This window comes from Paraburkholderia sp. BR13444, assembly GCF_040948755.1.
GTDB lineage: Bacteria > Pseudomonadota > Gammaproteobacteria > Burkholderiales > Burkholderiaceae > Paraburkholderia > Paraburkholderia youngii.
Genome location: NZ_JBFPKM010000009.1, coordinates 227176 through 282520, shown reverse-complemented (window position 1 = coordinate 282520; position 55345 = coordinate 227176). Strand labels below are relative to the sequence as shown.

Annotated in this window: 57 protein-coding genes and 2 pseudogenes (2 of these 59 running past the window's edge); 26 read left to right on the top strand and 33 right to left on the bottom strand. The window is 61.4% G+C overall.

Translation table 11 applies throughout. From position 1 onward, the window contains the following. The 7 genes from AB3X95_RS25345 to AB3X95_RS25315 form a co-directional block, all read right to left on the bottom strand. Positions 1–284, bottom strand: partial view of a hybrid sensor histidine kinase/response regulator gene (locus tag AB3X95_RS25345; protein ID WP_176366341.1) — the beginning only. Its footprint begins 841 nt before the window's first position; the window shows 284 of its 1125 coding nt (coding positions 1–284); its start codon is at positions 282–284; its stop codon lies off the left edge, out of view. 8 nt (positions 285–292) lie between these two features. Further along, positions 293–1648 carry a sensor histidine kinase gene (locus AB3X95_RS25340; protein ID WP_176366342.1) on the bottom strand — a complete coding sequence of 452 codons (1356 nt, stop codon included), beginning with the start codon at positions 1646–1648 and terminating at the stop codon, positions 293–295. Positions 1649–1670: 22 nt separating this feature from the next. Next, complete coding sequence (locus tag AB3X95_RS25335) at positions 1671–3062, bottom strand: class I SAM-dependent methyltransferase (RefSeq protein ID WP_176366343.1); 1392 nt, start codon at positions 3060–3062, stop codon at positions 1671–1673. Between the two features lie 616 nt (positions 3063–3678). Further along, entirely contained in the window at positions 3679–4086 is a 408-nt protein-coding gene (locus AB3X95_RS25330) for a DUF2000 domain-containing protein (protein WP_013092622.1), read from the bottom strand. Between the two features lie 45 nt (positions 4087–4131). Beyond that, complete coding sequence (locus tag AB3X95_RS25325) at positions 4132–4977, bottom strand: AraC family ligand binding domain-containing protein (RefSeq protein WP_368622852.1); 846 nt, start codon at positions 4975–4977, stop codon at positions 4132–4134. Between the two features lie 117 nt (positions 4978–5094). Continuing rightward, positions 5095–5616, bottom strand: a complete 522-nt coding sequence (locus AB3X95_RS25320; protein WP_368622851.1) for a hypothetical protein — start codon at positions 5614–5616, stop codon at positions 5095–5097. Between the two features lie 84 nt (positions 5617–5700). Continuing rightward, positions 5701–6297, bottom strand: a complete 597-nt coding sequence (locus tag AB3X95_RS25315) for an isochorismatase family cysteine hydrolase (protein ID WP_176121009.1) — start codon at positions 6295–6297, stop codon at positions 5701–5703. A 173-nt stretch (positions 6298–6470) separates the two neighbouring features. Between AB3X95_RS25315 and AB3X95_RS25310 the strand changes: the two genes are divergently transcribed. Continuing rightward, entirely contained in the window at positions 6471–7466 is a 996-nt protein-coding gene (locus AB3X95_RS25310) for an aldo/keto reductase (protein ID WP_368622850.1), read from the top strand. A gap of 93 nt (positions 7467–7559) precedes the next feature. Further along, positions 7560–7958: a hypothetical protein gene (locus AB3X95_RS25305; protein ID WP_368622849.1), complete on the top strand. Its 399-nt coding sequence runs from the start codon at positions 7560–7562 to the stop codon at positions 7956–7958. Between the two features lie 10 nt (positions 7959–7968). Here AB3X95_RS25305 and AB3X95_RS25300 read toward each other — a convergent pair whose 3' ends face one another. Beyond that, entirely contained in the window at positions 7969–9588 is a 1620-nt protein-coding gene (locus tag AB3X95_RS25300) for a DHA2 family efflux MFS transporter permease subunit (RefSeq protein WP_368622848.1), read from the bottom strand. A gap of 202 nt (positions 9589–9790) precedes the next feature. Here AB3X95_RS25300 and AB3X95_RS25295 point away from each other — a divergent pair, with 202 nt between their 5' ends. Beyond that, positions 9791–11032, top strand: a complete 1242-nt coding sequence (locus tag AB3X95_RS25295; RefSeq protein WP_368622847.1) for a cystathionine gamma-synthase family protein — start codon at positions 9791–9793, stop codon at positions 11030–11032. A gap of 66 nt (positions 11033–11098) precedes the next feature. Here the strand turns inward: AB3X95_RS25295 and AB3X95_RS25290 are convergent, their stop codons facing one another. Then, positions 11099–11467, bottom strand: a complete 369-nt coding sequence (locus AB3X95_RS25290; RefSeq protein WP_176121004.1) for an NUDIX hydrolase — start codon at positions 11465–11467, stop codon at positions 11099–11101. Between the two features lie 240 nt (positions 11468–11707). Between AB3X95_RS25290 and AB3X95_RS25285 the strand changes: the two genes are divergently transcribed. Together AB3X95_RS25285 and AB3X95_RS25280 are read left to right on the top strand one after the other, a co-directional pair. After that, positions 11708–12619 (top strand): CHAD domain-containing protein, encoded by a 912-nt coding sequence (locus AB3X95_RS25285; protein WP_368622899.1) that lies wholly within the window; start codon positions 11708–11710, stop codon positions 12617–12619. 193 nt (positions 12620–12812) lie between these two features. Further along, positions 12813–13079 carry a hypothetical protein gene (locus tag AB3X95_RS25280; RefSeq protein ID WP_176121003.1) on the top strand — a complete coding sequence of 89 codons (267 nt, stop codon included), beginning with the start codon at positions 12813–12815 and terminating at the stop codon, positions 13077–13079. A gap of 296 nt (positions 13080–13375) precedes the next feature. Here the strand turns inward: AB3X95_RS25280 and AB3X95_RS25275 are convergent, their stop codons facing one another. After that, positions 13376–14980: a hypothetical protein gene (locus tag AB3X95_RS25275; protein ID WP_368622846.1), complete on the bottom strand. Its 1605-nt coding sequence runs from the start codon at positions 14978–14980 to the stop codon at positions 13376–13378. Positions 14981–15498: 518 nt separating this feature from the next. Here AB3X95_RS25275 and AB3X95_RS25270 point away from each other — a divergent pair. Both AB3X95_RS25270 and AB3X95_RS25265 read left to right on the top strand, forming a co-directional pair. Further along, positions 15499–15669, top strand: a complete 171-nt coding sequence (locus tag AB3X95_RS25270) for a hypothetical protein (protein ID WP_368622845.1) — start codon at positions 15499–15501, stop codon at positions 15667–15669. 147 nt (positions 15670–15816) lie between these two features. Beyond that, the gene (locus AB3X95_RS25265; RefSeq protein ID WP_368622844.1) at positions 15817–17232 is read left to right on the top strand and encodes a UbiA family prenyltransferase; all 1416 of its coding nucleotides are present in this window, start codon (positions 15817–15819) and stop codon (positions 17230–17232) included. Between the two features lie 120 nt (positions 17233–17352). On the opposite strand, the gene AB3X95_RS25260 is transcribed toward AB3X95_RS25265, so the two are convergent. Beyond that, on the bottom strand, positions 17353–17769 hold the full coding sequence (locus AB3X95_RS25260) for a plastocyanin/azurin family copper-binding protein (protein ID WP_368622843.1): 417 nt from the start codon (positions 17767–17769) through the stop codon (positions 17353–17355). 324 nt (positions 17770–18093) lie between these two features. Between AB3X95_RS25260 and AB3X95_RS25255 the strand changes: the two genes are divergently transcribed. Further along, positions 18094–18642, top strand: coding sequence for a carboxymuconolactone decarboxylase family protein (locus AB3X95_RS25255; RefSeq protein ID WP_176120999.1), 549 nt, complete (start codon positions 18094–18096; stop codon positions 18640–18642). A 123-nt stretch (positions 18643–18765) separates the two neighbouring features. Here AB3X95_RS25255 and AB3X95_RS25250 read toward each other — a convergent pair whose 3' ends face one another. The 4 genes and pseudogenes from AB3X95_RS25250 to AB3X95_RS25235 form a co-directional block, all read right to left on the bottom strand. Further along, positions 18766–19482, bottom strand: a complete 717-nt coding sequence (locus AB3X95_RS25250) for an O-methyltransferase (RefSeq protein ID WP_368622842.1) — start codon at positions 19480–19482, stop codon at positions 18766–18768. A 22-nt stretch (positions 19483–19504) separates the two neighbouring features. Continuing rightward, positions 19505–19622 (bottom strand): annotated as a pseudogene (locus AB3X95_RS25245) (4Fe-4S binding protein). Positions 19623–19624: 2 nt separating this feature from the next. Next, positions 19625–19933, bottom strand: coding sequence for a hypothetical protein (locus tag AB3X95_RS25240; RefSeq protein WP_184225325.1), 309 nt, complete (start codon positions 19931–19933; stop codon positions 19625–19627). A gap of 12 nt (positions 19934–19945) precedes the next feature. After that, positions 19946–20527, bottom strand: coding sequence for an RNA polymerase sigma factor (locus AB3X95_RS25235; RefSeq protein ID WP_176106926.1), 582 nt, complete (start codon positions 20525–20527; stop codon positions 19946–19948). Between AB3X95_RS25235 and AB3X95_RS25230 the strand changes: the two genes are divergently transcribed. Further along, complete coding sequence (locus tag AB3X95_RS25230) at positions 20526–20669, top strand: hypothetical protein (protein ID WP_176120995.1); 144 nt, start codon at positions 20526–20528, stop codon at positions 20667–20669. The genes AB3X95_RS25235 and AB3X95_RS25230 overlap by 2 nt on opposite strands. Then, on the top strand, positions 20666–21403 hold the full coding sequence (locus AB3X95_RS25225) for a transporter substrate-binding domain-containing protein (RefSeq protein WP_368622841.1): 738 nt from the start codon (positions 20666–20668) through the stop codon (positions 21401–21403). The genes AB3X95_RS25230 and AB3X95_RS25225 overlap by 4 nt, the downstream gene beginning before the upstream one ends. Positions 21404–21458: 55 nt before the next feature. Here the strand turns inward: AB3X95_RS25225 and AB3X95_RS25220 are convergent, their stop codons facing one another. Further along, entirely contained in the window at positions 21459–22676 is a 1218-nt protein-coding gene (locus tag AB3X95_RS25220; protein ID WP_368622840.1) for a TIGR03118 family protein, read from the bottom strand. 40 nt (positions 22677–22716) lie between these two features. Here AB3X95_RS25220 and AB3X95_RS25215 point away from each other — a divergent pair, with 40 nt between their 5' ends. Beyond that, on the top strand, positions 22717–22890 hold the full coding sequence (locus AB3X95_RS25215) for a hypothetical protein (RefSeq protein ID WP_368622839.1): 174 nt from the start codon (positions 22717–22719) through the stop codon (positions 22888–22890). A gap of 119 nt (positions 22891–23009) precedes the next feature. Further along, complete coding sequence (locus AB3X95_RS25210; RefSeq protein ID WP_176120992.1) at positions 23010–23342, top strand: hypothetical protein; 333 nt, start codon at positions 23010–23012, stop codon at positions 23340–23342. A 161-nt stretch (positions 23343–23503) separates the two neighbouring features. Here AB3X95_RS25210 and AB3X95_RS25205 read toward each other — a convergent pair whose 3' ends face one another. Then, positions 23504–24721 (bottom strand): FAD-dependent monooxygenase, encoded by a 1218-nt coding sequence (locus tag AB3X95_RS25205; RefSeq protein ID WP_368622838.1) that lies wholly within the window; start codon positions 24719–24721, stop codon positions 23504–23506. 125 nt (positions 24722–24846) lie between these two features. Between AB3X95_RS25205 and AB3X95_RS25200 the strand changes: the two genes are divergently transcribed. Next, on the top strand, positions 24847–25791 hold the full coding sequence (locus AB3X95_RS25200; RefSeq protein ID WP_176120990.1) for a LysR family transcriptional regulator: 945 nt from the start codon (positions 24847–24849) through the stop codon (positions 25789–25791). 448 nt (positions 25792–26239) lie between these two features. Beyond that, entirely contained in the window at positions 26240–27244 is a 1005-nt protein-coding gene (locus tag AB3X95_RS25195; RefSeq protein WP_368622898.1) for a DMT family transporter, read from the top strand. Positions 27245–27275: 31 nt separating this feature from the next. Here the strand turns inward: AB3X95_RS25195 and AB3X95_RS25190 are convergent, their stop codons facing one another. The 3 genes from AB3X95_RS25190 to galU all read right to left on the bottom strand — a co-directional run bounded on the left by AB3X95_RS25190 (position 27276) and on the right by galU (position 30333). Further along, a complete protein-coding gene (locus AB3X95_RS25190) occupies positions 27276–28343 on the bottom strand; it encodes a rhodanese-like domain-containing protein (protein WP_176106934.1) in 1068 nt (355 codons plus the stop codon). Positions 28344–28400: 57 nt separating this feature from the next. Beyond that, positions 28401–29057, bottom strand: coding sequence for a peroxiredoxin (locus AB3X95_RS25185; RefSeq protein ID WP_176120989.1), 657 nt, complete (start codon positions 29055–29057; stop codon positions 28401–28403). Positions 29058–29433: 376 nt separating this feature from the next. Next, positions 29434–30333 carry a UTP--glucose-1-phosphate uridylyltransferase GalU gene (gene galU / locus AB3X95_RS25180; RefSeq protein ID WP_368622837.1) on the bottom strand — a complete coding sequence of 300 codons (900 nt, stop codon included), beginning with the start codon at positions 30331–30333 and terminating at the stop codon, positions 29434–29436. Positions 30334–30973: 640 nt separating this feature from the next. On the opposite strand from galU, the gene AB3X95_RS25175 reads away from it, so the two are divergent. Continuing rightward, positions 30974–32956 carry a phosphatase PAP2 family protein gene (locus tag AB3X95_RS25175; protein WP_368622836.1) on the top strand — a complete coding sequence of 661 codons (1983 nt, stop codon included), beginning with the start codon at positions 30974–30976 and terminating at the stop codon, positions 32954–32956. Between the two features lie 105 nt (positions 32957–33061). Here AB3X95_RS25175 and AB3X95_RS25170 read toward each other — a convergent pair whose 3' ends face one another. The 5 genes from AB3X95_RS25170 to glnH are packed head-to-tail and all read right to left on the bottom strand — an operon-like array spanning position 33062 to position 37256. Continuing rightward, complete coding sequence (locus AB3X95_RS25170; RefSeq protein ID WP_176366360.1) at positions 33062–34060, bottom strand: MurR/RpiR family transcriptional regulator; 999 nt, start codon at positions 34058–34060, stop codon at positions 33062–33064. Then, entirely contained in the window at positions 33996–35081 is a 1086-nt protein-coding gene (locus tag AB3X95_RS25165) for a C45 family autoproteolytic acyltransferase/hydolase (protein ID WP_368622835.1), read from the bottom strand. Before AB3X95_RS25165 ends, AB3X95_RS25170 begins: the two co-directional genes overlap by 65 nt. Before the next feature lie 10 nt (positions 35082–35091). Next, positions 35092–35829 (bottom strand): glutamine ABC transporter ATP-binding protein GlnQ, encoded by a 738-nt coding sequence (glnQ, locus tag AB3X95_RS25160; RefSeq protein ID WP_254905801.1) that lies wholly within the window; start codon positions 35827–35829, stop codon positions 35092–35094. Then, positions 35826–36482, bottom strand: a complete 657-nt coding sequence (glnP, locus tag AB3X95_RS25155) for a glutamine ABC transporter permease GlnP (protein ID WP_368622834.1) — start codon at positions 36480–36482, stop codon at positions 35826–35828. Before glnP ends, glnQ begins: the two co-directional genes overlap by 4 nt. 27 nt (positions 36483–36509) lie before the next feature. Next, positions 36510–37256, bottom strand: coding sequence for a glutamine ABC transporter substrate-binding protein GlnH (gene glnH / locus AB3X95_RS25150; protein WP_176120984.1), 747 nt, complete (start codon positions 37254–37256; stop codon positions 36510–36512). 444 nt (positions 37257–37700) lie between these two features. On the opposite strand from glnH, the gene AB3X95_RS25145 reads away from it, so the two are divergent. The 3 genes from AB3X95_RS25145 to AB3X95_RS25135 are packed head-to-tail and all read left to right on the top strand — an operon-like array spanning position 37701 to position 39744. Further along, positions 37701–38282: a cytochrome b/b6 domain-containing protein gene (locus AB3X95_RS25145; RefSeq protein ID WP_246391965.1), complete on the top strand. Its 582-nt coding sequence runs from the start codon at positions 37701–37703 to the stop codon at positions 38280–38282. Between the two features lie 3 nt (positions 38283–38285). After that, positions 38286–39080, top strand: a complete 795-nt coding sequence (locus AB3X95_RS25140; RefSeq protein WP_368622833.1) for a molybdopterin-dependent oxidoreductase — start codon at positions 38286–38288, stop codon at positions 39078–39080. 49 nt (positions 39081–39129) lie between these two features. Then, positions 39130–39744 carry a hypothetical protein gene (locus AB3X95_RS25135; protein WP_176120981.1) on the top strand — a complete coding sequence of 205 codons (615 nt, stop codon included), beginning with the start codon at positions 39130–39132 and terminating at the stop codon, positions 39742–39744. A 100-nt stretch (positions 39745–39844) separates the two neighbouring features. On the opposite strand, the gene AB3X95_RS25130 is transcribed toward AB3X95_RS25135, so the two are convergent. The 4 genes from AB3X95_RS25130 to AB3X95_RS25115 form a co-directional block, all read right to left on the bottom strand. Further along, complete coding sequence (locus AB3X95_RS25130) at positions 39845–41146, bottom strand: ABC transporter permease (RefSeq protein WP_368622832.1); 1302 nt, start codon at positions 41144–41146, stop codon at positions 39845–39847. Positions 41147–41165: 19 nt separating this feature from the next. Further along, positions 41166–42731: a sugar ABC transporter ATP-binding protein gene (locus AB3X95_RS25125; RefSeq protein WP_184225337.1), complete on the bottom strand. Its 1566-nt coding sequence runs from the start codon at positions 42729–42731 to the stop codon at positions 41166–41168. Positions 42732–42823: 92 nt separating this feature from the next. Then, a complete protein-coding gene (locus AB3X95_RS25120; RefSeq protein WP_184225338.1) occupies positions 42824–43780 on the bottom strand; it encodes a substrate-binding domain-containing protein in 957 nt (318 codons plus the stop codon). A gap of 156 nt (positions 43781–43936) precedes the next feature. Then, entirely contained in the window at positions 43937–45250 is a 1314-nt protein-coding gene (locus AB3X95_RS25115; RefSeq protein ID WP_368622831.1) for an ATP-binding cassette domain-containing protein, read from the bottom strand. A gap of 69 nt (positions 45251–45319) precedes the next feature. On the opposite strand from AB3X95_RS25115, the gene AB3X95_RS25110 reads away from it, so the two are divergent. The 7 genes and pseudogenes from AB3X95_RS25110 to AB3X95_RS25080 all read left to right on the top strand — a co-directional run bounded on the left by AB3X95_RS25110 (position 45320) and on the right by AB3X95_RS25080 (position 50756). After that, positions 45320–46555, top strand: coding sequence for a LacI family DNA-binding transcriptional regulator (locus tag AB3X95_RS25110; RefSeq protein WP_368622830.1), 1236 nt, complete (start codon positions 45320–45322; stop codon positions 46553–46555). 62 nt (positions 46556–46617) lie between these two features. Then, complete coding sequence (locus tag AB3X95_RS25105; protein ID WP_368622829.1) at positions 46618–47664, top strand: aldo/keto reductase; 1047 nt, start codon at positions 46618–46620, stop codon at positions 47662–47664. A 95-nt stretch (positions 47665–47759) separates the two neighbouring features. After that, complete coding sequence (locus tag AB3X95_RS25100; RefSeq protein ID WP_368622828.1) at positions 47760–48962, top strand: fumarylacetoacetate hydrolase family protein; 1203 nt, start codon at positions 47760–47762, stop codon at positions 48960–48962. Between the two features lie 64 nt (positions 48963–49026). Further along, the gene (locus AB3X95_RS25095; protein ID WP_368622827.1) at positions 49027–49203 is read left to right on the top strand and encodes a hypothetical protein; all 177 of its coding nucleotides are present in this window, start codon (positions 49027–49029) and stop codon (positions 49201–49203) included. Continuing rightward, a pseudogene (locus AB3X95_RS25090) lies at positions 49179–49418 on the top strand (altronate dehydratase); the annotation flags it as partial. The gene AB3X95_RS25095 and the pseudogene AB3X95_RS25090, both read left to right, overlap by 25 nt. 66 nt (positions 49419–49484) lie before the next feature. Next, positions 49485–49907, top strand: coding sequence for an RbsD/FucU family protein (locus tag AB3X95_RS25085; RefSeq protein WP_176120974.1), 423 nt, complete (start codon positions 49485–49487; stop codon positions 49905–49907). Positions 49908–49931: 24 nt separating this feature from the next. Next, positions 49932–50756, top strand: coding sequence for an amidohydrolase (locus AB3X95_RS25080; RefSeq protein ID WP_368622826.1), 825 nt, complete (start codon positions 49932–49934; stop codon positions 50754–50756). 570 nt (positions 50757–51326) lie between these two features. Here AB3X95_RS25080 and AB3X95_RS25075 read toward each other — a convergent pair. Together AB3X95_RS25075 and AB3X95_RS25070 are read right to left on the bottom strand one after the other, a co-directional pair. Beyond that, entirely contained in the window at positions 51327–52226 is a 900-nt protein-coding gene (locus AB3X95_RS25075; RefSeq protein WP_176366488.1) for a LysR family transcriptional regulator, read from the bottom strand. A gap of 55 nt (positions 52227–52281) precedes the next feature. Next, positions 52282–52950: a TetR/AcrR family transcriptional regulator gene (locus tag AB3X95_RS25070; RefSeq protein ID WP_368622825.1), complete on the bottom strand. Its 669-nt coding sequence runs from the start codon at positions 52948–52950 to the stop codon at positions 52282–52284. Positions 52951–53341: 391 nt separating this feature from the next. On the opposite strand from AB3X95_RS25070, the gene AB3X95_RS25065 reads away from it, so the two are divergent. Next, entirely contained in the window at positions 53342–54097 is a 756-nt protein-coding gene (locus AB3X95_RS25065; RefSeq protein WP_176110496.1) for a TetR/AcrR family transcriptional regulator, read from the top strand. Positions 54098–54165: 68 nt separating this feature from the next. Here the strand turns inward: AB3X95_RS25065 and AB3X95_RS25060 are convergent, their stop codons facing one another. Then, positions 54166–54906, bottom strand: coding sequence for a membrane integrity-associated transporter subunit PqiC (locus tag AB3X95_RS25060; protein ID WP_368622824.1), 741 nt, complete (start codon positions 54904–54906; stop codon positions 54166–54168). Next, positions 54903–55345, bottom strand: partial view of an intermembrane transport protein PqiB gene (locus tag AB3X95_RS25055; protein WP_368622823.1) — the end only. The gene runs 1153 nt beyond the window's last position; only the last 443 of its 1596 coding nucleotides appear in the window; its start codon lies off the right edge, out of view — the gene reads right to left on this strand; its stop codon occupies positions 54903–54905. The genes AB3X95_RS25060 and AB3X95_RS25055 overlap by 4 nt, the downstream gene beginning before the upstream one ends.

Here is a 55345-nt window from a genome sequence, read left to right as displayed (position 1 = left end):
ATCTCGACGTCTGCGTAAGCAGTGACCAGAATCCGCACGATGTGCGGATACTCCAGCGCCACCTGGCGCAGCAGGTCGCCGCCGTCGCGCCCCGGCATGCGAAAGTCCGTGACCAGCACCGCGATGCGGGCACTGTCCTGCTCGAGGATAGCGATGGCCTCGTCGCTGCTCGTCGCGAGCAGGACCTCGTAATCGGCACCGACGGTGCGCGCGAAATATTTGCACGCCAACTCTTCGTCATCGACGTAGAGAAGAGTGGGCTGTGTCTGACGGATGTCATTCATGGTGTTTCTCAGGGTGCGGGCGACAGATCGAAACTGAACGCCGCCCAACTTCCCAGCTCGCTCTCGGCAAACAGCAGACCGCCGTGGCGCTCGATCACCGCATAGCTGATCGACAGTCCGAGGCCAAGGCCCTGTCCCACTTCGCGGGTGGTAAAGAACGGTTCGAACACGCGCGCGATATTCTCCGGCGCGATGCCCGGCCCATTGTCTTTCACCGTCACGTGCAGGCGCTCTTGCGTCCATCTGACGTTGACGTGGATCGCCGGCGCGGGCGTGCCCGCCTTGCGCATCGCCAGCACCGCGTTCGACAGCAGGTTGATCAGCACGCCGATGATGGCCGCCTCGTCGCCCTGCACCAGCGTATCCGCGGGCAGCTCGCGCGTCACGGTCACGCCGCGCAATTCATGCCCGACGAGCCGGATCGCCGAATCGAGCGCCTTTTCGAACAGGAACGGCGTGCCCAGCTCCGCCTCGGCGCCGGGCTTGCGATACGCGAACGTCTTCAGGTCCGACACGATGTGCTGGATGCGCTGCATGCCCTGCCGCGCATCGACCAGACATTCCTGCAGCGTCGGCTCCTTCTTCGAGATCGGTTCCTCCAGCGCAACCTCGATCGCCATCAGGCAGAAGTTCACCGGGTTGTTCACTTCATGCAGCAGGCCCGCCGCGAGCGTACCGATCGCCGCCATTTTCTCCTGCTGCAGCAGTTGGCCCTTGATGTCGAGCAACTGCCGATTGATCACTTCGAGCTCGGCGTTCTTCGCGGAGACCTCCGCGTTTTTCTCGGACACCTCGGCCTTCAGGCGAAACAGCATGAAGCGCACGCGTTCATTGAAGAACGTGTAGACCGCACTCGCGGCCGCGGCGAACAGAAGCAGCAGAACATTGACGGTCAACGTGCCGAGCGGCAAGCCGTCATGCGGAGGCAACAGGCAGGCCAGCAGATACAGAAGGCACGACAACACGCCAAACACGAGGTTTTGCCACAAGCCAAACGGCAAGGCAATGCCGGACGCGAAGATGGCCAGATTCAGCCCCATATAGTAGGGCGACAGCACGCCATCGGTGCGCCAGATCATCCATGAAATCATCACCTGCGGCAGCAGCAGCCAGGACAGCGTCAGCCATGGAGTAAGCCGTCGCCCCATGTCGGTGTCGAGCAAGGCGACGATACCGCCGATCATCAACGACACGAGCAGCCGCGCGAGCGCAAACGACGTCTGATACTGCGGATACTGCGCGTAATCCAGCCCCACGCCGAGCAGCACGAGCGCAATCGCGGTGCACGCGCCGCCCCGGCTGAACGTGACGCGAAAGTCGGCCAGCTCGGTTTGATAGCCGCTCTGCAGGGGACTGGTAGTCATGGACAGGGATGTCGACACGGTTTCAGAGGATCGTTGCTTCCGCGAACACATTCACCCCGGTCTCGTCGACGTAGAGCTTCTGGTCAGTGGAGTTGGGGGGAAGCAGCGAGCTCATGCCGCTCTCGTTCCGATAGATCAGGTACCACTCGAGCAGATGCTCCATCCCGTACTTCTCCGGATTCGCGGAATGGACGTTGGTGACCAGCAACTGGCCGCCGGGTCGGGTGCGAGCGGCGAAGTAACTGAGCAAACGTGCGCAGACCTTGTCCGACAGATAGTCGAACAGACCGGCGCAGTACACCGCGTCGAATTCGCGCGCGGAGGGGTCCGTGGAAATCTTACGCTTGAGCAGGTCGTGCACCGACTGATGCACCATTTGCACCGAGACCTTATGGCCCGCGGCGTGTGCCGAGCTGTCGATCGCGTCCTTGGTAAACGCCAGCGTTTCCTCGCTGAAGTCGACCAGCTCGAACGACAGCAGCTCCGGATGCGGATATTCACGCACGAAGCGCTGGATCTCGAAAGCGGGCCCGCAACCGACGTTGAGGATGCGGAACGGCCTGCCGGCCGCGCGCGCCGCCTCGGCCTGCCGCGTCAGAAAGTCGATCAGCAGCGTGATGCGGTTGCGGTGCGCGGTCGCGACCGCCGCCTGCAGGAAGGCGGTATTGACGATCTGGAAGTAAGTGGTCGGCCCCTGCTGCGGATCGCTGAGGATCTGATTGACCATCTCGTAGTCGCCGGCATAGCCGAGCGGCTTGGTGAACGTGCGGTAGACGAACGGCGCGCGCAGCAGCAACGGATGCAGCGCCGATTGCGCATAGGTGCGATGCACGGGTGCGATCTCCGCGTCGACGCGCTCGGCTTCTTCCTCGAGACGGTCGAGGTAGGACTTCATCTTGAGCATGATCGGCGTGGCGAGCTCGTAGAACAGGTCCTCGCGCAGCCGGCCGCCTTCGGTCTTCGGCAAGCTCTCGGTCAGATCGACCTGCTCCACCCAGCGCGACACTTCCGACAGGAACGCGCGCATCTCGTTCACGACGATCTGATAGTCGCGGCGGATATTGAAGCGCGCGTCCCAGTCGCTAATAAAGAGTTCTGCTTCCCGCCCGACCGACTTCGCTTCATTGGGCAGAACGCTAAGCTCGCGCCATTCGTCGATGAGTGCCAGTGAAACCACCGCGGTCAGGCCGGTGTTCACCAGACTTACCACCACCGCCTTGCCGAGATAGGCATTCTTGGTGCCCATGCGCACGCTCAGCTCGCTTAAGACCTCGCTGACCTGCACGATGGAATAAGGGTTATAGACCTCCATGACCAAAGACTTTCTCTGGAGGTTAATGATCGTCCCACGCACATGCTCGCGCTGCGAGTTGCGGAAGCTGACCACCGGGTCGATTTGCGTTTGAGAGTACACGGTATTAGTACCTGAGGAATCCGGGAACGCAGCAGGGTGTTGGAGAAGTCCAGTGAATGGCTGCCGCACGCACGACACCAGCGACACGTCGTGGACGCGTTTCAAACCACAGTTGAGCTGGAAACACCAAAGCCCTTTGCCAGAATGGCTCCAGCGGCTTGCAGTGTAACATCAACAGATTCAATTCTGAATGAGGTTCAATTTAGGTTGAAACGTATACGCAAGGTTTTCTTGCGAGCATGTCCATGCTATAGAAAGCCGTTTTTGCAAAGAATAATTTGAAACGAGTTGGCGACCGCGTCGGCGCAATCGCCGACAATTCGTTTCCCGACAAAGACTTGCAATCGCATCACCGCGACGGCGACACGATTCGCTATAGAGGGGGAGCGTTACTTGTGCCTTTCCGATCTATGCCCGTTGGATAGATCTGCGCTTTGACGCATTACCGCTTCGAGACTCGAAACGATGTGAAATGAAGCGGCAATTGATGCCTCGTGCATTCGCCGAATAAGCTTTTTTTGTTTTAACGCAATTCAGGTCCGGCGCGGCAAACGTTTCTCTTTTAAGCTTCGGCGCGAGTACCGTCGACAATCGAGCGGCTCGCGCACTCGTCGACTCACTCGTGCAAGGCCAAACCTTTCACGGCCTTGTCGACGGCTTTCTTCGGTCCGTGCAGCGCGAGACCGACGAGGTCGAGATTGGCCGCGTCCTCGGCGCGAAACACTGCGCGGTTCGCCGCGTCATGCCCCGTCGAAAACATCGCGTGCACATACGGCACGATTCTGAGCTCGCGCGACAGCGCCTGCCGATGCGCACCCTGCAGACCGGAGCGGTCGGCGGCGAACACCATCATCGGCTGGCCGAGCATGCGGCCGTAGCGGTGCCCGGCGGCATCCTCGTAGGGCTCGCCCAGCGCATCGGGCGCCGCGGCCGCGACGCCGGTCGCGAGAAACGCGACCACATTGAGCTTCTGCCAGACCGCGAGATCGCTGCGCACGATCAGCGCCACTTTGGTATCGAACATGACGACTCCTTCGTTGAGCCGCTCATGATCGACGATGCCGCGCGATCAGTCTGGAACGTTTGTGCACATCTGCCGGTACGCGGCTGGCGTCATCCGGTACGCGCGACGAAACCAGCGGCCGAGATGGCTCTGGTCGGCGAAGCCGACTTCGGCCGCGACCTGCGCGGGCGTGCGGCCGGCCGCGAGCAGGCGCCGCGCGGCGCGCAGGCGCAAGCGCACCAGATACGCGTGCGGCGACGTGCCGAACGCGCGCTGGAACAGACGCGTCAGCCTGAACCGGTCGATGCCGGCAACTTCGGCGAGTTCGTCGAGCCCGGGATTGCCGTCCATCTGTTCGTGCAGCAGATCGCGCACCCGCGCGATCGCGGGCGACGCGGCGGGGTCGCCCGCGAGCGGCGCGTCGCGCAGCTGTGCGCCGAGTCGCAGCAGCAGACGATCGAGCGCCTGGTCGCGCGCGAGCCGGCCCTCGTTGCCATGAATCGCGACGAACGCCTGGCGGATCGCATCGACGAGAGCATGGTCGTCGACGAGCGTATGGCCGAACGCCGCCTCGACGCGGGCCAGTCCCGGCAGGTCGAGCCGGCGCGCCGCGCGCTCGACCCAGGCTTGCGGCAGATACAGCATCGCGTACGTGAAGCCGCCCGCCTCGGGCGCGTGACCGTCGTGCAGCGCGCCGGGCTCGATCAGGATCGCGCGGCCCGGCACGCTGGTGTGCAACGACCGATGACACTGGAAGCGTTGCACGCCCTGCTCCGTGTAGCCGATCAGCATGTCGTCGTGATCGTGCGGATCGTAGGCGTGGCCGCTGAAATGCGCGCGCAGGCTTTCGATGCCGGTTTCGGCATCGCGGCGGGCGGTTAGCCAGTTGGCGGGATCGAGTGGAGTGAGCATGGGTTGGAGCTGACGGCCCGCGGGCGATGCGGCCAGCGGATAGTGTACGGCAGCGTGGGAATCGGGATCGGCGGGCTCGCCAGCGCCTCGCGCATGCGAAGCGAGCCGCGACCGGGTTCACGGTTTCTTCGAGCGCGGCGGCCGGGCGTTGACGAACGGGTTATAGCCGTGCGGGCTCGCCGGCCGATCCTGTTGTTGGTTCGCGCGGCGGCGCTTGCCGGGTGGTTCGTTGCCGGACAATTGCGCAAGCAGTTCTTGCGATTCCGTTTCCGTTTCCGCTTCCGCTTCCGCTTCCGCTTCCGTTTTGTCCGCCGGCGCTACGGCTGTTCTACCGCGTCTCGCGGGCTTCGGTTCGGCTTGCGAGGCGACGCCCGCGATGTGTTCGATCACGGACATGAAGGATGCCGATGCCGATCGCAGCGGCTGTCCGGGCAGCATCGTCAGCGCGACGATTTCGTGGAGTGAACGGTCATCCACTGAACGGCCCTGCACAGGGCCATGCCAGTCCACATTCGCTTGCGCGAAAGCGCCGACGACACGTTCAAGCACCGCCGGCGACAGCACCCCGCCGTCGTACAAGCGGATGACGACGCTCTCGAAAATCTGAAACGAGCTGATGTCCGTTGCTTTCGGCGCCACGGTTTGTCGCCTGGTGAGTTTGTCTTCCGGTTTCAGTCAGCAAATGGCATGCCGAGGCTAACGGGTCGAGTCGTCGGTATCGGTCTATGCGAGCAGTAGCAACGCGTCCGCCAGTGACAGCACCGTGGTGCGTGAATCGAATGCGGTAGCAAACAGATGTTCATGGACCACCTCGTCCGGGTCGTAACAGCAATCCTTGACCGTGTACAGGCGAAAGTCCGCGTCGCTCGCGTAAGCGACCGAGGAGAGCACGACTCCGGTCGACGCGATGCCGACCATCATCAGCGAATCGATACCTTGCGCGGAGAGTCGCGCCTCCAGATCGGTGCCGAAGAACACGCTCGCACGATGCGCGATGACGAGCGGTTCGTTGGCCTGCTGGCCCAGCTCGGGCGCGGTCCGGTCTTCGAGGAACAGGCCAAGTTTTTTGATTCCCTGCCCATTCCTGTTCAACGGGCTGACTTCCGGATATCCCGGACTGAACCGGAGATTGGCGAAATAGACGCTGACGCCTTTGGCCCGGGCCGCGTCGCATAATCTGCGTGTATTGGCGAGCAACGCCGGCGCGACCGATGGAAACAGTCCGAGAATATCGGTCTGGTAGTGCATCACGATAAGCGCGGTTCGCGATGGCGCAATGGCCTCGTTCGCGATGTCGTCAGAACCTGCGTTGCTTGTCATTGCGCCACCTTTATCCCGGTTTCACTTCCTGTTGTCAGAGCGGCCGTTTCGATGCCGTGGCAATCATACGCCCCCGCCCGCTTGCTACACTACGTACCAAGGTCGCCGGCACTCCCGCAAGGGTAATGAAGCACCTGTGACGTAACTTCACAAATCAGAGGATGAGCATCCAAATGACGCTTTTGACGAGAAAATTTGGTCGTACCGGCTGGAATGTGTCGGAAATCGGTTTTGGAGCATGGGCGATCGGCGGCTCGTGGGGCAGTGTTGCGGAAGATGACGCCAAGGCAGCGCTGAACGCCGCGCTCGATAACGGTGTGACGTTCATCGACACGGCCGATGTCTACGGCGACGGTCGCTCGGAACGGATCATCCGGGACGTGCTGCGGCAACGAGGCGGCGAACGTCCGATCGTCGCTACGAAGCTCGGGCGCCGACTCGACCCGCATGTGACCAGCGGCTATCTGAACAAGCGCGAGCTCGAAGCGTTCATCGACCGGAGCCGCTCCAACCTCGGCGTCGACACGCTCGACCTGGTGCAGCTGCATTGCCCGCCGACCGAGGTGTACTACCGTCCCGAAGTGTTCGACGCAATGGACGACTTCGTCGCCGCCGGGAAGATCCGCTATTACGGCGTGTCGGTCGAAAAGGTGGAAGAAGCGCTGAAGGCGATCGAATATCCGAATGTGGTTTCGGTCCAGATCATCTACAACATGTTCCGTCAGCGTCCCGCCGATCTGTTCTTCAGGCAGGCGCAAAAGAAAGAGGTTGCGGTCATCGCGCGAGTGCCTCTGGCCAGCGGCATGCTCACGGGAAAGCTGTCCGCGGAATCGGTTTTCGCGTCGGACGATCATCGTGCATTCAATCGGCATGGCGAGGCGTTCGATGTCGGCGAAACGTTCTCCGGCGTGCCCTACGACATCGCGTTGAAGGCGGTCGACGAACTGCGCGGCCTCGTACCCGCGGGCGCCTCGATGGCGCAACTGGCCCTGCGCTGGATCCTGATGGAAGATGCCGTCTCCGTCATCATCCCTGGCAGCAAAAACGCCGCCCAGGCGGCGTCGAACGTATCGGCCGCGAGCCTCGCGCCGCTGTCCGACGAGCTCATGCAGCGGGTCCGGGAAATCTATCAGCACCATATCGCGCCCCACGTCCACCAGCGCTGGTAAAGGCAACGCGGTGGCGGCTTCGCCGCGGGCGCATTCGACATGCAGGGAGCACTCGGAGTAAATTGTGCTGGCACCTCGACTCTGGAGAACCTCATGACGGACATCGCACTTGCACGCAAAGATGCTTGCCTCGCAGTGGTTCATGCGGTACTGACGGACTTGAGCGACGACAGCAATCTGATCGGCGCGGCGCTACGTGTTGCGGATTACCTCGTCGATGATCTCGAAGGCAAGATCACCGAGACCGACGCGATCCTGCTCGCCGTCACCGCGCTAACCAAGATCAATCGCGCGATTCGCGAGTGGAACGACGTGGACGGCAACGCGATGGACGCGATGAGAGTCGCGGACTTCGTCATCGATGAACAAATGAACGGGTACGACAGCGCAACCATTGCGCATCAGCCTACTTCGTCCGCGGAAAGAATCGAGGCACGAGCGGCCGCGGTGGTCCGGCCGACGGGGTCGCCGGTACGGCCCGTTCACCACTGAGTTTCGTCTCTCACTGCGGGCGCGCTACCGCCGCCCGATTCAGCGGCTGGAGGGTGGCCATTGCGAGCCCCGCTCCAGCGAACGCACACGCGGCGCAGACGAGCGCGACGGCGCGCAGCGCGTCGGTCATCGAATCGGCTTGCGCGCGCGCCACGGCTGTGTCGCGCGGCGTAGGCGAGGCGCTCGCTGCCGCTCCCGCTTGCTCGACCGGCGCCAGCAGTTGCCCGCTCTGGCGCACATCTTGCGGTACGTGCAGTTCGTCGAGGCGCGCCGATAGCGCCGCGTGATGCGACCACAGGAAGACGATGCCGAGCACCGCAATCGCCAGCAGGCCCGCCACGCGCGCAACCGCGTTGTTGATGCCGGACGCCACGCCTGTGCGGTCGCTCGGCACCGCGCCCATCACGGTCGTGGTGAGCGGCGCGACGGTGATCGTCATGCCGAGCCCAAGCACGACGAGCGCGGGGAAAAATCCAGTCAAGTAGCTGCCGCGCACGAACGGCAGCGCCAGCAGCGTGAAGCCGATTCCGGCGACGCCCGGGCCAACGGTCAGCAGCGCGCGCGAACCGAAGCGGCTCGTCAGACCGCCAGTGAAGCGCGATAGCAGACCGATGATGAAAGGCACCGGCAACAGCGCCGCGCCCGCTTGGGTCGCGCTGAAGCCATGCGCGCGGATCAGCGTGAACGGCAGGAAGAAGAACGCGCCGCCAAGGCCGAAGTAAAGCAGCAGGGTGACGAGATTGGCACCGGTGAAGTCGCGCGAGCGAAACAGATCGAGCGGCACCATCGGGTTAGGGCTGCGCGCTTCAACGATCACGAATGCGGCGAGAATCAGCACGCCGGCGCCAATCGCACCGAATACGAGCGGATGCGCGAAGCCACGCGCCGATGCTTCGGTCAGGCCGAACGTCAGCGCGGCCAGTCCCGTGGCCGCGCTCAGTGCGCCGGGCCAGTCGAGCTGTCGCGGCGCATCGGCGCGGTGGCTGTTGGGCACCGCCAATATCGCGAGCGCGATCGTCAGCGCCGCGAGGGGGACGTTCAGGAAGAAGATCGCGCGCCACGACCACGCATCGACGAGCCAGCCGCCCGCCACCGGCCCCACGGCCGACGTGATCGCGCCGACGCCCGCCCAGGTGCCGATCGCCCGTCCGCGCGCGGCGTCGTCGAACACCGCGCCGATGATCGCGAGACTGCTGGGCACGAGCAGCGACGCGCCGATGCCCTGAACCGCGCGCGCGGCGACCAGCGCAGACGCATTCGGTGCAAACCCGCAAGCGGCCGACGCCAGCGTGAAAAGCCCGACGCCCGCAATGAACACCGTGCGTCGGCCGAGTTTGTCGCCCATCGATCCGCCGACCAGCACGAGGGAGCCGAGAAACAGCAGATACGCGTTGACGACCCACTGCATCGCCGCGACGCTCGCGCCGAGTTCGCTCTGAATGGACGGCAGCGCGACGTTGACGACGGAGCCATCGATGAACGCCATGCTCGAACCAGCGATGGTCGCGGCGAGCGCGAGCCGCTTGCGCCGGCACGGGCGGTCGATCGTGAGGGGCTGTGTGCGGATGACGAGCTCGTCGCACGGACTCGCCTGCGCGGCAATGATGCGCGCCGTATTCGGCTTGGCCACGTTTCCTCCAGTGCTGGTCGATGGAGACTTAGAGCCTGTGCGTGCCACCGAGGCTAGTCAACCCCGCAGCGCAACATCGCGGAGCGCGTTTTGCCCATTCGGAGCGCCCGGCGCCGCCGGGCGGGACGCTAAGGACTTCGCCGGCGGTCGGTTACAGGCGATAATCGGTCGGAAGCAATCGATCTGAAAAGGCGGAGAAGGAATGGACAAGCAAGGTTTCACCACTGGCATCGTTCACGGCGACAGAACCGCGGGCACTGAGCACGGCGCCTTGCGTCAGCCAGTTCATACGTCCGTGCAATATGGTTTCGAGCGCGTCGAGGACCTGATCGGCGTGTTCCAGGGCACGAAGAAAGGCGGCTTCAATTACGCACGGCAAGGCACCCCCACCACCGCCGCGCTCGAGCGCAAGATCACCAGCCTCGAAGAAGGCGTCGGCACGGTCTGCTTCAGCACCGGCATGGCCGGCATCACCGCGACGTTCCTCACGCTGCTGCGCGCGGGCGATCATCTCGTGTCGAGCCGTTACGTGTTCGGCAACACCAACAGTCTGTTCGGCACATTGCGGTCGCTCGGCGTCGAAGTGACGACCGTCGACGCGTGCAACGTCGACGACGTGGAGAACGCAATCCGGCCGAATACGCGCATGGTGTTCGTCGAAACCATCGCGAATCCGGGCACGCAGATTCCGGACCTGCAAGGTATCGGTGACGTGTGCCGCGAGCGCGGCATCGCGTACGTGGTCGACAACACGATTACCTCGCCTGCCTTGTTCAAGCCAAAGGCGGTCGGCGCGAGCCTCGTCATCAATTCGCTGACCAAAACCATTGCGGGTCATGGCGCCGCGCTCGGTGGCGCGGTGACGGATACGGGCCTGTTCGACTGGAGCGCGTATCCGAATATCGCCGACGACTATCGGCGCTCGGCGGCGAAGGATCAGGGGCTTCTGCAGATCCGCAAGAAGGGCCTGCGAGACATGGGAGCGTCATTGTCGTCCGAGCAGGCGCACTCGATCGCGATGGGCGCGGAAACGCTCGCATTGCGCGTGAAACAAAGCAGCGACAATGCGCTCGCGCTCGCCCAGTTTCTCGAAGGGCACGAAGCGATCGGCAAAGTGTTCTATCCTGGCCTGAAAAGCCATCCGCAATACGAGATCGCTCAGACGCTGTTCAAGGGCGCGTCATGGCTGTTGTCGTTCGAGTTGCTCAACGCGGATCGCATCGTCGAAGTCGTCAACGCGCTCAAGCTGCCGGTCAAGGCGACCGGTCTCGGCGACACGCGCACGCTGATCATTCCCGTTGCGCCGACGATCTTTTTCGAAGCCGGGCCGGAAACGCGCAAGGCGATGGGCATTTCCGACGGCATGCTGCGGCTCTCGGCGGGCATCGAGGACATCGACGACCTGATTGCCGATTTTGCGCAGGCGCTGAAGTTGGCGGCGTAGTTGGCGGGACTTTGAAATTGGAGCGAGACTGGTGCGCCGGTCTCGCTCGTCTCACTGCTGGCAGTGCTACTTCCTGCGCCGCTGATTCATCAGCTTCACGATATCGGTCGTCGGCCCGCTGGTCACGAGGCGAGGAATGTCATCCAGGTGAAACCAGCGACACCTGGATATTTCGTTACTCGGGCGAGCTTTGGCGCGATTCGGAATTTCGCAGGAAAACACGTGATGGTGCTTCTGCTTGCCGCGGAAGTCGAAAAGGTGCTTGGCTGACTTCCCGGAGAGTTGTGTTTCTTCCTTGAGCTCCCGAAGTGCGGCGTCAGTGCGATGTTCGCCACGCTTGAGAATCCCGCCCGGCAAAGCCCACTTTGATGCACTACGTGCGACCAGAAGGATTCGCTTACCTCTGCGACAGATCACGGTGGCGCGTTTCTTCAAACCGAACTCCCACTTATGCCCTGGATGCTCTCAAGACGCTCACGACGCGGCGGCGTATCGGGCGTTATCAGACATAGTTGAGCATGCTAATACAGAACCGCAGAATGCGGTGATGTTTTCGAAGCGCGGACAATGAACGCGCGGCACATTAAAGCCTGTCATCAGCGCGTCACAATCGCGGCGGTCGAAGCTCCCTGTGGTAAGGTCTCGGCAGTATATTTTTTCCGATTCGAGGCTGCAATGGATATGGATGGTGACTGGTCCTTGCCACGGCCAAATGCGCTCTTCAAGGTCAACCGCCGGACGGCCGGTTCATCACTGTCTAAATCGAGTTCCATTGCCAGCACCTTCTCGTCGCTCGCGGCGCCGGTGGTGGCTGAAGCCGTGCAAAGGGCAAAAGAGCTATCCACGCAGAGCGACGCCGAAGGGTTTCATCAGCTTCGCGTTGCTTTCAGAAAGCTTCGGGCTTTGTACTGGGCGTACTCCCCATACCTCGGAGACGAATCGACCGCCCAAGTCACAGAAGAATTCAAGCGTCTTGCGGCCGTCGCAGGCGGAACGCGTGACTGGGACATAGCAGCCGATCTGCTGAAAGCCGCCCAGCAGTCCGGCGCCTCGATCGAACCGCTGGTGGCCGCGGCGCGCGAGAGGCGAGCGCAGGCGGTCGTGCATAGTCGGACGACGATCAAAAGCGACGATGTCGAGGCGTTCCTGAACGATGCCCTGCTTCGCGCGCAAACCACCCTGCTGTCGCGCTGTGACGGTCTACCCATTCGGGCGTTCGCCGAAAAGCGTGTCCGTTTAGCGCAACGCGCACTTCAAAAGCGCAGCAAACGCGCTGCACGTAGCGTGGACCCCCACGAGGAGTATCTCCACGATGTCAGAAAAGCAGGCAAAAAACTGAGGTACCTGCTGGAGTTTTTTCAACCCGTTATCAAAGGCAGACACGGTCGCATCATCAAGGAACTGACATCCGTGCAGAACAAGCTGGGGCAGTTCAACGACATTGCCGCAAGCGAGGCGCTGATTCGCAACGCGTCCTTCAATGAAGTCCCGCCCGAGGTCGTGCAGGAATCGCTGCAATGGTTGGAAAAACAGAAGTCCCAACGGATGCAGGCGGCATCGCGACAAGTTCGAGCCATCTCTAGCTGAGACGGGCCGGATCAGTTCGTTGACGCTCGCTTTGCGTCATCTCCCGAATAGCTTCTTTTGCGCCACGCTGCAAATGCGTCTTTGTTGTGGGCATTGCCACGTTTGGCGGCGAGCGAATATGCCTGCTGATTGTCGCTGGAATGAACTATGATCTTTGCATATCCGCAAGATGAGCATTGGAGGCCCTAACACCATGGCTCAATATCGTTCAGTAGGCGGGCTTTTTACTTTGGAGCCAGAGCAAACGGTCACCTGGACCACGGCAGTCGGTGGCGGGCTCGACGGAGGTGTCGTTGTTCAAGCGCCAAACATCATCGACGATGTGATCGGCAGCGACGTGCTTGTGACCGTCAATCAGGGCGTGATCGCGACTAATAACGGTCTGAATTACACGATTACGATCACAAATCCCGGTCCGCGTCCGGTTCCGCACAATCTGAACATCCAGGACTGGAACTGAAATGTCGAAAATCTCTGTCATCAGCCAAAATGGCAAATTGGTAGGAACCTGGATACCGCCGCAGAACGCAAGATCTGGGGTGCCGATTTCAGTCCCCGTAGCCGGGCCCAATCAGGCTCTCCACGAAATCGACATTGAGGACCCAGAATCCTTCGTGCGCCGGAAAGCTCTTCCCGAGTTGCACAGTTTGGTCAGGCAGCGTTTGGGGCTCAAATAGATCGGTGCCGCTCGACAGTGGTCTTCAGCGAGAACCCATTCTGTCACTTGAGCAATAGAGAGGATTACGCGCTAGACGCCTACTTCTTCATTACCATCATCTCGTCGAAGTTCACGGGACAACTCGAATTGGCCGGATGCCTTCCCGCCGCAACAACAACGAGACGGTCGTCGCGCAAATCCGCTTCCCAATTCATCTCCGAAGATGCTAGCAATATTGGTTCTTCACCGCACATTGTGCGCACTGCAGCCACCTGGTTTTTGTAGTGCGTTTCCTTCAGCAGGAGGTAGCCGGTAACGCTTGCCGCGGCGAGAACCGAGTTCGCGATGGCGACGGCGACTACCACATGGAATAGTTTCCGAGCGGATGAAAAGCCCGCAATGACCAGAAAAGGGACCATATAAAACATCGGGACGTAGCGGGCCCACCAAGATTGCGGATGTAGCAGGACGCTCGCTAACGTCGCGAGAAGAAATATCTTCGCAATCTCACCGCCGCCTCTCCTCCTCCAGAACAAAGAAACGATGCACGCAATAAACATAACCCCGAAGAAGGGTCCGAATGCGCCAAAACGCGTAGCAGCCGTGTGCAGCGCAATAAACGCGTCGCGCAAGTGTTCGTATGACGGGACGAAGGTAGGCTCTGCGTTCTCGCACGGCCTGCAATCCAGCGGCAGCGAGAAATACGAGAGGAATATCCTTTGCAAAGGATTCATTGCAAGAAAGTCTGCTGACACTCTTCCACCGATGATATCGACCTTGTCGCTGCCCAGCACGGGGTAGAAAAGGTGTTTTCCAGCGACTATGTTCTCCACGTACGGCGAATAGCCGATCACTGCGACAGCAACAAAAGACCAGATGACCAGCTCTCCGATAACTCCCCGGTTCTGAGTCAGAAAGCGTCTCTTTTCGCCGCCAATAAACGCCGCTGTGAAGAGAACAGCGATCGAGATGGCGGCGAAGGCCGGTCCTGTCAGCTTCGAGCCGATCAGAAGCACGAGTGCGATACCTAGTTGAACTCTGGAATAAGGCCTACGCTTGAGCGCGAAAAGCAAATGGACGGAAAAGATGACCCAGCAGAAGTAATGCGCAGCGTCGACATAAAAACTCGTCACCTGGCCGAGCACCACCGGGTTATAAACGCAGCAAGCCGAAGCAATCAGTGAAGCTCTGGCAGAGATTCCCGCTGACTGGAGCACACGCATTAGAGCAACACAGGCAGGAACACTGAGCAATAGCGTAAATGACTTTCCACTATTGAATCGTGAAGCCAGAACCTTGGCCGTGTATGCAAAATATTCAAATGCCTTGGGGTAGTGTTCGGCCCAGAAACTTCCGCCCAGTGCGTCGGTATCGGCGATGCCGTTTAGGGTGTGGTCTATCGATAGCGGTGTCGCGACGTGGTAGTTCAAGCCGTCGAAACTGAATTCCCGCAGGAATCCGAAAGCAAACAACACCACCGCGATGAATAGTACCGTAACGATCGTGGTGCGCCATTCGAAACGGGAAACATAGCCATAGATGACGACGGCTACAACGATCGCGAACGCCCAGATTCCCGCCAGCACGCCGCTATTGATGTCGAAGTTGTAGAGGATTGCGGCATATAGCGACGAGCCGAATACGAAGATGAGGATCTGGTCGCACAGCTGCGTCCAGTTCACACGCTCGAGGGCGGCTTGCATCCTCATCGATTTCCGCGTGGAGTTCACGCGCTGAGTGGCGTCTTTCGTCATCGTGGAAATGCGGGCCTTCTCTGGTTGATGGAGACCCCCCGTCCGTCGACGCATGCCCGCCCTCTATCAGGTCACCGCTCTGACCATCGAAGCATGCCAACGACAACACAATGCACGGCCGGGGTTGGGATGAACGAAGTAGAGGAGGAACGATAGCGATGTCGAACACTACTGCCGATTATGTGCATTTGTGTGGCGTTGCACAAGCTCGCATTGCGCGAACCGCCAAGGCACTTTTCTGCTGTCGGAGCGCCGCACAAATAACGCGGCTCGATGGGTGGTGCCTCGAAACTCGATGCGTGCACCTTGACGTGGTGAGTGTTCAACGTTATCGGCCAAGATCACCACATTCCGAGCCCCTGTCACACCGCTTGGAGCCGGCAGGTCTATGCTCGCTGCAGGTTCTAACGTTTTCGCTGCTGCGCAGCGAACAGGCGATAGCCAGCGGTCAGACAAGGATCGAGTGCATGACGATCACGATCTTCATGCAGGGAACGTGCGCGCACCCTCCACTGCAGCATGGCGCGTTCCAGCCGCAGTTGCGCTTCTCAAGTAGAAAAATTCACTGGAATCAGGAGATGTTCGTGGCTGGCAGAGCCGGCGATTGCGCTCGCCAGACTCCTTTTGCAACGCCATGAAAGTTGAGAACCCGACCGAGCCGACGACGCAGAAATGGGTCGCGGCAGCGGCGCGTGCGCTCGCGGGCTGATCCAGCGGCTCAATGCGGCTTTGCATTGCTCAAACTTTGGAAGGTTTGATGACGATTCAGGTACATCGAGGTCACTATGGCTGCCATCCCACTTTGCGTTGATCTGGATGGGACACTGACGTCCAGCGATCTTCTGATCGAGTCGTTTTTCGCCCTCGTCAAGCGAAATCCGCTCTATCTGCTCTATTGTCTGGAATGGTTGCTGCGCGGAAAGGCTTATCTAAAAGCGCAGATAGCCGAACACGCCGCAATCGACGTGTCACTGCTGCCATACAACGGGCGCCTGATCGACTTTTTGAAGAAAGAGAGCGCGGCCGGTCGCGACCTCTATCTCTGCACTGCGGGGAATCAACGGTTTGCCGAACAGATCGCGCGTCACCTCGGATTCTTCAAAGGGGTGATGTCGAGCAACGAGTCGATCAGTCTGTCAGGCACGAACAAGGCGTCGGTTTTAACGGCGGAGTTTGGCGTGCAAGGGTTCGACTATTGCGGAAACGCGCGAGCCGATCTGCCGGTGTGGAAGCAGTCGCGCACGGCGATCGTCGTTGGAGGAAAGAGCATCCAGGCGGCCGCGCGGAAGGTGAATCAAACCACGGTCATCTTCGATAACAAACGGTCTCTCTTCAGACTGGCCGTACGGGAAATGCGCGTCTATCAGTGGGTGAAAAACCTGTTGATCTTCGTGCCGCTTCTTGCGTCGCATCGCTTCACGAATATCGACGCACTGAAGGTTGCCGGGATCGCATTTCTTTCGTTCTGCTTGTGTGCGTCTTCGGTATATATATTGAATGACATGCTCGATCTCGACGCGGACAGGCGCCATAGTCGCAAGTGCAAACGTCCGTTTGCGTCAGGCGAGTTGCCGCTAGTTAGCGGCATTGGCATGTTGTTCGTCCTGTTGCTGGCATCGGCGAGCCTGGCGGTTTTTCTGCCGCCGGCGTTTCAGCTCGTGCTAGCGTGTTACGTCGCAATGACACTCGCTTATTCCTTCCACCTGAAGCGGGTGATGCTCGTAGATGTCTTCACGCTGGCTGCGCTCTATACCACCCGCATCGTGGCCGGGGGCGCGGCGGTCGATGTCGTGCCGTCAGACTGGCTAATCATGTTCTCGGTGATGATATTCCTCAGTCTCGCGTTGGTGAAGCGCTATACCGAACTCGACAAAATGCAGCGGGAGGGCAAGGACTCCACGTCTGGCCGAGGTTATCTGACGGCGGACATGAGCATCGTGCGCTCGTTTGGACCCGCTGCGGGCTATGTCGCGGTGCTCGTTCTTGCGCTCTACATGAATTCTGCTGCCGTCACGGGCTTGTATCGTCATCCCCACAGGCTTTGGATCTTCTTTGTTCTCGTGCTGTACTGGATCAGCCGCGTCTGGATGGTAGCGTTCCGAGGCCAGATGCATGACGACCCGATCGTATATGCGTTCAGGAACCGTTCTAGCCTGGTCATCATGATGCTTTGCGTAGCCGCAGTACTTTTTGCGATTTGATCAAACGCTAGCTCTTTATTCTGCGCCCAGCCATGCATGCACAGAACCACGCTCCGCTGCGACTGTCACCTGGTGAAGGCGAACACCGTTTGCGGTGGCTCGCTTGTGAGTAAGCATGCTCTACGGCGTGACGACGAGCGCCGTGTGCATTCCCGCTGCATAGTGTCCCGCCTTGTTGCAGATTAACGCGTAGTGGCCAGGCGCAAGCTTGAACGACACGCGCTTGCTCTTGCCCGGCGCGATGTCTTCCACTTCGCCGATCTTTTTCAGCCTGCGCTCCAGCACCTGTCCTTTGCTGACGGGCAGTGCATCGTCCGAGAGATCTGTCTTGAGCACCACGAGTTCGTGTTCCATGTTGTTGTCCGCAGCATTCTTGACTTCAAGCGTGATGGGACCCGCCTTGACGGTGTGCGTCCCGAGCTGGATCGAGTCCGATAGCAATGTTGCGTCAACGGTTTGCTCCGCCCAGCTTGCATGCGATGTCATCCCGAGCGCGATCACACCTGCGAGGATGGTGACTCTGTAAGTGGCATACATGGCGCCCTCCTTTGAATCGACATATCGCGCGTGTCTGACGTCGAGCGATTGCCGCGGCCAATTCATCGGACAAACAGATACCCCTGCCTGTGCGATGGCATGAGCGCTTCGTGAATTGCGCGATACGTGCAGTAAACGAGCGCGGCGGAAGGCTTATTCCGTAAGTCCGCTGAGGCGCGGCATATCGCTTTGCTCGCCGCGCCCCGTGAATAGTGTGGTTCGTTTATTACCTGCCATGTAATTGGCGGGACTCGCGCCTCTGACTAATCTGTGCATGTCGCCCGAACGTACCCAGCGATATCCCCCGAACCTCAAGGAAATACCATGGCCAACTTTCCCACCTATACGCTCGAATCCGCACCCGAACAATCGAAGCCCGCGCTGAACAGCCTCGCCGAGATATTCGGTATGGTGCCCAATATGCCTGCCAAAATGGCGGGCTCACCGAGACTGATCACCGCCCTCGTGAGCGTGTTCAATCAGGCGCACGGCGGCAACCTCGACGAACAGCAGATGCAGGTACTGCTGCTCACGAATGCGGTGACCAATGGCTCCGCCTGGCCGGTCGCATTCCACTCATTCCTCGGGCTTAAGGAGGGCCTGAGCGAGACCGACGTGCAGGCGATCCGCGAACGCCGCTTCCCGCAGGACGCCAAGCTTGCGGCGCTGTCACGCCTCGCACGCACGCTGATCGAAAAGCGCGGCCGCATCGACGACCACGACATCGCTGCGTTCACCGAGGCCGGCTTCGATCAGGCGCTGGTGCTTGATGTCGTCCTCGTGGTCGCCGCCTCGACGATGACGAACTACACCGCGAACGTCACCCAGCCGCCGCTCGAAGAACTCTTGCAGCCCTACGAATGGAAGGCTTGATGCAAGTTGGGGCGGCGTGAAGCGCAATAGAGCCCGCTGCCGCGGAATGCCTGGTAAAGCCCTTTCCTCACGGGGAAAGGGCCTTTTCGCCCTGTTCGGTCAAGCACATGAATCGAATTCTGCCTAAGACACGACAACGGTAAATTCGACCCCCGATTCAAAATTCAGCGTCGTGGTGGAAAAGCGCGAATCGCCGTCGAGATAGCGCTTGTATGGCCGAACGGCGTCCTCGGCTGTGTACATATTGTCGGCGAGAACGATCGACCCCGGCCGCAGCAGGCGCTCGATCCGCTTGAACAGATTCAGATAGCTGTCGGCCCATACGTCGATAAACACCATGTCGAAAGTACCGTCCAACTCGGCAACGGTCTCGAACACATCGCCCTCCCGCACGTCGACATAAGCGTCTACGCCCGCCATTCCGACATGGGCCCGAAGTTGCGCGCACTTGCCGGCATCGAGTTCAGTCGCGACAACCATGCCACTGCCTAACATGCGAAGAGCCTCGGCGAAATACAGCGTGGACACCCCGCACGAACTGCCGAGTTCGAGGATTCGAGCTGGTTTGTGCGAAAGCACCATGTTGCGCAAAAACCTTCCCGTTTCCGCCGACACCGCCAACGATAAAGGCGGGCCTTGCGACGATTCGAAATCTTCGCTGGATAGTCCGAGCGTTTCGAGAAACCGTCCACGCAGTCGCGGCGCGAGGGTTTCGTAATCCTCCGACAGAGTCAGAAACTCCTCACTCGATCCCTGGAATTGCGCGCGTGCGCGGGCTATCACCTCTGTCTGACTCTGTTCGTGAAGCCGTCGCAGAAGATCCGTGGTTGACGAAGCCATATGCGCTCCTTGACGTGTACCGCTATGCCGTTCTGGCGAGATTGATCGCGCCTTCAGGGCACGCCGCCACACAAAGACCGCACGACCGGCGCAATCACGCCCGACCGCTGTTTGCAGTCGACCGTCGATTCCTCGCGCATGTTCAATCTCCGTCGCGCCGGTCGCGGCCCGATCGCCATGCCGCCTGAAAATGCTCGCGCTCTTCGGGCGTCATCGCTTCCCATTTTCGCCAGTGACGCCGTCCGCGCCAGCCGCCATGTCCGCGGAATCCGCCAAACAGGATGCGGCTCAAAACCAGCAAGCCCAACGCATGCGCGAAGTCGATCGCGCGGGCGCCAGCGAATAGCGCCGGCATCACCCAATTCCATAGCGTCATCACCACCAACCCGAGCACGGCTATGGCGACCACCACGAGCAGCGCTTTACCCACGCATCTGATTCGAAACTTCATCCGTCGACTCCTCTAAATATCCAGTTCGTCGTAAATGGCCTGCAGTCGCGCGCGCAGATGCAAGACCGCGTAGCGCTTGCGCGCGAGCAGCGTGTTGAGCGCGACGCCGCTTTCCGCCACCATGTCTTTGAAGGACCGCCCCTCCAGTTCGTGCGCGATAAATACCTCACGTTGATTCGGCGGCAATTCATCGAGCGCATCCTGCAGAGCCTTGAGCAATACAGCGCGAGCGTAGAGGGCTTCGGGACCGGCATCGTGCGCCGGCAGCGCGAGGTCGAGACGATACTCGCCGCTGGCGTCGTCCTCGGCCTCGGACAGATCGGCCAGCGGTTGCTCCTTCTTCTTGCGAAAACGATCGATGATGCGATTGCGCGCCGCGCGAAAAAGCCACGCGCTCGCCTGTTCGATCGGAGCCGGAAGCCGGTAAGCCTGCACGAATTCGTGGAACACATCCTGCAGGATGTCCTCGGCATCGTCCGGGTCGCGTATCCGACGCCGGATAAAATTGACGAGCCTCGTGCGCTCGCGCACCACGGTCGCGGTGATGTCGCTGTCTCGGTCGGTCATCGGGTGCGAGGTGGGTGGCGGTTCCATGCGCCTGAAGACGTTTCAGCAGCGCGAATATTGTGGCGAGCGCGAAAATTTTTTCCCTGAGAAACTGCCGATTCGCGCGATGCAATGCGGAGCAGGTTTGCGACCATTACGTAACGGCAAGAAGTGGGAGACCCAGCCATGAAGGTCACGATTGCGTACATCGAAGAGCCCCCGTTCGGTTGGATGGAAACAGATGGTACTGCCACCGGTGCCGACATCGCTCTGGCCGAAACGGTGCTTCGGGCGATCGGTGTCACCCGAATCGAGCACCATCTGACATCGTTTAGTGAACTCCTGCCCGGCGTCGAAGCAGGCAGGTGGGATATGAACGTTCCGCTGTTCGTCACGCGCGAACGCGCCGATAGGGTCGCGTTCAGCGTCCCGGTATGGGGAATCGCAGACGGTTTTCTGGTTCGGAGTGGAAACCCAAAAGCGCTCGACAGCTACGCGTCACTCGCCAAACGCGCTGACGCGCGCGTTGGCATCATAGCCGGACAGGTTCAGCACGACTCGGCGAGAGCATCTGGCGTCAGCGAGGATCAGATTACCGTCTTCGAGCATCAGGCCGATGCTATCGAAGCGGTGCTCTCCGGCGCCATCGATGCCTATGCGAGCACGGCCTTGGGGAATCGGATAGTGGCGAACCGGATCGGAGGCTCAATGCTCGAGTCCGTCGCGCACGAACCGGGAACGAAGGGCCAGCAGCAGAAGCCGCCGCTCGGGGCATTCTCGTTCAATAGAAGTAACAGCGATCTGATCCAGGCGGTAAACCAGGCCCTTCGTTCATATCTGGGCTCACCGGATCATCGTGCTCGCATGGCGGCTTTCGGCCTGACACACAACGAGATCGATCCCGCTCTCGCGGGTCGAGGATAAAGAAATCCCGCCGCTCTCGCATCAAGGGCGGCGTTTGTCCATTACGCGCTTGGCGCTACATTCCAACGCTCATCCCTCCGCCCGCGCTTGTGCCCGTACCCGTGCCCGTGCCCGTACCCGTGCCCGTGCCCGTGCCCGTGCCCGTGCCCGAGCTCGACGTTGCCGTATTCAGATCGATTCTTCCGTAGACGCCATCTGCTTCGGCATTCGGGCCCGCCGCGAAGAAGAGCGTGCTGGAAGGCTGATTGCTGAGGTCGTTGCCGAACGCGATGCCCCATATGCCGTGTTCGACGATCGGGCTGTTGTTCGGTCCACTGATCGGTCCCATCGACTGCCCGCTCGATGCGTTGAACGCATTGATCATGCCATCGCCGAAATTGCCGATTATGATTGCGCCGCTCATCGAGCCGAAACTCGCGGGCGCCTGCGCAATGCCCCACGGCGCGTTCAGCGGACCGCCTGTTGCGAAGCGTTGCTTCAGATTGCCCGCGGTGTCGTACACATCGACCATGCCGAGCCCCGCGCCCGGGACATCGTCGTGTTTGGCTGCGTCCTGCATTGCATAGGTGACGAACAGATTCGAGCCGATTGCCTGAATGCCGAACGGCGCGAAGCCCGCCGGCATCGCAGGGTCCGTGAACGCGCCGGGCATCGAGACCTTCGTGAACGAGCTATCGAAGACGTCGATCTTGTTGTTATGGAAGTCCGTCGCGTAGAGGAAGTTGCCATTGTTCATGGCGGCGAGCGCGAGGCCCTTATAGACGGCACCACCGGCACCATCGTCGTACATGACGAACGCATTGGTCGGCCCGACGGCGGGCGCCCAAGCGGTGATGGTGCCGCCTTCGCCCGTGAAGATGAATGCGGCGACTCCGGACTTGCCGTTTTCCGTGACGAGGAAGCTTTGTGTTCCGTTGAACACGATGCCAGTCGGGGATGCGGAGCCGTTCTTGCCGTCGGGTATCGTGACGACCAGCGATTGCGGCACGCCATTGCCGTCATAGAGCGTCGCGACGTTGGTACCGTTGTCCGCGACCCAGGCGAAACCTTTGGGATTGAAGGCGACGCCCCAAGGGTTTTTCAGATTTGCGTCGGTGTGTGCGGCCGGCACCGCGCCATCGGATACGAGCGCCGTCGCTGTGAACGACGACTGAACCGGCGTGCTCGTGCTGCTCGAATTCGAGCTACCGCCGCCCCCGCCGCCGCATGACACCAGAGTCGCGACGGCCGCGCCGCATGCAACGACGCCGAATATAGCGAGTAGAGACTTCATGACCGCACTCCTTGTTCTGCCCAAACGGACCTAACGCTCAATGAACGAGCACGGCATGGGGTTTATTCCGGCGGAGCGGCTGATTTCGCGGCAGATCAGGCGCGATCGCAATGGTCGAGTTCGTCCAGACAAAAACGATTGGTACGCAACGAACATGGGGCGTGACTATTCCATGCGTGCGGCCGAAAACTTGTATCGAGCCGTCATTGCGTGAAGTTCAACCGTCGACTCAGCACCCGAGAAAACGCGCGGCACGCTGATTGCGACATTTCCTGTAGCGCAGGCGACAACCGTCTGCGTCTATCTTCCAGTCCAATCAAGGAGGGGCGGATCATGAGCAAGGCAACCATCACACTAGTCGCGGCCGTCGCCGCACTCTCGCTGTCGGGAGGCGCTTTTGCGCAGATGGCCGGAGGTCAGAGCGGCAGCGGTTCGACCGGAAACGCAGGCAGCACCGCCAGTCCGTCGAATCAGATGAACGGCACAACGTCAGGCGGCTACGGCATGCCGGGCAACACCAACTCGGACAGCGGCATGGGCGCCAAGGCGCCGAACTCGGGCCTGCCGAGCAACGACACCGGCTCGACGACCGCCAGCCCCGCGCCCAAGAGCAACAACACGCTGGCGACCCCGAGCGTGGTATCGCCCGCCGCTACCGGCCATTAACAGCTGGCAAAAATGACCGTCGGCTGCGAACCAGTGCTGCACAAACGCTCCGTTCGCAGCGGCGTAGGTGTAATTGCGACCGGCGCCCAGTTTGTCGAATAGCAGAGGCATGGCCGTCACACGCGGCCAACCGCCTGGCTATCGAAGCGTCACGGACAGGCTCAAAGCCACGTACCCCCTTGCCGGTCGCTCGGCTCCTGCGCGAGCGCATCGAAGTCGTGAATCCAGTCGAGGTGATGCAGCATGCTATCGCGCACCCCAAGCCGCGCGTTGCGTTCCTGCGCGGCGGGGCCGTCCGGCAGATGCAGCACGTCCGCGGTACTGATCGACGCGTACTGCACCTTGCGCGTGCGGCCCCGGCGCAGACGCTCGTAGCCCTCCTGCGCTTCCCGCCAGTTGCCTGGGCCCGCCTTGGCCAGTTGCGCGGCCAGCACCACGGCATCTTCGATCGATTGATTGGCGCCCTGGCCGTGATGCGGCACGAGCGCATGCGCGGCATCGCCGATCAGCGTCACGCGACCCTTGCTCCAGCGGCCGAGCGGCGGACGGTGAAACAGGCCCCAGCGCTGACTGATCGGCACCGCCGTGATCATCTGCACGACGGCCGGATGCCAGTCCTTGAAGAGGCGCAGTTGTTCGCCTTCGGTCGATGGCATGACCCAGTCGCGCGACGGCCACGGCGACGGATGACGCTCGACCAGCAGGAAGTTCTGATCGCCGTTGTCGCCGATCGGATAATGCAGCAGATGGCCGCCGGGCCCGACCCAGAACTGGATCGTCTCAGGATCGGGCAACAGGTCCAAGCGCTCGGCCGGTACGATGCCACGAAAGCCCGAGCAACCGGAATACAGCACGTCGTCGTAGCCGAGCATCCAGCGTCGCGTGATCGAGCGTGCGCCGTCGGCGCCGATCACGAGATCGGCATCGATACGCCGACCGTTGTCGAACGCGAGGCTCACGCGATCTGGATGCTGCACGAGATCGACCAGCCGATGACTGAGTTCGATGTGCTCGAGACCGACCGCCTTCGACAGCACCGCCTGCAGATCGGCGCGATGGACGCCCCAGTACGAGCCACCGAACTGGTCGCGATAGCTGGGCATGCCGCGATGATGGCCAATCACGCTGCCGCTGCGGCCGTCACGATAGATGAGCCCGGGTACTTCGGCGCACACGTCGTCGAACGCGGAGCGTAGTCCCATGCGCTCGTAAAAGCGCGTCGCGTTGGCCGACAGCGCGACGGCCGCGCCCACTTCGCGCAACTCGTCGATCTGCTCATAGAGTTGCGCATCGATGCCATGCTCGCGTAGTGCGAGCGCCAGCGTAAGGCCGCCGATGCCGGCGCCGACGATCGCGATGCTCAGGTCCATCCGGGTCATGATTGTGTCTCCGATATGCGGGTTTATCGTGTCGGTATTTTCAGCACTAGACCGTCATTGCTCAATAAGATGAAATGAATCTCCTTCATCACTGAAGTGAATGACCTTTTAGTCATGCCGAAGCCATGGAACTGAGCGATCTCGACCTCAACCTGCTGCTGCTTTTCCAGCGGCTGATGCAGGAGCGGCGCGTGGCGAGCGTCGCCGAGCAAATGAACATGAGCCAGCCGGGCGTCAGCAATGCGCTCGCGAAGCTGCGCCGCCTGCTGGGTGATCCGCTGTTCGTGCGCGCGCCGGGCGGTGTGGTGCCTACCCCGTTCGCGCTGCGTCTCGCGGAACCGGTCTCGCAGGCGCTCGCCACCTTGCACGCCGCGCTCAATCCGGTGACGGGCTTCGATCCGCTGCGCGCAATGCGAACGATGACGATCGGTATGACCGACATCGGTGAAGTCGTGTTTTTGCCCGCATTGCTGGAACGATTGTCGCGCGTCGCGCCAGGCGTCGCGATGAATACGGTCCGCAATACGAGCGTCAATCTGAGCAAGGAGATGGCCGACGGCCGCGTCGATCTGGCGATCGGACTGTTGCCGCAGTTGAAGGGCGGTTTCTATCAGCGGCGTCTGTTCGATCAGCGCTACGTCTGTCTGTTCAGACGCGGCCACCCACTCGAAGAGGCGCCGCTCACGCTTTCCGCGTGGCGCGAAGCCGAGCATCTGGTGGTGGTGTCGGCCGGCACCGGCCACGGTCAGGTGGACGAGTGGCTGAAACGGCGCGGCGTGCGGCGTCAGGTGCGACTGACGGTGCCGCACTTCATGAGCGTGGGCTACATCCTGCAACGTACCGACCTGATCGCCACGGTGCCAGAGCGTCTCGCACTGGAGTTGGCCACGCCGTTCTCGCTCAGCCTACGCGCGCTGCCGATGACGCTGCCCGCCGCGCCGATCCATTTGTTGTGGCACGAACGGGTCCATCACGACGAAGGCAATCGCTGGCTGCGCGAGGTCGTGATCGACCTGTTCGCGGATACGGCGACGAGTGGCAGGCGAGCGCGGGACGTGAGGAAGAAATAGGGCTTTTTTTGTAAACGCGACTCGCACGCGGATCGACAATCGGCGTGCGGACTGCGTGAAGCCGCGCAAGCGGGCATCGCGCGATCGGTGCAGAATGATTGGACCCACGGGTGCCTGCGCCGCAGGTGTGAAGGTGCGCACCACTCGCCAGCGTATGGTCGGAAGATCGCCCGACACAGTGATGCGCACATAGCAGCCGGCGTAACGTCCGGTCGCCCGTGGCCTTTCGCGCAATGGCCGATGAGTATTCGCGGCCCTAATTCGCGTAGACGTTCGACGCGTGGCTAGGCGCGAGGCAGCCGCTCCTCCCTGACATTACAATTGCATTTGCGTATAATTTCGCGAAGCCTTCATGCGCTATCACTGAAAAGCAAATAAGCGATACCGCAATAAAAAAGCACTGCTGTGGCCTGCCCACATAGTGCACAAAGACAACATCACCCGAAAAATGTCCGTGCCTTCAGCCACAACCGGATCGCGCGATTCCGCGCGGTTTTTCACCCAACCGAAAGTGCTCGTCATCGTGGCGACGCTATGCTGCCTGCTTTGGGGCAGTTCATACCCGGCAATCAAAATTGGCTACGCGTTACTCGGAATCACACAAAACGATATTCCTTCGAAGCTGATCTTCGCGGGCTACCGGTTCGTGCTCGCGGGACTGTTGTTGTTGATTCTTGCTGCCTTTTCAAAGAAACCTGTTTTCGAATTGAATCGACGCAATAGCGGACAGCTGATGCTATTGGGTTTCACGCAAACGGCCATTCAATATGTTTTCTTCTATATCGGTCTCGCCTACACGACCGGCGTTCGCGGTTCGATCCTGAACTCGACGACGACCTTCTTCAGCGTGCTGCTTGCCCATTTCATCTACAAGAACGATAAGGTGTCGCCACGCAAAGCGCTTGGATGTCTGCTGGGATTCGTCGGCGTGATGGTCGTCAATTTCGGCGACGGTCTGTTTGAATTTGCCTTCACCTTGCTCGGCGAAGGCTTTATCGTGATTGCCGCATTCGTGCTATCCGCTGCATCGATTTACGGAAAGCGCATTTCGCAGAGTATGGACGTCATGGTCATGACCGGTTATCAACTCGGGTTTGGCGGCGCCGTTCTGCTTGCGGCGGGGTACGCGACCGGCGGTTCGTTGCACGCGTTCACGCTGGGATCGATGGCTTTGCTGGCCTACCTGGCGTTGCTCTCTGCAGCGGCCTTCACGTTGTGGAGTCTTCTGCTCAAATATAACCAGGTCGGCAAAGTTACCGTTTTCAATTTCCTGGTGCCCGTGTTCGGTACCGTGCTGTCCGCGATTTGCCTGAACGAGAACATCATGGAATTGAAGAATCTCGTCGCGCTGGTGCTGGTATGCGGAGGAATCTGGCTGGTTACGCGCTCGGCGCAACGGAGCGCTGGCTATTCGAAGGCTGGTGTCGCCGTGGGCCCTCAGGGTCGCGGCTGAGTTCGTGGGGTTCCGTAGCGTCGGCTTCCCGTCAAACGCTGTCAGACGCAACCGGCAACCCCTCCGTCCGCCACCGCAGCATCCCACCGGCAAGATTCGCCACCTTGCCGAACCCCGCCTTAGTCAACAATACGCTCGCCTGCGCCGAGCGCACGCCGGACCGGCACACCGCGACCACCGGCCGCTCGCGATCCAGTTCTTCGAGCCGCGCTGTCAATTGCGACAGCGGCACCAGCTTCGCGTCCGGCAGATGACCCAAACGATCGATGAACTCCGGCGCCTCGCGTACATCGACGATCTGAAACTTCGCGCCATGCTCGAGCAGCGCCATCGGCTCGATTTCCCACACGCCGCTAAAGCGCAGCGTCAACGGTGCCCAATCCGGTGTTTCGGTCGCAACTTCGGCGCCGCCTTCCGGCTGCCCGCAACGCATGTTCGCGGGCACCGCGACCGCCATCTGCTTCGGATGCGGCAAATTCAGGTTGTTCATGTACCCGGCAAAATCACCGACGTCGACGTCGCCGCCCAGACGCGGATTGAAGCGCCGCTCCTCGGTCACGCTCGTCACGGTGATGCCGCGATAATCGTGCGCGGGATAGAGGAGGCAGCCGTCCGGCAGCGACAGGATCTGCTCGCGCACGGACGCGAACAACTGCTGCGGACTGCCCTGCTGGAAATCGGTGCGGCCGCAGCCGCGAATCAGCAGGCTGTCGCCGGTAAAGGCCATGCTCTGGTCGTCGAGCACGTAGGTCAGGCAGCCATTCGTATGGCCAGGCGTCGCGCGCACGGTCAGGTGACGCGTGCCGAAGTCGATCCGATCGCCATGCGCGAGCGGCCGCGTCACGCCTTTCGCCCCCACGACCGCGGCAAGCCCGATCTCGCTGCCGCAACGCAAACGCATGCGCCATGCGCCGGTTACGTGATCGGCGTGCACGTGGGTATCGAGCGTAGTAAGCAGCCAGAGGCCCAGCTCGCGCAGCAGTGCCTGATCGCGCGGCACCTGCTCGTAGACGGGGTCGATCAGCACCGCCTCGCCGCTGTCGCCGAGCAGGTACGTGTAGGTCGACGAAACAGGATCGAACAGCTGACGAAAAATCATCTGTATCTCTCGAGAAGATCGGCGAGGCGGCCGCGAACGGCCGCCGTGCCGCATCTGTCAGCGCGGTTGCTTGGTGGTGCGCAGATACGGCTTGATGGTCTTGAAGCCAGGGAACACCTGCTGCGCCTCTTCGTTGCTGACCGCCGACGTGATGATCACGTCTTCGCCCTGCTTCCAGTTGACCGGCGTCGCGACCCTATGTTTGGCGGTCAGTTGGATCGAATCGAGCACGCGCAGGATTTCGTCGAAGTTGCGGCCGGTGCTCATCGGGTAGGTCAGCGTCAGCTTGATCTTCTTGTCGGGACCGATGATGAAAACCGAGCGCACGGTCGCGTTGGTCGCTGCGGTGCGGCCCTCGCTGGTATCGCCCGCGTCGGCCGGCAGCATGTTGTACAGCTTCGCGACCGCGAGGTCGGTGTCGCCGATCATCGGGTACTTGACGGCGGCGCCCTGCGTTTCCTCGATGTCCTTGGCCCATTTTTCGTGGTCTTCGACCGGATCGACCGATAGCCCGATCAGCTTCGCGTTGCGCTTGGTGAACTCCGGCTCGATCTTCGCCATGTAGCCCAGTTCAGTCGTGCAAACCGGCGTGAAGTCTTTCGGGTGAGAAAACAGGATCGCCCATTGGTCGCCGATCCAGTCGTGGAAATCGATGGTGCCCTGCGTGGTCCGCGCGGTGAAATTGGGCGCGGTGTCATTGATACGAAGTGACATATTGCCGTCCTGTGAAGTCGTGGTTAAGCGGAAGACCCGAGCGAGGCCTGTCTGCAACGGTCCAACACGAGCCCGTTTAATCTCGGGGATTGAAAATCACCAAGGCTCACAACGATAGATGAAGCTTTCGCGGCGCATACTCGCGCGGCAAGTAGCGCATCGCCGCATCGCGCAGTGAGAATTCAAATATAGCGCGTTACGCGCAAGCCCATGCTGACACCCATCGAAATCTGTCCGGCTGGCCACTCCGGAATGGCTGAGAGGAATGACGTTGATCGGTAAATCATGGACATTCGATGCGCCGGCGTGTGTGCGATAGCGCACACATTTACCGGACCCTGTTTGATCAGACCGTGCCGTCGTCCAATGGGCGGCGCTAATGCGTGGTGCCCGGCGCGGCCGTCTCGCCGTCTACGCGCTTGCGCAACCAGGCACCGAATGCATCGTGCACCTCGTTATGCCGCAGCGCGAAGTCGACGATCGCCTGCAAATAACCGAGTTTGGTCCCGCAGTCGTAGCGTTTGCCGATGATTTCATACGCGAGCACCTGCTCTTCCTCGAGCATCGAATGAATGGCGGGTGTCAGTTCAATCTCGCCGTGAGGGCCGGGCCGCTGCGCGCGCAAGTGGTCGAATACCGCTGGCATCAACACATAGCGCCCCGCGACGCCGAAGCACGAAGGCGCTTTTTCCGGCGCGGGCTTTTCGACGATGCTCGACACGCTGATCACGCGCTCGTCCCAATGTCGTCCGCCGACCACGCCATGCGAGCAAGCGCCGTCCGCTTCGAATTCCTCGACCCCGATTACCGACGAATCGTAATGGCTGAAGATGTGCACCATCTGCTCGAGAACGGGCGGCTGACCTTCGAGCAGATCGTCGGCGAGAACGACCGCGAACGGCTCGTCGCCGATCAGCTTTTGCGCGCACAACACCGCATGCCCGAGTCCGAGCGGCTCTGCTTGCCGAACATAGATGCAGTTGACGTTGGGTGGTTTGATGCTTTGCACGAGTTCGGCGAGGTTTTGCAGCCCGCGCGCCCGCAGCACGTGTTCGACTTCGTAGGATTTGTCGAAATGATCTTCGATCACGCGCTTACCGCGGCCCGTGATGAAGATCAGCTCAGTGATACCCGCGGCAACCGCTTCTTCGACCGCATATTGAATCAGCGGTTTGTCGATGACCGGCAGCATCTCTTTCGGACTCGCCTTCGTGGCCGGCAGAAATCGCGTGTCGATTCCCGCGACCGGAAACACCGCCTTGTGAACTGCGAGCATGATGAACTCCTCGTCCGGCTGGTAGACGAAGCAGCACGGCTGTAGAGCATGGCCGGATGCCGCCGGCTGGGCGTCCCGCTTCGGCTGGCCAGTGCTGCGCGTCGGAGCGGGCGGTACTGATGAAGCGCTTGCAACAAACGTGGCTTCCGTCCGCTCGCAAACATCTGCTGAATGCTCGCCATGATGGCACGGTTTGCCGGCGGGTGTGGATATTCGCCGTTGCGGCGCGTCAGTCCGCGGATCCGGGCGACTCGGGGGAACCCAGGTCGTCAAGGGGACAGGCTCGGGCTAAGCGGCTTTTAAGCTTGCAGGGCGTAACTTCACACCCACGCTGAATGCTCACGCACGCCTGACTCCCTGATCACATGCGGACGTCGCACGTCCGATCCAACTTTGATATGAAAAAGCTAGCGCGCTCGATTGACTTCATTCTGTTGACCGCCGCGTCGGTGGGCCTCGTCATGTTTGTCGTCTGGCGAGTGGCGACGGTAAAGGGTTGGCTTTAGGGGTTGGCTTTCTCCCTCTCTGCGCTCAGACGTCTGCGATGCATGTCCCCCTTGCCTGAAAATAGGTCGCAACAATGCCGTAATAATTCATCCGCACAATTCGACGCCACCAACAACGACAAGAAAGTCTCGTGATGACTCATCTTCGCGTCTCTCTTCCGCTGCGCGTCACTATTCTCGCAAGCGTGGCGGCACTAGCCGCGTGCGGTGGGAGCAATGACTCTTCTACGCCGACGGCCTCGAATACTTCGACGACAACGGCGACGGCCTCGATCCCGGCTCCACCTGCCGACCCTGGTTTTGTCGACAACGCCGCAATCCCCGACGTGCCCGCGTTCGTCGACACGATTGCGACCAACCAGCGCGGCGACGCTCGATATGCGACGCTCGCCACGAATGCCGGCGTGCGTGTCGTCTCGCGATTCCTCGATATCTGGCAACCGTTGACCGAGATCGTCGATGCGGGTGTTTCCGCTCCCGCCAATGGTTCCTTTCCGGCTGTCGTGCAATCCACGTGGACCGGACTACCCAATGACGGTACGCCGGGTGGGGCGGTCGTGAACAGCGCCGTCCATGCCGCAAATATTCAATTCGTGGTCACCGAGACGACCAACCGCACCCAGGCGCAGGCCGATGCAGCCTACTACGACGACCGGCGCGGCAAAGGCTACAGCGTGACCGATGGCATGGGCCCGCTCACCAACGCGTGGCGCACGGCGGCGCAGCAGACGACGACGATCACGTCGATCCCGGCGGATGCGACGACCGTGCTGTACAACGACGCCGGCAACAACATCGGCGTCGGCAGCAGTGGCGGCAACAGCAATTTCGGCCAGGTTGTCGACCTGCTCAGCAACATGGGCAACAACGCATCGACCGAGCCGGCCAAGCGCTTCTACAAATACGCGCGGCCATACCGCTGGAGCACGAGTGTCGTGGTAGCTCCGACTCTGGTGCCGGCCGAGAGCACCACGCCTTCGACCGATGGCGGATATATCAGCGGTCACGAGGCGGAGGCGATGCGCGATGCGATGACGATGGCCTACGTGCTGCCGGAGCGGTTCCAGGAGATGGCGAGCCGCGGCCTCGAACTTGGCGAAAACCGCATTTTTGCCGGTATGCATTCGCCGCTCGACGTCATTGCTGGTCGAATGTTTGCACTTGCGGCGACTGCTGCGAATCTCTCCGATCCCAGCAACGCCACCTTGAAGAGCGCCGCATTTAGTCAGGCGCACACAGCCTTGATGCAGTCGACCAACACCAATTCGACGAACTTCGCCGCTTTCGCCCACTCCGGCACGGCAGCGACGGACCGCTTCGCCGACTATGCGACGAACAAAGCAGACTTCACCCGCCGTATGACGTTCGGCTTTGCTCCGATCGAATCGACCGATGCGCCTCCGGTCGTGCCGAAGGGTGCGGAAGTATTGCTGGAGACGCGCTTTCCGTATCTGAGCGCAGCCCAGCGCCGCGTGGTGCTCAAGACGACCGAGCTTCCTTCCGGCTATCCGGTCATGGATGACGCGGAAGGTTGGGGCCGCCTCAACATGTTTGCGGCCGGCGACGGATATGGTGCGTTCAATGGCAGCGTCATCGTTTCGATGGATGCGTCCCAAGGCGGATTCAACGCGTCGGATCTGTGGCGCAACGACATTTCCGGCGCGGGGAAGTTGACGCTGCAGGGCAGTGGAACGCTGAAGCTCGGTGGCAACAATACCTGGTCGGGCGGTTCCCAGGTAAGCGGCGGTGTGCTCGAGGCGGATTCTCCGAATGCGTTCGGCACGGGCGACGTGTATGTGGGTGCTGGCGGCGTCACCATCGCGGCGACTTCGCCCGTGTCCATCGTCGGCAAGTACACGCAGCTCGCCGGCACGACGCTCGAACTCGACATCGACGGTAAAGGCGCCGGCCAACTGCACGTTGGCAATCAACTCACCATCGCAGGCGGCACGCTGCACGTGAAGTTCGTGAACGGCTATGCGCCCAAGGTCGGCGACACCATCGATCTGATCGATGGCAATGGGGCGACCACGGTGTTCACGACGATCATGGTCGACGGCCACAAGGCGACGCCCGTCTATTCGGCGACCGGGGTGTCGGTGCACATCGATTCGTAAGCCGGGCGGATGCGTGAGCTACGGACCGCGCTCGGCCCTCGTAAAGCGAGGGCTGCTCTCGTCAACTCAGCGCGCGCAGAACGGAGTTCGCACCCCTCGCCAGCATTAGTCCGCCTCGATCCCCAACGCGGAAATCAATCGTTCGCGCCGCGATAGCGCCTGCAAAGACCGCTTCCCCAGATGCGTCGCGACCAGATTGAGCAGGCCTTCGCAAAAGATCAGATACGCGCCCATGCTATTGCTGAAGAAACTGCTGTCATGCGGAATCAGGAACGCGTGCCGTGCGGGCGGCACCAGTGGAGACGCGAGCGTATCCGTGATCGCGATGACCGTCATACCCGCCTCGGCGGCTGCCTTCGCAGCTTCAGCGACGCTGCGCGTATAAGGCGAAACGCTCGTGACGACCACCACATCGCCCGGTTGCAACTGCGCGAGTCCTTCAGCCACGCCGAGCCCTTGCGCATCTAGCAGTGCGACGTCGGTGCGGATCATCCCGAGCCCATAGCAAAGAAAGCTGGCGAGCGCGCTGAACTGCCGCAAGCCGTGCACGCGCACGCGCGGCGCCCCCGCCAATAGCGCGGCCGCGCCGCGCAGATCGTCAGCCGATAGCCGTGCGAGAAACGTCTCCACATTGACGATCGATTCGTGCGCGAGTTGCACGACGACCTCGACTTCGGGCGAGGTTCCGCTATTGACGGGCGTGTGCTCACGCTGCTTTTTCCCTGCAACGAGCCGCTCCGCCTGATTCGTATAGAAATGCCGGTGACGCTCCGCCAGCGAATCGCGAAACACGCTCTGAAAATCCGCGAACCCTGTATAGCCGAGCTTCGTGCTGAGCCGCGTCAGCGTCGACGCATTGACGTCGAGTGCCGTCGCCAGATCGGTGATGGTCCGCACGGCCACTTCCTCCGGCCGTTCGAGCAGCCACGCCAGCACGGCGTGCGCCTTACCGCCGAGCGACAGGCCCGCCTCGTCGCGACCGATGCGCACCACCAGTTCGCGCAGCGCATCGACGCTGCGCGGCGCGCCAGCGACGGCTTCAGGCGCGCTCGCGTCGTCCTTGTTCGCCGGCTTGCGGCGCTTCGTGCGTAGGTTTGTGTCCATTGATCAATCGATATCGCGGCGGCGTCCCGGGTTGCTCATAAACGTCCCATTCTATGTGAGACGCCCTGATCACGATATCAGCGGTTGCGAGCGTGTTTTCGTCGTCGGGATCGGCGGGGTCGGTGCGGTAGATCGGCAGCGATGTGTCGTGCGTGTCGGCAAGGATCGCGAGCGGCTCAGGCGCATGCCCCGCTTCGCGTGCGTCTCGCAACATCCGGTCGCCGCGCGCCTGCCGACTACGCGATGAATCTGTCACGATCTGGGCGAAGCCCCGCATCGGCGGATGAATCGCGTGATTCGCATGCAATGACGGCTGCGTGATCTCCTGCACGGAACAACCGTGCGCGCTGTACTCGACGCTCAGCAACGGCGCGCTCGCCTGATGCGCAAGCGTCAGATGGAAGCCGCCCGCGCGGGGGTTGTCGCGCACCACGGCAACGGCCGCATCGAGATCGCGCGCATCCAGCAACGCGCGCGTGAGCACCATGCGCGGCACGCCCGCCTCGGTCTGGCGCACCCGCAGGTTGTTCACGGTGACGGCAAGACCCGCGTCCGTCACGGCGAACGTATGGCCCGGCAGCGAGCCCGGATACACGAACGCCGCAAAGCCCGGACTGCCGTCGATCCGACACGCGGCAATCGCGCAATGCCCCGCGAAGCCGGGGTCGCCGTCTTCGTTGTGACTGATGCGCTTGCCATCAACCGATGGCAATTGCACCGTCGTGCAACCGTCGGGCGACGCAGCCCACAGGTCGCCGCGACAGTTCCACAGAAACACATCGTCGAAGGGCACTTCGAGGCCATCGGCAAGCCCCTGCAATTCCGCCCAGATACGCGGAAAGCGCTGCTGCGTATGTGCGGAAAGCGCGGCGGCGAGCGGCGTGCCACGCCATTGCATGACGTCGCGCCAAGCGGCCGATTGCACCAGGTGGCGATGCACGGCCAACGCTCCGAAGCGCCCTAACGCCTCGCCCGCGTCGAACGGCGAGCCGGAGATTTCGATGAATCCAATTGCAGACATGAGTTCGAGATCATTCGACGTGTTGAAGGAAATCGCGCAGGCGCTGATTCGGCGGATTGTCGAGCAACTGCGCGGGCGGCCCGTCGACTGTGATGTGGCCGTGCTCCATGAAGATCAGACGCGTGCCGACCTTGCGCGCGAACGTCATTTCGTGCGTCACGACAACCATCGTCATCCCCTCTTCCGCCAGCGACTGCATCACCCGCAGCACTTCCTGCCGCAGTTCGGGATCGAGCGCCGAAGTCGGCTCGTCGAACAGCATCAGCTTCGGCTTGACGGCCAGCGCACGCGCAATCGCGACGCGTTGCTGCTGGCCACCCGACAGCTCGCTTGCATAGTGCCCGACGCGGCCAGCCAGGCCGACTTTCGTCAGCAGCTCGTGCGCGAGCGTTTCAGCGTCGGACTTGCTCATGCCGCGCACCTGACGCGGACCGAACGCGACGTTTTCGAGCGCCGTCAGTTGCGGGAACAGGTTGAACTGCTGAAACACCATGCCCGCTTCGCGGCGAATCTCGCGCACTTTCTTCGAGCCGCCGCGCACGCTGATGCCATCGACGATCAGATCGCCGCCGTCGATATGCTCCAGCGCATTGATACAACGCAGCAGCGTCGATTTGCCCGAACCCGACGGACCGATCAGCACCACCACTTCGCCCGCGCGAATGTTCAGATCGACGCCGTCCAGCACGGTGGTCTGCCCGAAGCGCTTCGTGACCTGCTTGAACTGCACCATATCGAGCGCGCTCATAGTATCCGCATCCTCTTTTCCATCGTGCGCAGACAGAACGTCAGCACACCGATCATGCACAGATAGATTGCGGCCACGGCCGTCCAGATTTCAACGGCCCGAAAATTCGCCGCCATGATTTCCTGACCCTGACGCGTGAGTTCACCGACGCCGATCACGATGAACAGCGACGTATCCTTCAGGCTCACAATGAACTGGTTGCCAAGCGCAGGCGTCATGCGGCGAATCGCAACGGGCCCGACGACAAACGCGAGCACACGCCACATCGGCATGCCGAGCGCGAGTCCCGCTTCCTTCAATCCGCGCGGCACCGACAGGAACGAGCCACGCACGATCTCGGCGATATACGCGCCCGAATTGACGATGATCGACACGATCGCGGCCGTCAACGCATCGACGCGCACGTTAAGCAGCACGGGCAGAGCGAAGTAGATGAACATCACCTGCACGACGATCGGCGTGCCGCGCACGAACTCGACGTACGCGAACGCGATCTTCTGCATGAAGGCGTTCCCGTACGCGCGCATCAAGCCGAACAGAAAGCCGACCGCCAGGCCTCCCGCAAGGCCCGCGATGGTGATGAGCACCGTCAGCTTCGCGCCCTGCAATAGTGCCGGTAACGCATCGACGACGACTGACAGATCGAACTGCATGACTTGCCTCCCGCAGCCGTTGTGTTATCAGGACTTCGTCGGCTCGGCGCCGAACCACTTCTTGTAGATCGCCGCATAGCGACCGTCAGCCTTGATCTTCGCGAGCGCCGCATTGACCTTCGGCACGAGCGGGCTGCCCTTCGGAAAGCCGATGCCGTATTGCTGCGCCATCATCTGCGCACCGACCGCCTTCACATGGCCCTTGCCCGCCGTGTTGATGTAGTAGAGAACGTTCGGCGTGTCGTGCATCGCTGCATCGACGCGTCCTGTCTGCAACTCCAGATACGCGTTGTCGATGTTCGGGAACTGGCGCAGATCGGTACCCGCGAAATGCGCCTTCGCGTAATCCGCCGCCGACGTCCCCGTCTTGATCGCGAGCGACTTGCCCTTCAGGTCGTCCGGGCCCTTGATCGCGCTGGTGGCCGGCACCATCAGCGTGAAGCCGCTGTCGTAGTAGCCATCGGAGAAGTCGATCACTTTCTTGCGCTCGTCCTTGATCGTGATGCCCGCGAGCGCGACGTCGACGTTATGGGTTTGCAGCGCCGGCAGGATGCCGCTGAAATCCATCGGCTGCAGCTTGTAGTCGAGCTTCAGGTCCTTCGCGATGGCTTCCCACAGGTCGATATCGAAGCCGACGTATTTGTCGCCCTGCTTGAATTCGAACGGCACGAACGCCGTGTCGCAGGCGACCAGCAAGGTCTCGGCCCGCGCGGCATGACCGAGGACGGAAACGGCGACGAGTGCAGCCGCGGCGAGCTTTGCTACGAGTTTCATGATGACCTCTTCGAGGTGGGGTTGAGGAACGACAGCAAACCGATTTGCGCTGAGTATCTTTCTGCAAATTTATTTGCGCAATAGTTTGGCGCGCAAATTTGCTTGCGAATCGGGTATACCCCGATAGGAGATGTCGGACGGAAGGCGCTGGGTGCCGAAGCGTGTCTTTGCGCCGAAGCGCTTGTGCCCGGCGCAATAGGGCATGCCGGATGCTGCGAATCCCCTGCGGCGGGACGGCATTCGCGCGCGGTGTGTGTCGCTATTGAAAGTCGATTGGAAGGGAAAAATTTTCACGCGCGACGGAATAACGGTCGATTGATCGCGTTAGCCCTTGTGTTGCAGATGGCAGCCTGACGGTCGGAGCGCGCGATTCGGTGTCGACCGGTTTGCCCCCGCGCTACTGGAATGAATGCCACCGAATCTGGAGTGATTTTGAGTCACAACATGGTTCAACCCGGCTGGGTACGGATCACACACTGGATCAATGCTGTCGCGGTCGTGCTGATGGTCATGAGCGGCTGGCAGATTTACGATGCGTCGCCAATCTTTCCAGCCATTCAGTTTCCACCTTCGATCACACTTGGCGGTTGGCTCGCCGGCGCGCTGCTATGGCATTTCGCCGTGATGTGGCTGCTGGTCGCCAATTTTCTGGTCTATCTCGCGCTGAATCTGGCGTCCGGACGCTTGCGACGCAAACTGCTGCCCATCAGGCCGAAACAGCTGGCCGCCGATCTGGTCGCCGCGCTGCGCGGGCGCCTGAAACACGACGACCTCGCGCACTACAACTCGGTGCAGAAGCTCGCCTATCTCGTCGTGATCGCCGACATCGTGCTGATCGTGTTGTCGGGGCTCGTCATATGGAAGTCGGTGCAGTTCCCGCTGCTGCGCACGCTGATGGGCGGATATGACAATGCGCGCGTCGTGCACTTCGTATGCATGAGCGTACTGGTGGCGTTTTTCATCGTTCACGTCGCGATGGCCGCGCTCGTGCCGCGCTCGTTACTGTTGATGATACGGGGACGGTAAATCATGACGATCCGCAAACGCACCGTGCAAAAAGGCAGTTTTCTCGCGACGCATGGCGAATCGATCATCCGTGACGCACAGCGCGAACTCAAATCGCCCGCGCGCCGCCTGTTCGGCCGGCGGCTGCTGACCCTGGGCGGCATCGCGATGCTCTCCGGTTGCGATCTGACCAACGACAAGGCGGTGGACACCGCGCTGCGCCGCATCTCGCTCTTCAACGACCGCGTGCAGGCGCTGCTGTTCGATCCGAACAAGCTGGCGCCCACGTATCCGGAATCGATGATCACGCGGCCGTTTCCGTTCAACGCGTTCTACGAGATCGACGACGTACCCGAGATCGATGCCGCGACCTACCGTCTGCAGGTCACCGGCCTCGCGCACGGCAAGCGCACCTGGTCGCTCGACGAACTGCATGCGCTGCCGCAGGAAAGCCAGATCACGCGCCTTATCTGCGTCGAAGGATGGAGCGCGATCGGCCGCTGGGGCGGCGTGCGCTTTTCCGAATTTCTGCGTCGCGCGGGTGCGGACACGACAGCAAAGTACGTGTCGCTGCATTGCGCGGACTACAACTACTGGACCAGCATCGACATGCCGACGGCGCTCCACCCGCAGACGCTGCTCACGCTGACCTACGACGGTGACGTGCTGCCGCCGAAGTATGGCTTTCCGATGAAACTGCGCGTGCCGACCAAGCTCGGCTTCAAGAATCCCAAGCATATCGTCGCAATCGAAATCACCAACCAGTATCCGGGCGGCTATTGGGAGAACCAGGGCTACAACTGGTTCAGCGGCTCGTGAAGCAATGATGTCTTTTCCCCGTCCTTCAACCATCCAGTTGGGAGGTTCTATGACACTCCGCATCAAACTTGGCGCAGCCTTTATGGCTGCCGCGCTCGCGAGCGCTGCTTTCGCGCAGGCGCCCGCCACGACGCCCACCCGCATCCGGGGCGAAATCGTGTCGCAAAACGGTGACACGCTCAAGGTCCATCGCCGCAGCGGCGATACCGTGTCGGTCGATGTGAAGCCGGATGTGCGTGTCTCGGCTGTGAAAACGATGCAGCTATCGGATATCAAGCCGGGTACGTTCATTGGCACGGCTGCAACCACGGGCTCCGACGGCAAGCTGACGGCAACCGAAGTGGTGGTGTTCCCCGAGTCCGCGCGCGGCACGGGCGAAGGGCATTACGCGTGGGACCTGGGCCCGAAAAGCTCGATGACCAACGCGAACGTCGACTCCGTCGTGCAGAGCACTAACGGCCGCGACCTGAAGCTGTCGTACAAGGGCGGCAGCAATGTGGTGACGGTGCCGCCAAACGTGCCCGTCGTCACGTTCACGCCGGCGGAGCACAGCGATCTTACGGCCGGCAAAAAGGTGTTCATTGTCGCAACGCCTGCGTCGCAGGGAAGTTACGTTGCGCAACGCGTCGTGGTCGAAAAGGACGGCGTAGTGCCGCCGATGTGACCGCTGACCTTCGCCTCCGCGAGCGCCACGCACGGCGTCATGTGTCGACGCCGCGCGTGCCGACGCATCGTCAAGATCGATTTGCCTGGATGGGGTGCATTCATCTCGCTGCCCGCCGACCGCGCAGCCGCACGAGCATCGTCTGCGGATTCATGCGGGTCTGTTGCAGGAACACGGCGACGACGATGATCAACCCCTTCAGCACCAGTTGCGTATTGCTGTCGATGTTGTTGAGCAGCAGGATGTTGCCGAGAAATCCGAAGATCAGCACGCCCGCCACCGTGCCCGCGATCCGTCCGACGCCGCCCATCAGGCTCGTTCCGCCGATCACCACCGCCGCGATCGCATCGAGTTCCCAACCGACGCCGGCATCGGCTTTCCCTTGCCGGTACTGCGCGGCATACAACACACCGACGAGCGCCGCGAGCATGCCCGAGATCGCATACGCGGCGATCTTATGGCGGTCGACGTTGAGCCCCGAAATGCGCGCGCACTTTTCGTTGCCGCCGATCGCATACAGGTACTTGCCGAACACCGTGCGATTGAGCACGAAGTCCGCGATCAGCGCGATCACGATGAAAAAGAGCGCGGGAACGGGCACCACGCCGAATAGCAACGCACGCAGGTTGTCGATGTCGGTCGTCGCGTTGCTACCGCTATAGATTGAATACACGGCCGTGTCCTGCCCGGCAACGAGCCGCGCGACGCCCATCATGCCGACCATCGCCGCGAGCGTCACGATGAACGGCTGCATGTGCCCGCGGGTGATGATGAGGCCATTGAGCGCGCCGATCGCGAGGCCCGCGAGCGGCACCATCCAGAGCACCATCAGGAGCGACACTTTCTGCGGCAGTTGATGCCACACGACGCCGCAAGCAAGCAGTGCGGCGAGCGCGGCAAGCGCCACGCGAACCGCGCGATGCCACTTGCCAGACGCCTTGCCGCCGACGCCCGCAGTGCCCGCCGTTACCTTCGCGCCGCCCATGCGCCGCGCGAACATCCCGCCCGCCGCATAGACGATCGCGAACACACTCACGGCGTCGAGCGCGAGCGATGTCCACGAGGCCGCGTTGCTGCCGGGCGTCGTCAGCAGGATGGCGGTGAGCACGCTGCCGAAGCCCATCACCGAGCCGACGGACAGGTCGATGCCCGCCGTGATGATGACGAGCGTCATCCCCACCGACATCACGCCCACGTTCGCCACCTGGCGGAATACATCCGAGAAATTCGCCGACGACAGAAAGATGTTGCTGCCGTCCGCCGCGTGCGGCGACGTGAGCGCGCCGAGCGCGAGCAGCACGATCAGCCCAAGGTAGTACTTCACGTTCGTCAGCCACGCGCGCAATCGCTGCTGCCGCGTGTCAGGCATCGCATCCATCGCGTGTTGATCGATCTTCAGCATGTTCGGGGCTCCATCGGCATCAAGGCGACGCCAGCTTTATGAGTTCATCTGCGGAAAATGCTTCGCGTTCGAGCACGCCTCGCCCGCGCCCTTCGCACAGCACGAGGATGCGGTCGCACATCAGCATCAGTTCATCGATCTCCGAACTAGCGACCACCACCGTCAGCCCGCTGCGAGCGGCCTGCAAAATCTGGCTATAGATTTCGGCCTTCGCGGCGACATCGACGCCACGCGTTGGCTCGTCGAGCAACAGGATGGCGGGCTGCGTCATCAGCCATTTGCCGATGATGAGCTTCTGCTGGTTGCCGCCCGACAGCGTCGCGACCGGCTGCGACGCGCCGCCGTACTTCACGTTCGACGCCTTCGCCTGCGCGGCCACGCGTCGCGCGATCACGCGCGGACGGTAGAACGGAAAGCCTTCCACCTGCGCGAGACTCGGCAGCACCAGGTTCGCCTCGACCGACTGATCGACGATCAGCCCGTCCTTCTTGCGATCTTCGGTGACGAACGCGACGCCTGCCTCGACGGCGTCCGCCGGCGTTTTGAACGCGCGCCTTTCGGAGCCGATTTCGATTGCGCCCTCAACCCGATACGGCGACACGCCGTACAGCGCTTCGAGAATCTCCGTCTTGCCCGCGCCCAGCAGCCCCGACAGACCGAACACTTCGCCGCGCCGCACTTCGAACGACACGCAATCCACCACCGGCCGATGCTCCCCATGCAGCGTCAGATCGCGTACGGCAATCATCGTGTCGGCAGCGGCGCGCACTTCGCCGGACTCGCGATGCGGCGCGACGAAGTTCTTGCCGATCATCATCGACACCAGTTGTTCCGCCGACTCCACGCGGCTCATCGGCAGCGTCGCAATATGGCGTCCGTCGCGCAGCACGGTCACGCGATCGGCGAGCTCGAACACCTCGTGCAAACGATGACTGATCAGCACGATGCCCATGCCGCGCTCGCGCAACGCACGCACGAGGCCCGCGAGTGCATGCGCTTCCGTGTCGGAGAGTGCGGAAGTCGGCTCGTCCATGATGAGCACGCGCGCATCGGCAAGCAGCGCCTTGGCGATCTCGATCAACTGCTTTTCACCGATCCGCAACGCACCGACGAGCGCCTCCGGCGACGGTCTGAATTGCAGTTGCGCGAGCACTTCGATCGCTTTCGCCCGCATCGCGCGATGATCGGGAAAGCCGAAGCGCGTCGTGATTTCCTGGCCGAGAAACAGGTTGTCGACAACGGACAGGCTATCCACCAGATTCAGTTCCTGGTGAATGATCGCGATGCCCGCTTCGTTGGCGTCGGCCGTGGTTCTAAAATCGACGGGAACGCCGGCCACGTCGATAGAGCCGGTATCGGGCAGATACAGGCCACCCAGTATCTTCATCAGGCTCGACTTGCCTGCGCCGTTCTCACCGGCCAGCGCATGCACTTCGCCCGGCATGATGTCGAAATCGACGTCGGTAAGCGCGGGGCTGCCGTTGAACGCGATCGAAACGCGCTTCGCCGCGACGAGCGGTGTCGCGCTCGCTGGAACGCTTCGCTGCAGTAGGGGAGGATCGAGGCTGCTGGCATTCGGCGTCATGGATTCCCATCCGCTGATTATTCGTGGATGCAAAGTTGCGTGCGAAGCGCGCGCGGCGGTAACGACAACCGCTGCGCGCGCTCCACCGCGACTCAACTCGCGGCAAACTGCTTCGCGTTATCGGCGAAGATGCCCTGCGTCGGCATCGTCACTTTCTTCGGGATCTTTTCGCCGGCGAACATCTTCAGCGCCTGACGGATCGCTTCGCCGCCCGGCGTCGGATAAACGAACGTCGCGGTGAGAATGCCCTTTTCGACCCAAACCGCGCCTTCGTTCGGCAAGCCGTCCGCGCCGACGAACTTGATCTTCTTCTCGACCCCTGCATCCTTCGCGGCGAGATATGCGCCATAGGCCATCGGATCGTTATGCGCAAACACGAGATCGACCTGCGGATTAACGCGCAACACCGTCTTCATGTAGTCGTAGGCCTTGTCCTGCTTCCAGTCGCAATCGACGCGCTGTCCGACGATCTTCAGCCCCGACTCCTTGCCGACGAACGACATCATCCCGTCGTGCCGGTCGTGCGAAGCCTGCGTGCCGAAACCGCCCCACACTTCGACGATATTGCCTTTCGCCTTGCCCACGCCGCCCTGCGTCTTCACGATGAACTCGCCCGCGCCCTTGCCGATCAGCACGTTGTCGCCGCCGACGAACTGCGTGTACTGGTCGCCATTGACTTCGCGATCGAGCACGAACACGGGAATGCCTGCCTTGTAGGCTTTCTCGACGACGCCCGTGAGCCCCGCCGACTCCTTCGGCGAGATGAAGATCGCATCCATCTTTTGCGCGATGAAGTTCTCCACGTCGGCAACCTGCTTGTCGGTGCGGTCGTTCGCATCGGCGATGACGAGTTCGAGATTCGGATGCTTCGCGGCCTCGGCCTTCATATCCTTGTTGAACTGCACTCGCCAGGGCTCGACGGTCGTGACCTGCGAGAAGCCGAAGCGGTATTTCTTGCCCTGCGCGTGTACATAGCCGGCCTTCAACATCAGACCGGCCAAAGGCGCCGATACGAGCGCGCCGGTAAACAGACGGCGATTGCGGTTCATCTCTGTCTCCTATGTCCACGGGAGTTGGGGCTTTCCGCCCGCTCCCGCCCATCTATGATGGTTGTTTGGTTGCGCATGACGAGATGCGCGGTTAGTGCATCTGCTTCTCCTGCTCTGCTGCTTTGCGCCTGCTCTGCTTGGTGCCCCTATCGCGCATCACTTGTAAAGAACCGCGGCGATCTTCGGGTCATCGATATTGGTCTTGTCGTACCAGTAGAAGCCCGTATCGATCCGCTTGGGCAGCTTCTTGCGCTGAAGCGCCTCGACTGCCGCTTGCACCGTGTCGTAACTGATCGACGTATTGATTCGCGGTGCGCTGGATCGCAGCGTCGTCGAGAAACGTGCCCAACGAAGCGAAACGGCGCATGCTCGCAAGCGCAACGTTGGTTTTGACGTCCATACCGTGGCCAGCCCGAACTGCTTGCGATCCTCGGACAGGTAACCGATGCCGTGGCGCACGGCATCCTGCGTGGACCTGATCGATACCTTCTTGCCATGCACGCGGATCTCGCCGCGCTCGATCGGATCGGCGCCGAACACGGCGCGCGCGACTTCAGTGCGTCCGGCGCCCATCAGGCCCGCGAGGCCAAGCACCTCGCCCTTGCGCAGCCTAAAGCTGACATCGCGGATAACGGAGCCTCGCTTAAGTCCCGTGACTTCGAGCGCAACCTCGCGTTGCGTGCGCTGAACAGGATGCCGGGGTGCGCTATCGAGCTGACGGCCGACCATCATGCTGATGATCGTCTCCATCGGCGTCGTTTCCGTCAGCACGGTGCCCACGTATTGGCCGTCGCGCATGACGGTGATTCGGCCGGCAATCCGCTTGAGCTCGTCCATCTTGTGCGAGATGTAGACGATGCCGACGCCGGCCGACTGAAGCTGACGAATGATCCGGAACAGATCCTCTATCTCGACGTTGTTGAGCGCGGCCGTCGGTTCGTCGATGATCAGCACGCGTGAATCGAAAGACAATGCCTTCGCGATTTCCACCATCTGCTGCTTTGCGACCGTGAGCTCAGCGACGGGCGTACGCGGGTCGAGCTTCAGGTGCATGCGCTCGAAGATCTCAGCGGCCTTGCGATTCAGCGCGCGTTCGTCGATAAAGATGCCGCGGCGCGGCTCGCGCCCGATGAAGATGTTCTGCGCGGCGCTCAGATGGTTCATCAGGTTCAGTTCCTGGTGAACGATGCCGATGCCGAGCGCCTGGGCCGCGCGCGGATCGGGAATGTCGACGGACTTGCCGTCGATCAGGATTTCTCCTTCGTCCTTCTGATAGACGCCCGACAGCACCTTCATCAGCGTTGATTTTCCGGCGCCGTTCTCGCCCATCAACGCGTGTACTTCGCCCGGCAGCAACTCGAACTGGCAATTGTCGAGCGCCCGCACGCCAGGAAACGACTTGCTCAGATTGCGAATCGATACCAGTGCGCGACGACGACCGCCGTCCTGCCGTGTTTCTGTCTCACTCATTTCTTCCCGTCCAGTTTTTTTTCGGCACCCAGCGAAACGTTTAGCGAAACGTTGCGGCGAGAGAGTAGATTGCTAGAAACCTTGTGTCAATGGTCAATCAGGCGTGACGGGGTTAACCATAAGATGCACATAACGAAACGTTTCGCTAAACGCTTTACCAAGCGAATCGAAAGCAGCTATGATTCGTCAACGGCCCACACTGATATCGGAAGAAAAACCGTGGCATCAACAATGAAGGATGTAGCGCGCCTTGCGCAGGTCAGTCTCGCGACAGTCTCCGCAGTGCTGTCCGGATCGACTTACGTAAGCCCCGAGCTGACCAGCCGCGTGAAGAAAGCTGTCGCCGCGCTGGGCTACTCGCCCAATTCTGTAGCTAGCAGTCTCAAGAAGGGTGCGACGAAGATAATCGGGCTGGTCGTGCCCGACATCACCAACCCGTTTTTCACGGAGCTCGTTCATTCGGTGCAAAAGCGCGCCCGCGAATTAGGCTACGCGGTTCTGCTATGCGACAGCGAACGCGATATCGAGCAGGAACGCTCGTATCTGAAGATGCTTCGCGCGCACCTGGCGACGGGCACCATTATTTGCCCCGCGGGACCCGACGCGTCATACAAGGACTTACCCAATGAGGTAGGCATCATGCCGATCGTCTCGGTCGACCACATCATCCGTGCCGACGATTACGACTCGGTCGTTCTCGACAACGTCGCGGCATCGCGCATGGTCATGCAGCACATCATCAGTCTGGGTCATACGCGTGTGGCGATCATTGCCGGACAGCAGCACCTCGTACCGGGCCGCGATCGTCTGGCCGGATTCGTCGAGGCGTTACGCGGTGCGGGCCTCGACGTGATACCCGAGTTCGTGCGTCACGGCGCGTTCAATGAAAGCGATGCGTTCGACTGCTCGCAAGCTCTGCTTGCACTGCCGGAGCGGCCGTCGGCAATCTTTGCGGCCAACAACCAGATGCTGATCGGCGTGATGCGCGCGATCTCCGAGTCCGGGCTGTCCTGTCCGTACGATATCTCGGTCGCCGCCATCGACGATTTTCCCTGGGCGGCCGCATTCTCTCCCGCACTGACAACCGTGCGCCAACCCGTCGACGCGATGGCGGACGCCGCGTTCAATCTGCTGCTGGAACGTATCAACGGGACGGACGCTGCGCCACGGCATCTGGTGTTCCCACCCGAAATGGTCATCCGGCAATCCTGCGTCGCGCCGGCGGCGCCGAGCGGACTTGCCGCGCGGCGCGGTCCGGCGCGGCGCACGAGAAAGCCAGCCAACGCGCACCTTGCCGACGCGTGAATCGCCGCTCGGACTCCGCGAACCGGACTTATATCAACGACGAGAAGCAATCCGTGAAGAACATGCGACCTCTGATTCCGCCCGGACCGTTAGGTTTCGGCGCGGCCCCATTAGGCAATCTCTTCGCGCCCGTCAGCGACGAAGCCGCCGAAGAGACGCTGAGCGCGGCCTGGGACGCCGGCATGCGCTATTTCGATACCGCGCCGTTTTACGGCATGGGTCTGTCCGAACAGCGCCTCGGCCGGGCCCTCGCGCATCATGCCCGCGAAGAGTTCGTCGTATCGACGAAAGTCGGACGTCTGCTGGTCCCGGATGCGTCCGTTCCCAGGGTTCAGCACGGATATGTCGGCGCGTTGCCGTTTCGCGTGGAATTCGATTATTCGGCGGAAGGAGTGCACCGCTCCATCGACGCGAGCCTCAGGCGTCTTTCGCTCGATCGCATCGATATCGTCTATATCCATGACGTCGCTGAGGACACGCATGGTGAGGACTGGCAGCGGCAATACCGTATCGCCGCTGACGGCGCGATGCGGGCGTTGACCGATCTGCGCGATCAAGGCGTGATTGGCGCATGGGGGCTCGGCGTCAACCGGGTCGAACCGTGTCTGATGACGTTGCGCGACGCCGATCCGGACGTGTTCCTGATCGCCGGGAGGTACACGTTGCTCGACACTTCGGCGCTCGATACGCTGATCCCCGTCTGCGATGCACGCGGCGTACAGCTCGTCGCGGGCGGTCCGTTCAATTCGGGTTTGCTCGTGGGCGGCACGACGTTCGAATATGCCGAGGCGCCGGCGGAAATGTTAGAGAAGCGGCGCAGACTCCTGACCCATTGCGAACGATTCGGCGTAGACCTGAAGGCCGCCGCGCTGCAGTTCACCAATGCCCCGCGAGCGGTTGCTTGCGTGATTGCAGGCGCAAGGAACGCAACGGAGATCAGACAGAACTGCGCGGCAATGACCGAGACGATTCCACCGGCATTCTGGGCGGCATTGAAAACCGACGGCCTGCTTCCTGCTGACGCGCCGGAACCCCTCCTCGCGCGTGGTGCGCCCCACGCAGCGACGCCAGACCCCTCCGATCATGAGTGTCGTGGCACCCGCCCTTGATATCTGCACCGCTGAATGGCCTTGACCACGCGCGACGGATCAACATACGCCGCCGGACTCGGCACGCGATTCAACAAGAATGCATGGAGACAACGATGACTTCCCCGCTAGTGCTAAACGCCACGGACACGCTTCCCGACGACGGGTTCGCGGGTACGCTCGTCGGACGCGCGTGGCTGCCGCCTACCGGCACGGCGCCCGGCGGCCCGGCGGTAGTCGTACTGCGCGCCGATGGCGTGTTCGACATTTCCGACGTGGCGCCGACCATGAGCAGCCTGCTGGAACACGACGACCCTGTGACCACGGTACGTCGTGCAGCCGGCCGTTGGATCGGCAGTCTCGAGACGATGCTGGCACACGCACCCGCCAACGCGGACGACACCCACCCGCATCTGCTCGCACCGTGTGACCTGCAGGTCATCAAGGCGGCGGGCGTCACGTTTGCGGGCAGTCTGATCGAGCGCGTGATCGAAGAGCAGACCAAAGGCGATCCTGCGGGCGCTGCGCAGATTCGCGCAAAGATTCAGGCGCTGGTAGGTGACAGCCTTGCCAGCATTCGCCCGGATTCGGCCGAGGCGCGCGAACTCAAATCTTTGCTGATCGCGCAGGGCATGTGGTCGCAATATCTCGAGGTGGGGATCGGTCCCGATGCTGAGGTCTTCACGAAGGCACCCGTGCTGTCCGCTCTGGGCACCGGTACGGATATCGGTTTGCATCCCGGATCGGAGTGGAACAATCCGGAGCCCGAAGTCGTGCTGGCGATCAACAGCCGGGGCCAGGTGCTGGGCGCCACGCTGGGCAACGACGTCAATCTGCGCGACTTCGAAGGCCGCAGCGCGCTGCTGCTTGGCAAGGCGAAGGACAACAATGGCTCGACCGCCATCGGTCCGTTCCTGCGCCTGTTCGACGAGAGCTTTTCAATGGATCACGTGCGGCAAGCGGAGTTGGGCCTGCGTGTCGAAGGCAAAGACGGCTTCGTCATGGTCGGCACAAGTTCGATGAATCAGATCACTCGCGATCCGCTCGATCTCGTCGCCCAGACAATCGGCGCAATTCACCAGTATCCCGACGGCGCGGTGCTGTTCCTCGGCACTCTGTTCGCGCCAGTGGAAGACCGCGATGCGCCCGGCGCTGGTTTTACCCACAAGGAAGGCGACATCGTGCGGATTTCCACGCCCGCACTCGGCACGCTCGTCAACCGCGTCGGCCGCAGTGACCGTATCGCGCCATGGCGGTTCGGCGTGCGCGCGCTGATCACCAACCTCGCCCAGCGCGGACTGCTCGGCAAGCCGCTCTGAATTCGAACCCGGCGCGCGCGACCAGCGGCGCTGCGCCCGTGAACTCCTGCGTGGAGATCGTCCAATGCCTACGACCCTGAAATCTGCAGCAACACCAACGCTCGCAGCGCATGCCGCAACCACGGACGCCATCATCCGGCTGCATGCCGATGACGATGTCGTGATCGCCCGCGACCAGCTCGTGGCGGGTATGCGCGTGGGCAGCGACGTCAAGGTGGATGCGCGCCGTCGCCGTCACTGAAACTCGGGACGAATACGGCGCTCTGGCAACGACAGCAGGAGGATATCGATCTGAACTGCGGTGCCGTCATCGATGGCACGCGCACGGTCGATGAGTTGGGCGAGGAAATTTTCCAACTGATGCTGGCCACTGCTTCGGGCCAGAAGTCGAAAAGCGAACTGCATGGATACGGCCAGAATGAGTTCGTGCCATGGCAGTTGGGCGCCATCACCTGAATCTGTCGGCCCTGATGTCAGCGGCCACGTGTGCAGGATCATCAAACATCATCTAACTGGATTCACATGCTCAAGAATCTCAACCCTTTGCTGACCGGCGATCTGCTGTCGATCCTTGCATCCATGGGGCACGGCGACGAACTGGTGATCGCCGATGCCAACTTCCCTGCTGCCGCGTGCGCCCGACGCCTTGTTGAGCTACCAGGCGTCGCCGCGACCGAAATCCTCGACGCGGTGTGTTCCGTGTTTCCTTTGGACGACTTCGTGCCAAATCCGGCTGCCGTCATGCGGGCTCCAGATGAAAGCCCCGAGATTCACCGGCAGTTCGAGGCGACCATCGCGCAAGCCGAAGGACGCGTGCTCGAACTCGAGCTGCTCGATCGCTTCGAGTTCTACGAGCGTGCTCGGGCCGCGTTCGCGGTCGTCGCTTCAGGCGAGCGCCGACTATACGGCAACATCATCCTCAAGAAAGGGGTGGTACGTCTGTAATCTGCGTGGAGAAACCTGAACGTCATGCTCGATGCACACCAGCATTTCTGGCGAGTCGATCGTGGAGATTACGACTGGCTTGGTCCGCACCTTCAACCGCTCAATCGCGACTTTGAGCCTGCCGACCTGCTGCCGCACCTGTCCAGGGCCGGCATCACGCGTACGATCGTCGTCCAGGCCGCGCAAACCGAGGGCGAAACGGTCTATTTGCTCGATCTCGCGGAGCAGCACGATTTCATCGCAGGTGTGGTCGGGTGGCTCGACATGGAGGCCGACGATTTCGAGCACAAGCTTGACCGCTTCGCGACGTATCCGAAGTTCGTCGGCTTGAGGCCCATGTTGCAAGACCTGCCCGACGACGCCTGGATCGTACGGCCGCGCGTGCTCGATGCCTTGAGGGTGATGGCACGGAAGAACGTTCCGTTCGACATACTGAGCTTTCCGCGACATTTGCGTCATGTGCAGCGTGCCCTGGAGCACACTCCCACGCTGCGTGCGGTCGTCGATCACATGTCCAAGCCAGATATCGCACATCAAACGTTTGAGCCGTGGAAAGAAGACATGGCGACATTGGCAAAACTTCCAAATGTCTTCTGCAAGCTGTCGGGACTGGTTACCGAAGCGAGCGAACACTGGCAATACAGCGATTTCGTCCCTTACGTCGATCATGTCGTTGAGTCATTCGGCGCGCAACGCCTGATGTTCGGCAGCGACTGGCCGGTCTGTACGCTGCGCGCGACCCACGCCGAAGTAGCGAATCTGATGCGCACGCTTCTCGCACGGCATTTTGGGGGCGACGCGCTGCACGACATCTTCGAGGCGAACGCCGCTCGCTTTTACGGCGTCTGAATCGCTTCCTCGCGATTCTTCGCTTCGCGGCCCTGACACGCCTGAAGCCGCCGCGCGCCGGGGAGCGACTGACTTTGATCCTAAAAATAAAACTGTCAGAACTGCGCCGCATCTACCTTGAATTTTAAGACTCGCTGAAAAACGTCAAACGGCGACTTGTCGGCCACCTAGATCGATGAATGAAAAACTAAAAGTGAAAACCGGCAAACTTTGATACATCAGCAGCGAGGCGCTTTTACGGCCAGGTGTCCCGCGCTGGGTGCGGCGAAACCGCGTTAGTGGCGGTCACGCGCACCTAGATTCTTCCTCCCACAGATCGGCAAGTGCCCGACGATACATCGCATCGTGATCCCAACAAGGCGAGCCAAGGACATGTGGACTGGCTAAGACTTCCGGCGCGCTCAGCGAGCGCTTCCCGGACCACGCTGCCTTGTACTGGGCGAGCGCGGGCTTGATCTGTTCGAACTGAAACGCCGACCAGCGTCCCTTCTCGCGCCTCGCTCCAGCATGGTCCGTCCCGGCAGCCCGCACAGTCGACGCGCCTTCGGTCGTCGTTGAGCGGCGAGTCGCTTACATGCCCCGTTCAAAGAACTCCGCGCTATGGTCGATGAATGCCCTGACCTTTGCGGGTAATAGCGTGCGGCCGATATAGGCCAGTCGGACTTCAGCCGCCGTATCGACGATCTCGAAGCCTTCAAGCAGACGTACCAGTCGGCCAGCCTTGATGTCCTGCTCCACAAGCGCGAAGGGAAGCAATCCCACACCGTATCCCTCGAGAATGATGTCGCGATTGAATATCGGGTTATTCGAGGCGATCTCGTATTTGATCTGGACTGCGACGGTTTCGTGATCGATCTGGAACGTAAGGGTTGGTTTATGCATCGAGGGCGGCACCGTGACGAACACATGATCGGCCAGCTCCGCAGGATGCCGCGGCGGTGGACGCCTGCCGAGGTACGCCTGCGTAGTGACGATGACCAGCGGCAGGCGTTGGAGAAGCCGCGTCACGGCAAGATCCGTCGCGAGCATGAACGGTAGCACGATGCCCAGATCGTACCCGTCGGCCGTCAGGTCGACAGATCGCTCTGTCAAAGTGATATCCAGACCGATATTTGGATGCTTGCGCTTGAACGACGCCATCAACGGCGCGAGCCATGTCAACGCAGCCGTAGTGTGCGCGACCACACGTAATACGCCTGCCGGTAGTCGCCCATGACCTGCAGCGCTCGCTTCCAGGCGATCCAGATCGTCGAGAATGCGACAGCACCCCTCGTAAAAGTGCTCCGCGGCTTCCGTGAGAGAAAACTGCCGCGTCGAACGGTGAAACAGTCGTGCTCCCAGACGCTCCTCCAGCGAGGCTATCGAGCGTGAAACAACTGAAGGTGACAGGTCCATCATTTCGCCCGCGCGCCGGAAGTTTCTCACTTCGACGATCGTGCGGAAAAGACGCAAGCTTTCTATATATTCCATGATCTACGTTTCGAGCGCCTGGACGCGTTGCAATCGCAACACTTTGCGACCTCGTTCAACGATTCTCGACAGTGCAGCGCTGGTGCCATCCCATCGGCGGCGATTTTTCCGTTGACTGCTGATGCAGTACGGACGAAGCAAATTGCGCTAGCACTGTCTGGCCCAACTGGTCGATCGCACTCTGCGGATAGCAGAGACTAAAGAGCTGCATGCCTTCGCAAAGGCTCACGAGGCAGAGCGCCAGCGCATCCGACGGCAGCGGCAATGCGCTGGCGCTTTCCCTCAGGAGCGTTTGAATATGGGCGCCGACCTGCAAAAGCTTCTCGCGTCGCAACCCATGAATGCGCTCCTGAAAGACGCTGTCGCGGCGTGCGAGGAGGTACGCCTCGACCCAAAGCGGAAAGCATTCTCGATCACGCCACAAACGCACCAGATTCGCAATCACGCGCGCGGTCGCTTGCTCAGGCGTGCCAGCATCCTGAAAAACCGCCCGCATATCCGCATGCGCCGCTTCGACGTCGCGCCGCAACAGTTCCGTCAGCAGATCCTGTTTGCTCCTGAAATTGGAGTAGAAAGCGCCCCTCGTGTACCCGGCGGCCTCGACGATGTCCTCCACGGTCGTCGCCGCGAAGCCCTTCCCGAGGAACATGGTCCTTGCGGCACCGTACAGGCGCTCCCGGGTCTGCTCTTTTCTGCGCGCGTGGCTCAGGCGTTCGTGCTTCATGGCGTGGCTCGAGGCGATCTCACTGTCCGTGATCATCTGCGCAAGACGAACCTGTGAAATCGCCGTCTCTCGTTGTGCCGCTGGGACCGACATCATGGTTTCCCGTGGATGCTCGACATTACACTCATAATTGATATTTGTGTCAATCAAGAAATTGAGGGCGCGAGCGACGCTTCAGTTGACCTCGACTAAAGCCCGGATGGGCCGTTGGGTAAGGTGATGCCGGCCGCTGAGCGCAATGCCGGTTCTGTTTGCTGTCTCCACAGTCACTCCGTCTGTTCTAGTAAGACCGGCTTTTGCTGCCGTTCATGACATCCGACTCATCACTGATCGCTTTGTCAATAAAGACATTCGAATCTATACTGTGGCTATGCCCAGAACTGGATTCACCATGACAACCACGACAAAGCGCGCGGCAGCCAGGCGCTCCCCGGCTAAGGCGTCCGCCTCCCCGGCTCCCGTCATCGAAGAAAAAGAACCTCGCGGCGCCCGCCGCAAGCGCGAGACGCGCGCCCGTCTGCTCGACGCCGCCCTCAGGCTGATGGCCGAAAGGGGCATGGAAGGCGTGGCGATCAATGAAATCACCGAGGCCGCCGATGTCGGCTTTGGCTCCTTCTATAACCACTTCGAGTCGAAGGAAGCGATCTACGCGACGCTCGTCGACAACGTATTCGAAGAGTTTGCGAACGTGCTGGATCGCCTCGCGGGAGGCATTACCGATCCCGCGGAAGTAGTGGCCGTCTCGGTGCGCCACACCGTGCTGCGCGCGCGGCACGATCCGGTGTGGGGACGCTTTCTGATTCGCGAAGGGTTTTCGGCGCCTGCGCTGAGTCGTGGACTGGCTCAGCGGCTTATGCGCGACATTCGAAATGGCATTGCGGCAAAGCGATTTGTCGTTGCCGACCCGTTTATCGGCTATCTCGCGGTGGGCGGCACCGTTCTGTCTGCCATCGCGGCCGAACTGAACTATGTCGCGCCGGGCGCAAGTGCCGCAGGTATGCTGAAGGAGCTGGGTTTCAGCGGCGAGCACTTTCCGGAGCGCACGGCAGCCATGTTGCTCCAGATACTCGGCCTGAAGCGCGCAGAGGCGGAAAAGATTGCCGCGCGTCCACTGCCGATCGTCGAGGTAGCCGACGAGGCAGCTTGAGGTCGCCAGTCGTGCGCGGAACGTCTCTGGCGATCGGTCCCTGTCCCGACTGGCGACGGGCTGCGAATTTATCCGCCGGAGCGCGGAGCCGCCGGCCTGTTTACCTCGGTTTGCGCACCGCCTGAAAATGGCGGGCAGGACAGCGTTGTCATTCCCGTTCCGCCGAGCCCACCCGTAAGGCCAGACGGCCGATCCACCGCGCTCGCCGCGGAGGCGCGCACGACCTCGGCTATCTGGTCAGCAATCGCATTGATCGCACGACGATGCCCCTCGACGATGCCCTGGTATCCGCCAGACACGGGCTCCGTCACAGTGCTGTGGCAAGTCAGCCTCTGCTGGCCCGCAGACCCGCTCACACTCCACACGGCGTCAACCAGCACATGTGAACCGGGCCACGATTCGAAGCGCTGAACATCGACGCCAATCTGATAGACAGGAACCGCATCGCCACGCCCAATCGCGCTGGCAGCGGATGCGGCGGCCTGCTGGCTCACGCGAGCCACGAGTGCATAGCGAATCTCGTCCGGAAGCGCCGACGACCATTGGTCGTCCTCAAGCACCTGCACCTGGGCCGCATTGACCTGCACCACAAGCTGGCTTCGGGCGACTGCGGCCGGCACTTTTACCGGGCGTACATCGATCCGCAATGCGGGGCTTGTCACACTCTTCGCGACATCCGGCTCTGCGTCGGTCCCGAGCGTATAGAAGCGCGTCGCCGGTGATGCGCACGCCGTCAGAACGGCCAGCCCAACGACAGAGACGAGTGTCCTCATCATGGTGCGGGACGAGCGGGATTGCCTCGCGATCATTGCTGGTCTCCTTTCTTGCCAAACAGCAGCGCCTGTGGATGCCGCTCCAGGTAGTCGGAGAGCGCATTGAGCGATTGCAGCGTGCGCGTGAGCTGCTGCATGGCGTCCTGAACGTCCGACTGCATCGGCGCGGTCTGCCGCAGCGTCGATTCCGCAGTCGCGAATGTCTTTTGCGCGGCAGCGAGCGTGTCGCGTGCCTGCGGCACGATCTCCGTGTCCATATGTCCGAACAGCTTGCTGGCGTTCGCCAGGGCACCGTCGAGGTTCGCGCCGATCCGGTCGAACGGCACCTGGTTCAGCTTCCTTGCGATGTCCGCTATCTGCACCTGGAGTTCGTCGAGCGTATTCGGCACCGTCGGCAGTTCGATCGGGTTGCTGTGCACGTTCACCGTCGCGCGAGGCGCTTTCGGGAACATGTCCAGCGCGACATACAGCTGCC

Excerpts from the sequence above, each read along its gene's own strand:
- AB3X95_RS25340 (WP_176366342.1), bottom strand. The coding sequence starts at position 1,648 with ATGACTACCAGTCCCCTGCAGAGCGGCTATCAAACCGAGCTGGCCGAC.
- AB3X95_RS25330 (WP_013092622.1), bottom strand. The coding sequence starts at position 4,086 with ATGTTCGATACCAAAGTGGCGCTGATCGTGCGCAGCGATCTCGCGGTC.
- AB3X95_RS25325 (WP_368622852.1), bottom strand. The coding sequence starts at position 4,977 with ATGCTCACTCCACTCGATCCCGCCAACTGGCTAACCGCCCGCCGCGAT.
- AB3X95_RS25315 (WP_176121009.1), bottom strand. The coding sequence starts at position 6,297 with ATGACAAGCAACGCAGGTTCTGACGACATCGCGAACGAGGCCATTGCG.
- AB3X95_RS25310 (WP_368622850.1), top strand. The coding sequence starts at position 6,471 with ATGACGCTTTTGACGAGAAAATTTGGTCGTACCGGCTGGAATGTGTCG.
- AB3X95_RS25305 (WP_368622849.1), top strand. The coding sequence starts at position 7,560 with ATGACGGACATCGCACTTGCACGCAAAGATGCTTGCCTCGCAGTGGTT.
- AB3X95_RS25295 (WP_368622847.1), top strand. The coding sequence starts at position 9,791 with ATGGACAAGCAAGGTTTCACCACTGGCATCGTTCACGGCGACAGAACC.
- AB3X95_RS25285 (WP_368622899.1), top strand. The coding sequence starts at position 11,708 with ATGGATATGGATGGTGACTGGTCCTTGCCACGGCCAAATGCGCTCTTC.
- AB3X95_RS25280 (WP_176121003.1), top strand. The coding sequence starts at position 12,813 with ATGGCTCAATATCGTTCAGTAGGCGGGCTTTTTACTTTGGAGCCAGAG.
- AB3X95_RS25275 (WP_368622846.1), bottom strand. The coding sequence starts at position 14,980 with ATGCAAGCCGCCCTCGAGCGTGTGAACTGGACGCAGCTGTGCGACCAG.
- AB3X95_RS25270 (WP_368622845.1), top strand. The coding sequence starts at position 15,499 with ATGACGATCACGATCTTCATGCAGGGAACGTGCGCGCACCCTCCACTG.
- AB3X95_RS25265 (WP_368622844.1), top strand. The coding sequence starts at position 15,817 with ATGGCTGCCATCCCACTTTGCGTTGATCTGGATGGGACACTGACGTCC.
- AB3X95_RS25260 (WP_368622843.1), bottom strand. The coding sequence starts at position 17,769 with ATGTATGCCACTTACAGAGTCACCATCCTCGCAGGTGTGATCGCGCTC.
- AB3X95_RS25255 (WP_176120999.1), top strand. The coding sequence starts at position 18,094 with ATGGCCAACTTTCCCACCTATACGCTCGAATCCGCACCCGAACAATCG.
- AB3X95_RS25250 (WP_368622842.1), bottom strand. The coding sequence starts at position 19,482 with ATGGCTTCGTCAACCACGGATCTTCTGCGACGGCTTCACGAACAGAGT.
- AB3X95_RS25240 (WP_184225325.1), bottom strand. The coding sequence starts at position 19,933 with ATGAAGTTTCGAATCAGATGCGTGGGTAAAGCGCTGCTCGTGGTGGTC.
- AB3X95_RS25230 (WP_176120995.1), top strand. The coding sequence starts at position 20,526 with ATGCGCCTGAAGACGTTTCAGCAGCGCGAATATTGTGGCGAGCGCGAA.
- AB3X95_RS25235 (WP_176106926.1), bottom strand. The coding sequence starts at position 20,527 with ATGGAACCGCCACCCACCTCGCACCCGATGACCGACCGAGACAGCGAC.
- AB3X95_RS25225 (WP_368622841.1), top strand. The coding sequence starts at position 20,666 with ATGAAGGTCACGATTGCGTACATCGAAGAGCCCCCGTTCGGTTGGATG.
- AB3X95_RS25220 (WP_368622840.1), bottom strand. The coding sequence starts at position 22,676 with ATGAAGTCTCTACTCGCTATATTCGGCGTCGTTGCATGCGGCGCGGCC.
- AB3X95_RS25215 (WP_368622839.1), top strand. The coding sequence starts at position 22,717 with ATGAACGAGCACGGCATGGGGTTTATTCCGGCGGAGCGGCTGATTTCG.
- AB3X95_RS25210 (WP_176120992.1), top strand. The coding sequence starts at position 23,010 with ATGAGCAAGGCAACCATCACACTAGTCGCGGCCGTCGCCGCACTCTCG.
- AB3X95_RS25205 (WP_368622838.1), bottom strand. The coding sequence starts at position 24,721 with ATGACCCGGATGGACCTGAGCATCGCGATCGTCGGCGCCGGCATCGGC.
- AB3X95_RS25200 (WP_176120990.1), top strand. The coding sequence starts at position 24,847 with ATGGAACTGAGCGATCTCGACCTCAACCTGCTGCTGCTTTTCCAGCGG.
- AB3X95_RS25195 (WP_368622898.1), top strand. The coding sequence starts at position 26,240 with ATGTCCGTGCCTTCAGCCACAACCGGATCGCGCGATTCCGCGCGGTTT.
- AB3X95_RS25190 (WP_176106934.1), bottom strand. The coding sequence starts at position 28,343 with ATGATTTTTCGTCAGCTGTTCGATCCTGTTTCGTCGACCTACACGTAC.
- AB3X95_RS25185 (WP_176120989.1), bottom strand. The coding sequence starts at position 29,057 with ATGTCACTTCGTATCAATGACACCGCGCCCAATTTCACCGCGCGGACC.
- galU (WP_368622837.1), bottom strand. The coding sequence starts at position 30,333 with ATGCTCGCAGTTCACAAGGCGGTGTTTCCGGTCGCGGGAATCGACACG.
- AB3X95_RS25175 (WP_368622836.1), top strand. The coding sequence starts at position 30,974 with ATGACTCATCTTCGCGTCTCTCTTCCGCTGCGCGTCACTATTCTCGCA.
- AB3X95_RS25170 (WP_176366360.1), bottom strand. The coding sequence starts at position 34,060 with ATGGACACAAACCTACGCACGAAGCGCCGCAAGCCGGCGAACAAGGAC.
- AB3X95_RS25165 (WP_368622835.1), bottom strand. The coding sequence starts at position 35,081 with ATGTCTGCAATTGGATTCATCGAAATCTCCGGCTCGCCGTTCGACGCG.
- glnQ (WP_254905801.1), bottom strand. The coding sequence starts at position 35,829 with ATGAGCGCGCTCGATATGGTGCAGTTCAAGCAGGTCACGAAGCGCTTC.
- glnP (WP_368622834.1), bottom strand. The coding sequence starts at position 36,482 with ATGCAGTTCGATCTGTCAGTCGTCGTCGATGCGTTACCGGCACTATTG.
- glnH (WP_176120984.1), bottom strand. The coding sequence starts at position 37,256 with ATGAAACTCGTAGCAAAGCTCGCCGCGGCTGCACTCGTCGCCGTTTCC.
- AB3X95_RS25145 (WP_246391965.1), top strand. The coding sequence starts at position 37,701 with ATGGTTCAACCCGGCTGGGTACGGATCACACACTGGATCAATGCTGTC.
- AB3X95_RS25140 (WP_368622833.1), top strand. The coding sequence starts at position 38,286 with ATGACGATCCGCAAACGCACCGTGCAAAAAGGCAGTTTTCTCGCGACG.
- AB3X95_RS25135 (WP_176120981.1), top strand. The coding sequence starts at position 39,130 with ATGACACTCCGCATCAAACTTGGCGCAGCCTTTATGGCTGCCGCGCTC.
- AB3X95_RS25130 (WP_368622832.1), bottom strand. The coding sequence starts at position 41,146 with ATGCTGAAGATCGATCAACACGCGATGGATGCGATGCCTGACACGCGG.
- AB3X95_RS25125 (WP_184225337.1), bottom strand. The coding sequence starts at position 42,731 with ATGACGCCGAATGCCAGCAGCCTCGATCCTCCCCTACTGCAGCGAAGC.
- AB3X95_RS25120 (WP_184225338.1), bottom strand. The coding sequence starts at position 43,780 with ATGAACCGCAATCGCCGTCTGTTTACCGGCGCGCTCGTATCGGCGCCT.
- AB3X95_RS25115 (WP_368622831.1), bottom strand. The coding sequence starts at position 45,250 with ATGAGTGAGACAGAAACACGGCAGGACGGCGGTCGTCGTCGCGCACTG.
- AB3X95_RS25105 (WP_368622829.1), top strand. The coding sequence starts at position 46,618 with ATGCGACCTCTGATTCCGCCCGGACCGTTAGGTTTCGGCGCGGCCCCA.
- AB3X95_RS25100 (WP_368622828.1), top strand. The coding sequence starts at position 47,760 with ATGACTTCCCCGCTAGTGCTAAACGCCACGGACACGCTTCCCGACGAC.
- AB3X95_RS25095 (WP_368622827.1), top strand. The coding sequence starts at position 49,027 with ATGCCTACGACCCTGAAATCTGCAGCAACACCAACGCTCGCAGCGCAT.
- AB3X95_RS25085 (WP_176120974.1), top strand. The coding sequence starts at position 49,485 with ATGCTCAAGAATCTCAACCCTTTGCTGACCGGCGATCTGCTGTCGATC.
- AB3X95_RS25080 (WP_368622826.1), top strand. The coding sequence starts at position 49,932 with ATGCTCGATGCACACCAGCATTTCTGGCGAGTCGATCGTGGAGATTAC.
- AB3X95_RS25075 (WP_176366488.1), bottom strand. The coding sequence starts at position 52,226 with ATGGAATATATAGAAAGCTTGCGTCTTTTCCGCACGATCGTCGAAGTG.
- AB3X95_RS25070 (WP_368622825.1), bottom strand. The coding sequence starts at position 52,950 with ATGAAGCACGAACGCCTGAGCCACGCGCGCAGAAAAGAGCAGACCCGG.
- AB3X95_RS25065 (WP_176110496.1), top strand. The coding sequence starts at position 53,342 with ATGACAACCACGACAAAGCGCGCGGCAGCCAGGCGCTCCCCGGCTAAG.
- AB3X95_RS25060 (WP_368622824.1), bottom strand. The coding sequence starts at position 54,906 with ATGATCGCGAGGCAATCCCGCTCGTCCCGCACCATGATGAGGACACTC.